The sequence below is a fragment of the Nonomuraea monospora genome, from assembly GCF_039531895.1.
Classification (GTDB): Bacteria; Actinomycetota; Actinomycetes; order Streptosporangiales; family Streptosporangiaceae; genus Nonomuraea; species Nonomuraea monospora.
The window spans coordinates 229,646-285,523 of record NZ_BAAAQX010000008.1; the positions used below are offsets into that span (position 1 = coordinate 229,646).

Here is a 55,878-nt window from a genome sequence, read left to right on the forward strand (position 1 = left end):
CGGCGACGGCGGCGTGGTGCTGGCGCTGCTGCACGGCGCCGCCATGCTCGGCCTGCCGCACCTGGAGGACCTGGCGGCCGAGGCGGCACAGCGGGCGGCCCGCCTGGCGGTCCCCGGCCACCGCTTCGGCGACTGCCCCGGCCTGCCGCGCGACGCGGTCACGCCGGGCTTCGTGGCCGGCACGTCGGGGACGGCGTTCGTGCTGGCCCGCCTGTACGGGGCGACGGGCGAGCGGTGCTTCCTGGAGGCGGCCCGCAGGGGAGCGGGGTTCGTGCGCGCGGTGAGCGTGGTGACCGGCGGGCACGTCGCGGTGCCGCACCACCTGCCGCAGGGCAGGGGGCTGTTCTACCTGGGGTTCTGCTCGGGCGCGGCCGGGGTGGCGCGGATGTTCTGCGAGCTGTACCGGGTGGCGGGTGATCCGGCGGACCTGGACTGGGCCGAGCGGCTGGCGGCCGGCATCGTGGCCAGCGGTGTGCCGGCCCGGCGGGTGCCGGGGCTGTGGGACACGGCCTGCCAGTGCTGCGGCGTGGCGGGGCTGGTGGAGCTGTTCGCCGGGTTGTGGGCGGCGACGGGGCGGCCGGCGTACCTGGACTTCGCGGTGCGGCTGGGCGAGCACCTGGCGGCGCGCTCGCGCGCGGCGGGTGACGGCGGGCTGCGCTGGTATCAGGCGTATCGCCGGTCGCGGCCTGGCGAGGTGAGCGCGGACACCGGCTACATGGCGGGCGCGGCGGGCATCGGCGCGGCGTTGCTGCATCTGGAGGCGGCGCTGCGGCGCGCCCCTGAGCGGCGGCGGATGATCCTGCTGCCGGACAACCCGTTCCCGGCGTACCCGCTCCCCACCCGCCCGGCCTGACCTGGGCGGACAACAAAGACGCACAAGAGGTTTGCGCGGGGGCGGCCTGCGGGTCTAAGCTCGAATATTGCCATTCTCCAATATGAGCTGTCACAGACCTCCTGTTAGGAGTATACCACCGAATGACTAATCGTCAAGATGGTCTCGCGCAAGCTCTTGACACCGAACAGCGCACCGTGTCCCGGCTCTACGAGCGGCTCGACCAGGTGAGGGAGAAGGCGCAGCGCACGCTGCGCGAGGTGTACGCGAGCAGCGCCGCCGACGCCACCCGGCAGGCGCGGGTCGAGCGCGAGGTGCTGGCCTCGGAGCAGGCACGGCGGCTGGCGCAGCTCAACGCGGTCGAGCGGGGCCTGTGCTTCGGCCGCGTCGACGACGCATCGGGGCGCAGCACGTACATCGGCAGGATCGGCCTGCGCGACGAGGCGCACGAGTCGGTCCTGATCGACTGGCGGGCGCCGGCGGCGCGGCCGTTCTACGTGGCCACCGCCACCAACCCGGGCGGGCTGGTACGGCGGCGGCACCTGCACCTGAAGGACCGCGCGGTCGTCGGCATCGACGACGAGGTGTTCGACCTGGAGGGCATGAGCGAGGGCGACCGGCGCACGCTGGTGGGCGAGGCGGCGCTGCTGGCGGCGTTGCGGCGGGGCCGCACGGGCCGGATGGGCGACGTGGTGGCCACCATCCAGACCGAGCAGGACCGGGTGATCCGCGCCTCGCTGCAGGGGGCGCTGGTGGTGCAGGGCGGCCCCGGCACCGGCAAGACGGTGGCGGCGCTGCACCGCGCGGCGTACCTGCTCTACACCCACCGCGACACGCTGGAGCGGCGCGGCGTGCTGGTGGTCGGCCCGAACCCGATGTTCCTGCGCTACATCGGCCAGGTGCTGCCGGCGCTGGGGGAGACGCAGGTGGTGATGACCACGGTGGGCGAGATGTTCCCCGGCGTGCGCGCGTCGGCGGCCGACGCGCCGCGCACGGCGGTGGTCAAGGGCGACCCGCGGATGGCCGGGCTGGTGGCGGCCGGGCTGGAGCTGCGCCGGCGGGCGCCGGACGGGGACCTGGTCGTGGAGCTGGACGGGCTGCGGCTGCGGGTGCCGCACGAGACGTGCGCGCGGCTGCGCGAGCGGGCGCGCGCGGTGCGGCTGCCGCACAACATGGCGCGCAAGCTGTACGTCACCGAGCTGCTCAAGGAGCTGGCCAGGGCCGAGGCGCGGGCGCTGGAGGAGTCGCTGCACATCGAGGAGCTGGTGATCGAGGGCGAGCCGGAGCTGAGCGAGCCGCTCGACCTGGAGGGCGACCTGGACGAGCTGGACATCGAGCTGGCCTCGCGGCGGCTGTGGGGCGAGCCGGCGGTGCGGCGCGCGGTGGACGGGCTGTGGCCGGAGCTGACCCCGCAGTCGCTGATCGGGGGCCTGCTCTCGGACCCTGAGGCGCTGCGCGAGGCGGCCCCGCCCGGCCTGGACTGGCGGGCCCTGGTGCGCGAGCCCGGCGCCGCGTGGACGGTCGGGGACGTGCCGCTGCTGGACGAGGCGGCCGAGCTGCTGGGTGAGGACGACTCGGCGCGGCGGGTGGCCGCCAGGCAGGCCGATGAGGAGGTGGCCGAGCAGCGGCTCTACGCCCGCGAGGTGCTGATCACGACGGGCGTGGCCGAGGCGGGCGTCTTCGAGCGGGCCGACGTGCTGGCCGAGCGGCACGCCGACGACGGGCTGGGCCTGACCACGGCCGACCGGGCGGCGGCCGACCGGAGCTGGGCGTACGGGCACGTGATCGTGGACGAGGCGCAGGAGCTGTCGCCGATGGCCTGGCGGATGATCATGCGGCGGGTGCCGGCCAAGTCGCTGACCGTGGTGGGCGACGTGGCGCAGACGGGGTCGGCGGCGGGCGCGCGCTCGTGGGGCGAGGTGCTGGACCCGTTCCTGGCGGGCCGCTGGCGGGAGGAGCGGCTGCTGGTCAACTACCGCACGCCGGTGGAGATCATGCGGGTGGCGGCCGACGTGCTGCGCGCGTACGCGCCGGGGCAGGAGCCGCCGGAGTCGGTGCGCGAGGGCGAGGCGGAGCCGCGCGCGGTGCGGCTGCCCGTCTCCGCGCTGCCCGCGCTGGTGGCGGGGGAGCTGACGGAGATCGGGGCGGGGGAGGAGCAGGGCCGGGTGGCGGTGCTGACGCCGGACGCCCGGCACGCGGAGGTGGCGCGGCTGTTCCCGAGGGGGGACCTGGACGCGCCGGTGGTGGTGCTGACGGTGGGGCAGGCCAAGGGGCTGGAGTTCGACGCGGTCGTGGTGGTGGACCCGGCGGGCATCATCGGGCAGTCGCCGATGGGCGGCCAGGACCTGTACGTGGCGATGACGCGGGCCACGCGCCGCCTGACGGTGGCCTACGAGGGCGACCTGCCGCCGGTCCTGTCCCGCCTGGCCAATAAATCTACAATGTAAAGGCGCCGGGTCGGTGCCGTTCGCGGATTTCGTACGGGAAAAACCTGATCCGCGAACAGGAACCGGCCTCGGGGCTCAGCCGTTGTCGGAGGTGAGCCCGCCGGGGGCGGACTTGTCCGGGGCGAGCTTCTCGGCGACGTCGCGGATCTTCCTGGAGACGTCGTCGAGGGTGCGCAGGGTCTCGGTGTCGAGGTGCTCCATGATGCGCCGGTACTGCTGGATGCCGGCGTTGTTGATCTCCTCGATGAGGCTCGCGCCCGCGGGGGTGAGCTCGACGCGGCGGACGCGGCGGTCGTGGGGGTCCTCGTGCCGGCTGACGAGCCCCTGGGCGACGAGGCGGTCGACGATCCCGGTCACGGTGCCGAGGCCGACGCCGAGGTTGTGGGACAGGTCCTGGCCTGAGGCGGAGCCGTTCATGGACAGGACCATGACGACCTTGAGCTGTCTCATGGTGAGGTTGGAGCTGAACAGGGGGGATTGATGCTGGGCGAACAGCCGGGCCATGCCCCGCTGTGTCTCGGTGATCCGGCGGATCAGCATTTCGCGTTCGTTGCTCACGCTCACCTCTCGCTTCCTGAGAAGGTTATCAGGAACGCTCAAGTGATCTAAATATTCGTGCGAGGCAAAGTGTTAGTCTGGGGCGAACTCTTGGAGGGAACCCTATGACCGCATTCGCTCGGTTGAGCCTGGTCAACCGGAGCCTTGTGATTTTGGTGGCGGTCGTGCTCAGCGCGTTCGGCGCGTTCACGATCCCGCAGTTGAAACAGCAGTTGCTGCCGTCGTTGTCGTTCCCGGGCGCGTTCGTGGTCGCGACGTATCCGGGTGCGTCGCCTGAGATCGTAGAGGACCAGGTGACCGCCCCGATCGAGGACTCCTTCCAGGGGCTCACCGGGATGGAGCAGATGACCTCGACGTCGAAGGAGGGCATGGCGCAGATCCAGGTCGCCTTCGAGTACGGCACCGACATCGAGTCCTCGCTGAACAAGATGCAGCAGGCCATCAGCAGGGTGTCGTTGCCGGACGGCGTGGATCCGCAGGTGGTGGCCGGCAACACCGACGACATCCCGGTGCTGGTGCTGGCGGTGGGCGACGGCGGCGACGAGCGGGCGATGGCCGACAAGCTGCGCCGCATCGTGGTGCCGGAGTTGCAGGGCATCGAGGGCGTACGGGAGGCGGCGGTCACGGGCACCCGTGACGAGGTCGTCACCATCGAGCCCGACACCGAGAAGATGGCGGAGAAGGGCGTCTCGGCGGCGCAGATCCCCGAGGTGCTGAAGGCGAACGGGACGCCGATCCCGGCCGGCACGCTCACCGCGGACGACAAGTCGCTGTCGGTGCAGGTCGGCTCGCGGGTCGACTCGGTGGAGAAGCTGAAGAGCCTCTACCTGACGCCCGCCCAGCCGTCGGCCGCCCAGCAGCAGGCCGCCGCCCAGGCCGCGGCCCAGCAGGCTGCCGCCGCTCGCGCCCAGGCCCAGGCTCAGGGGCAGGGCCAGGCACAGGGCCAGCCGCAGCAGGCCGTCGTTCAGCCGAAGCCGCTCAAGCCCGTCAAGCTGGGCGACGTGGCGAAGATCACGCGCGGGCTGGAAGAGGCCACGACGATCACCCGCACCGACGGCAGGACCAGCCTCGGCGTGTCGGTGACGATGGTGCCCGACGGCAACGCGGTGTCGATCTCGCACGCCGTCATCGACAAGCTGCCCGAGCTGACCAAGTCGCTGGGCGACGGCTCGGACACGGCCGTGTCGGTGGTGTTCGACCAGGCGCCGTACGTGGAGCAGTCGATCGAGAGCCTGACCACCGAGGGCCTGCTGGGCCTCATCTTCGCGGTGCTCGTCATCCTGGTGTTCCTGCTGTCGGTGCGCTCGACGCTGGTGACGGCGGTGTCGATCCCCCTGTCGGTCGTGATCGCGCTGATCGTGCTGTGGGCGGGCGACTACTCGCTCAACATGCTGACGCTGGGCGCGCTGACGATCGCCGTGGGCCGGGTCGTGGACGACTCGATCGTCGTCCTGGAGAACATCAAACGGCATCTCGCCTACGGCGAGGCGAAGCTGCAGGCCATCCTCACGGCCGTGCGCGAGGTGTCCGGCGCGGTGACGGCCTCGACGCTGACGACGGTGGCCGTGTTCGCCCCGATCGCGATGGTCGGCGGCATGGTGGGCGAGCTGTTCAGCCCGTTCGCGATCACGGTGACGGTGGCGCTGCTCGCGTCGCTGGTGGTGTCGCTGACCGTGGTGCCGGTGCTGGCGTTCTGGTTCCTCAAGTCGCCGGAGCTGACGCCTGAGGAGGCGCGCAAGCAGCGGGACGAGGCCGAGGCCAAGGAGCTGCGCTCGCCGCTGCAGCGGGCCTACCTGCCGGTGCTGCGCTTCGCCACCCGGTTCAAGCTGGTGACGATCCTGATCGGCGTGGCCGTGTTCATCGGCACGATGGGCCTGGCCGGCGGGCTGCAGACCAACTTCCTGGACTCCTCAGGGCAGAACACGCTGTCGATCTCGCAGCGCATGCCGGTCGGCACGGACCTGGCCACCACCGACAAGGCGGCCAAGCAGGTCGAGGACGTGCTGGCCGACCTCGACGGCGTCGACACCTACCAGGTGAACGTCGGCGGCGGCAACGCCATGATGGGCGGCACCGGCGGCGGCGCGGACCGCGCGTCGTACTCGGTCACCCTGGACGAGGACGCCGACACGGCCAAGGTCGAGCAGGCGCTGCGCGACAAGATCGCGGGCCTGTCCGGGGTCGGCGAGGTCACCGTGGGCGGCGCGAGCGGCGGCGGGTTCGCCTCCGACAGCGTCGAGGTGATCGTGCAGGCGCCCGACACCGAGTCGCTGCGCACCGCGACGGACGCGGTCAAGACGGCGATGGGCGAGGTGGCGGGGCTGCGCGACCTGTCGTCCAACCTGGAGACCAGCGCGCCGCGCGTCGAGGTCGTCGTGGACCGCGAGGAGGCCGCCGAACGCGGCCTGTCGGAGGCGCAGGTCGGGCAGGCCGTCGCGCAGGCCTTCCGCGGCGCGCCGCTCGGCCAGATCACCCTGGACGGCCGCGCCAGCAACCTGGTGCTGCGCGGCGCGGACGCGCCGGACGACATCAAGGCGATCGAGGACCTCAAGCTGGTCACGGCCGGCGGCGCCGTCAAGCTGTCGACGGTCGCCGAGGTGCGCGAGGTCGCCGGGCCGACCCAGGTGAGCAGGATCGACGGCGAGCGTTCTGCCACCGTCTCGGCCAAGGCCGAGGACTCCGGCAACCTCGGCGCGGTCACGCAGGACCTGACCACCAAGCTGGACGGGCTCGCGCTGTCGGCGGGCGCCTCCTACGAGATCGGCGGCGTCTCGGCCGACCAGGCCGACGCGTTCTCCGACCTGGGCCTGGCCATGCTCGCCGCGATCGCGATCGTGTTCCTGATCATGGTGGCGACGTTCCGCAGCTTCGTCCAGCCGGTCATCCTGCTCGTGTCGATCCCGTTCGCCGCCACCGGCGCCATCGGCCTGCTGGTGGCCACGGACACGGCGCTGGGCGTGCCCGCGCTGATCGGCATGCTGATGCTGATCGGCATCGTGGTGACCAACGCGATCGTGCTGATCGACCTGATCAACCAGTACCGGGATCAGGGCATGGGCGTGGTCGAGGCGGTGATCGAGGGTGGCCGGCGCAGGCTGCGGCCCATCCTGATGACGGCCGTGGCGACCATCTGCGCCCTGACGCCGATGGCGCTGGGCGTGACCGGGTCGGGCGGGTTCATCTCGCAGCCGCTGGCCATCGTGGTGATCGGCGGGCTGATCTCCTCGACTCTGCTGACCCTCGTTCTGGTTCCGACGTTGTACGTCGTGGTCACCCGCAAGAGCGACCGGGGGGCGCGGCACGCCGGCGGCGGCCAGAGCGGGGAGCGTCGTGCGGATGAGGCCGGGAAGGAGGACCTGGCGGGTCAGCCCGCTTGACGGTGATGGAGTGGTGAAGTGCCCGGCGGGATCGGTCGATCTCGCCGGGCATTTCCTTATCGGTTATCGTGGCAGTGGCGCAATTCCAGGTGCGGCGGTGACAGCCCGCCGGTTCCTCCCCCGGGACGAACGATCCGGTGCGACTCCGGAGCCACGCGGTGACACCCCGCCCCTTCTCGGACCCCGATGACGGTCCCTGACGCCACCGGCCGCGACGGACGCGGCCGAGGCCGGCATGAAGGGGATGGACGTGTTCACCGGAAGAATCCACGAGATCGGCGAGATCGAGACCGTCGGCGCGAACAGCATCGGCATCCGGGCGGCCAAGAGCGCGGGGCGGGTGGTGCCCGGCGGCTCGGTGAACGTGGCGGGGGTCTGCGTGACCGCCGAGCGGGTCGAGGACGATCTCATCAGCGCTTCGATCAGTGACGAGACGCGGCGCAGGACGACGTTCGACGAGATGGCGGCCCCCGGGCGGCGGGTGAACGTGGAGACGCCCCTGGCCGTCGGCGATCCGCTCGACGGGCATCTGGTGCAGGGGCACGTGGACGGGGTCGGCAAGGTCGTGCGGGTGGACGACGAGCCCGGGGTGGGGCGGCGGTTGTGGATCAGGCCGCCGGAGCGGTTCATCGGCAGGATCGCCGCCAAGGGGTCCGTCGCGGTCGACGGGGTGAGCCTGACCGTCGCCGAGATCGTCAAGGACCGGTTCTCGGTGGCGCTGATTCCGTCCACGCTGGCCGGGACGACGCTGGCCGCGCTCGCCGTGGGGGAGCGGGTCAACATCGAGTCCGACGTGGTGGGACGGCTGGCGGCGGCCGGCGCGGCGTCCGCCGGCGCGAACGTCGCCCGCGCGGTCGCGGCGCTCGGCTGGGCCGGGCACCTGTCGGGCCGCGCCGGGGTGGAGAAGGTGGTGCGGCAGCTCGCCGCCGGCGGCGCCGTCATGGTGTGGGATCCCGAGCGGGAGGTCGAAGGGGACGTGATCTTCGCCGGTGCGAACCTGGGCCCGGCCGCGTTCACCTTCCTGCTCACCGAGGTGTACGGCTACCCGTGCGTGCCGTGCGCCCCGGACGTCCTGGAACGGCTGGAGATCGGGGCGCTGGCCGGGAAGGGGGACCGGCAGGGCACGGCCTTCCACACACCCGTGGACCTCGCCTCGAACACGGGCACCGGGGTGAGCGCCGCCGAACGGGCCGCCACCGTCCGGCAGCTCGCCAACCCCGGCGCGCGCCCCGCCGACTTCGCCTCGCCCGGCCACGTCATCCCGATCGCCGCCCGGCCCGGCCTGCTGCGCGAGAGGGCCGGGCACACCGAGTCGACCGTCGCCCTGTGCGTGGCCGCCGGGCTGGCGCCGGTGGGCGTGTGCTGCGAGGTGATGAAGCGGGACGGCGCCATGGCCGGCGCGGCCGACCTGGAGGCGTCGGCGCTGCGGTGGGGGCTGCCGCTGGTCGACATCGACGATCTGCGTACGTGGTTGTAGAGCGCCGGTGGCCGCCGTCCTGGTGACGTGGAGGACGGTCGGACTGCGAGCGGCGCCGGGGTCTCGGTGTGGCGGTCGGCGATGAAGATGAGGAGGAGGCCGGCCGCCACCCACGCGGCCAGGGTTCAGGCCGGGGTGGCGCGGCGGGCTGCCGGCGGGGCGTGTTCGGGGCGGACGCCGACGCCGATGAGGCGGGCGGGCACGGCGGACAGCGGCGGGAAGAGTTTCAGCAGGGTGACGAGGAGTCTGGGCGGGGTCGGGGCCTTGCCGGTGATGATCGGGCCGGTCAGGGCGCGGTGCAGGATGCGTTGCATGGTCTGGGTGACGGCGGTGGGCAGCAGGCGACGGCGGCGGACGGCGGCCAGGTCCTTGCTGGTGAGGCGGTGCCGGCGCAGGGGCTCGGCGAGCAGGGTGGCGGTGGCGACGGCGTCCTGGACGGCGAGGTTGATGCCGACGCCGCCGGCGGGGGACATGGCGTGGGCGGCGTCGCCGATGCACAGCAGGCCGGGCCGATGCCAGCGGCGCAGCCGGTTGAGGCGGACGTCGAGCATGCGGACGTCGTCCCAGGAGGCGAGGACCCCGGTGGCGTCGGACGCGGTGGTGTTGCGTGCGGTGGCGTCGGACGCGGCAGCGTCGGGGGTGGTGGCTTCAAGGGTGGTGGCCTCAAGGGCGGTGGCGGCTTCGGGGATGGCGGCGAGGAGGTCGCGGCGGAAGGCGTCCAGGCCGCGGGCGCGCAGGGAGGCGTCGGCGCCCTTGGGGATGAGGTGCGCGACCTGCACATACCCCTCACGCGGGATCACCCCGAACGTCTTGCCGTTGGCGATCCGCGGCAGCAGTGCCTCACCGGCGCCGGACACCCCGGAAACGCCGGGCAGCCGGAACCACCACACGTCGAACCCGACCGGCCACTCCCGCACCCGCAGCCCGGCGGCCTGCCTGGCCAGGGACCGGCGCCCGTCACAGGCGACCGTCAGATCGGCGCGCAGTTCCCCGGACCCGCCGCGATCCCGGTAACGGACGCCGGTGACGCGGTCGCCGTCCCGCAGCAGGCCGGTCACCTCGGTGCTCATCCGCAGCGTGAACGCGGGCTCGTCGCGCCCGGCCTCGGCGAGCAGGTTGAGCAGGTCCCACTGCGGCACCATCGCGATGTACGGGTGGCGCAGCCTCAGGCGGCGGAAGTCGGCGACGGTCACCTCGCCGCCGCCGGGCAGGGGGAAGGCCATGCGGTCCAGCCGGGTGTGCGGCAGGGCGGCGAAGCGTTTGCCGAGGCCGAGCTCGTCCAGCAGGTCCAGGGTGGTGGGGTGGACGGTGTCGCCGCGGAAGTCGCGCAGGAAGTCGGCGTGCTTCTCCAGGACGGTCACCTGCACGCCCTGGCGGGCCAGCAGCAGGCCGAGCACCATCCCGGCCGGGCCGCCGCCGATGATCGCGCACGTGGTGGTGTCGTTGCTCATGGCGGGTTCCTTCCGTGCTGGGGTCAGGGGACGGCGACGGCGCGCAGGAACGATTCGGCGAACATCGCGCAGGCCTCCTCCACGCCGGGCAGGTCGAGGCCGGGTACCTGGCCGGCGGCCGGGCGGGACAGGAAGTGGATCAGGGCCGGGGCGATCATCTGCTGGATGAGCAGGGGCAGCGGCAGGGCGCGGATGCGTCCGGCGGCCATCTCGCCCGCCAGCCACCGGCCCAGCCCGGCGAGCATGCGCGGGGCGAAGTGGTGCAGCAGGCCTTGCAGGGCGGGGTCGTGCGGGCGGGCCAGCGCCTCGGCGAGCATGGCGGGCATCACCCGAGGCCGGCGGGCGAGCGCCTCGGCCAGCAGCAGGTAGAGGTGGCCGACGGTCTCGCGCAGGTCGGCGGGCGGGCCTGCGACCGCCTTCTCCACGTCCAGGATAGGGCTGTAGGTCTCGAAGATGGCGCGCAGCAGCTCGTCCCGGCCGCCGAACGCGCCGTACAGGCTGTGCACCGAGCACTGCGCGGAGGAGGCGACCAGCTCCAGCGTGAACGCGGCCAGGCCGTGCTCGCCGATCAGGTGCGCGCCGGCCTCGATCGCGCGTTCCCGCACCGGCCGCTGGCCGCCGGGATCGACCCCGGTGGCGCGCACGGCCTCGTCCAGCGCCTCGCGGGAGCCGCCGATCCGCCGCAGCAGGGTGCTGCGGGAGACGCCTGCTTCCTGGGCGATGGCCTGGACGGGCACGTCGGCCACGTCCTTGCCCAGCCGGTCGGCGGCGCGCAGGGCGGCCTGAACGAGGTCTCGGGGGATCGGCACGTCACGGGCTCCTTTGCTCATCACGCGTTGAAACAGACATCAACATAGCATGTGAGTTTGTTTCATCATATGGTGAGTTCTATTGCCGGGGGAAGGCGTCGGGTGGCCGGAGCGGGGTGAATACACTTGTCGAACGTGACTTCCAAGCCGCGTATCCCCAATGTCCTGGCCGGCCGCTACGCCTCGGCGGAGCTGGCGCGCCTGTGGTCGCCCGAGTACAAGATCATCGCCGAGCGGCGGTTGTGGCTGGCGGTGCTGCGGGCACAGGCCGAGCTGGGGATCGCGGTGCCCGAAGGGGCGATCGCCGACTACGAGAAGGTGGTCGAGCAGGTCGATCTGGACTCCATCGCGGCGCGTGAGCGTGTCACCAGGCACGACGTGAAGGCCCGCATCGAGGAGTTCAACGCGCTGGCCGGGCACGAGCAGGTGCACAAGGGCATGACCTCGCGTGACCTGACCGAGAACGTCGAGCAGCTCCAGGTGCGCGACAGCCTGCTGCTGGTACGCGACCGCGTGGTGGCGCTGCTGGCCCGGCTGGCGACGCTGGCCGAGGAGCACGAGGCCACGGTGATGGCGGGCCGCTCGCACAACGTGGCGGCGCAGGCCACGACGCTGGGCAAGCGGTTCGCGACGGCGGCCGACGAGCTGCTGGTGGGTTACCGCAGGCTGGAGGAGCTGATCGGACGGTACCCGCTGCGGGGCGTCAAGGGGCCTGTGGGCACCGCGCAGGACATGCTCGACCTGCTGGGCGGCGACCGCGGCAAGCTGGCCGAGCTGGAGGGGCGGGTGGCGGCGCACCTGGGGTTCGAGCACCGCTTCACCAGCGTGGGCCAGGTGTATCCGCGTTCGCTGGACTTCGAGGTGGTCACGGCGCTGGTGCAGCTCGCGGCGGCGCCGTCGTCGCTGGCCAAGACGATCCGGCTGATGGCCGGGCACGAGCTGGTGACGGAGGGGTTCAAGGAGGGGCAGGTCGGCTCCTCGGCGATGCCGCACAAGATGAACACCCGTTCCTGCGAGCGGGTGAACGGCCTGGCCGTGGTGCTGCGCGGTTACGCCTCGATGGTGGGCGAGCTGGCGGGCGACCAGTGGAACGAGGGCGACGTGTCCTGCTCGGTGGTGCGGCGGGTGGCGCTGCCGGACGCGTTCTTCGCCTTCGACGGGCTGGTGGAGACGATGCTGACGGTGCTGGAGGAGTTCGGCGCGTTCCCGGCGGTGATCGCCGCCGAGCTGGGCCGTTACCTGCCGTTCCTGGCGACGACCAAGATGCTGATGGCGGCGGTGCGGGCCGGGGTGGGGCGCGAGCAGGCGCACGAGCTGATCAAGGAGCACGCGGTGGCGGCGGCGCTGGCGATGCGTTCGCGTGGCGCGGCGAACGAGCTGCTGGATCTGCTGGCCGCCGATGAGCGGTTCCCGCTGGACCGGCCGCGGCTGGAGGCGTTGCTGGCGGATCGGGTGTCGTTCACCGGGGCGGCGGCCGACCAGGTGGAGTCGGTTTCGCAGCGGGTGGGCGAGGTCGTGGCGGCGTACCCGGAGGCGGCCGCGTACCGTCCTGGCGCGATCTTGTGATCAGGCGGCTGCGATCCCTGGAGGAGGTGCGGGCCGCGTGCGGGGACGACGATCTGGTGATGTGGGCCGCGCAGGACCTGTCGGGGGGCAGCCGGGCGTGGGCGCTGGGCGGGGCGGTCGTGGCCGGCAGCCCCGCCGTGTCGCGGCATGACCGGTTAGCCGTGTGGGGTGAGGCGTCGAGTGCGGTGGCGCTGGTGCGGCACGCGCTGGGCGAGCTGGGGGCGTCGTACCGGCCGCTGGGTGAGGTGGAGCTGGTGCGGCGGGTGGCGGGCAAGGTGGACGGCGTCCAGGAGGCGGCGGAGTTCTCGTGGATGAGCCTGTCCACCCTGCCGGACGAGGACGAGGACGGGGACGAGGCCGTGGGGTGGCTGGACGGCGAGGCGGTGGCCGGTGAGGTCGCCGGGCTGCTGGCGGCGGACGCGCCGCACTCCTACGCGGTGCCCGGCACGGCCGGGGTGAACCGGTGGGCCGGCGTGCGGGTGGACGGGCTGCTGGCGGCGGTGGCGGCCGAGGCGTGGTCGGCGCCGACGGTGGGGCTGGTGGCGGGGGTCGCCACGCGGGCGTCGCTGCGCGGGCGGGGGCTGGCCGGGCTGGTGTGCCGGTGGGTGTCGCGGGAGCTGGTGGCCGGGCGCGGGCGGGCGGCGCTGATGGTGGACGACGGCAACGGGGCCGCGATCCGGGTGTATGAGCGGATCGGGTATCGGCGCAGGCGGGTGCTGGCGGCGTACGTCACCTGAAGCGCGCACGTCACCTGACGCCTGCCCTCTGGAGGGCCGCCGGTAATTGGGATGAGGTTCCGGCGGCGCTCGTGCAGAGTTGACGGGGTGATGTCCAACTTTGTACCTGGTATCGAGCTGTCGCGCGCCTTCTACGGTGAGGTGGTGGCGCCGCTGGTGTCGGGTGTTTCGCATAGTGCCGCGTTGATCGGGCCGGGGTCGGAGGTGCTGGAGTTCGACACGGCGCGTTCGACGGATCATGACTGGGGGCCGCGGGTGCTGCTGTTCGTGGCGGCGGAGCGGGTGGCCGAGGTGGAGGCGAAGGTGGCGGCGGGTCTGCCGGAGCGGTTCGGCGGGTTCCCGACGGTGTTCCCCTATCACGAGCGGGTGCGTCCCGGGGTGACGGTGGCGGAGCTGGGGGAGTGGCTGGTCGGGCGGCTCGGTTTCGACCCGCGCGAGGGGGTGTCGTTGCTGGACTGGCTGTCGGCGCCGTGGCAGCGGCTGGCGGAGGTGACCGGCGGGGAGGTGTTCTTCGACGGTCTGGGGGAGCGGGGGCTGGAGGCGGCCAGGGCGGCGTTGCGCTGGTATCCGCAGGACGTGTGGCGCTACGTGCTGGCGTGTCAGTGGCAGCGGATCTGCCAGGAGGAGCCGTTCGTCGGCCGGTGCGGGGAGGTGGGCGACGAGCTGGGCTCGGCCGTGCTGGGGGCGCGGCTGGCGCGGGAGGTGATGCGGCTGGCGCTGCTGCTGCGCCGGCGCTATCCGCCGTACGGGAAGTGGCTGGGCAGCGCGCTGGCGCGGCTGCCGGGGTCGGCGGAGCTGGGGGAGTCGCTGGGCGCGGCGGTGGCGGCGCGGTCGTGGCGGGAACGGCAGGAAGGCCTGTCGGCGGCGTACGGGCGGGTGGCGGCGCTGCAGAACCGGGTGGCGCTGGCGGAGCGGCTGGACGAGGGGGTGCGGGGGTTCTTCGACCGGCCGTTCCAGGTGATCGGGGCGGGGCGGTTCGTGGAGGCGCTGATGGCGTCGGTGTCGGATCCGGTGGTGCAGGGGCTGCCGGTGGCGGGGTGTGTGGATCAGTTGTCGGACTCGACGGACCTGCTGGTGGCGCCGGGGCGGGCGCGGGCGGTGACGGCTGCGGCATTGGGTCTCACCGCTTAATGATCTACATTGTAAAGGCCCTGGGTGTGTTCAACGCCCAGGGCCTTTACCCATCAAACCTCTCAGGCGAGGAGGGAGGCTGCGAGGTCTTCGACGCGGACGCGCCAGGCGTCGGCGGTGGCGGGATCGCCGGTACAGGTGACGACGAGGCGCGGGCCCTGCCCGGTGCCCTCGCCCAGTTCCCAGCGGACGTGGCCGTTGGCGGTGTCGTACTCCAGGAGCTTGGCGCTCTCGGCGCGGGTGACCGGCCCTGCCGGCAGGCCGGGGACGGTGAACGGGGCGGGCGGCGTGTTGCCGGGGGTGGCGGCGGGGCCGTCGAGGCGTTGCCAGACGTCTTCGGCGGGCCGGGTGAGCTGGCGTTCGACGCGGACGGTGTCGCCGTCGACGGTGGTGGAGTGCAGGCCGAGGATGGCGATGTAGTCCTCGACGAGGCGGGCGTGGTGGGCAGCGCCGGGGTTTTCTGGCAGGTGGGTGGGGCGGTCGTCGAGGTGGGCGTGCAGGGCTTGGAGGCAGGTGTGCCAGCCGGAGGCGAAGCTGGCGGCGCCGTGGTGGTCGGTGAAGGTGTGGGTGAAGGTGAGCAGGGTGCCGTCGCCGTCGGGGGTCAGGTGCCAGTGCAGGAGTTCGTCGCCCCAGGTGTGGGCGAAGGTGTGGGGTGGGTGGTGTTCGGTGATGCGGCCGTCGGGGCCGAAGCCGTAGGTGATGCGGTCGCCGTCGATGGTGACGTCGGCGGGGAACCAGGCGGAGAGGTGTTCGGGGCGGGTGATGGCGCGCCAGACCTTGTCGGGTGGGTGGGGGAGGCGGCGCTGGAGGGTGAGGGTGGTGCGGCCGTCGGGGTGGAGGGTGAGGGTCTCGTTCATGGGGTGGGGTCGTCTTCCATGGTGTCGAGGTGGTGTTCGAGGTTGTCGAGTGCGGTGTTCCAGAGCCGGCGGTAGGGGGTGAGCCAGGCGTCGATCTCGGCGAGGGGGGCGGGGCGGAGTTCGTACCAGCGGCGCTGGGCGTCTTTGCGGACGGTGACGAGGCCTGCTTGGCGTAGGACGCGCAGGTGTTTGCTGGTGCCTGGCTGGGTGAGGCCGAGGTGGTGGGTGAGTTCGCTGACTTGGTGGGGGCGTTGGAGGAGGAGGTCGAGGATGTGGCGTCGTGCTGGTTCGGCGAGGACGTCGAAGGGCATGGCGTGAATATACCTGGCTGGTTATATGCTTGCAAGGTTATGTTGAAGTGAGGCCGGTCTGAACGTTCACGTGAGGTCGAAGGGGGCGGGGAAGTGGCCTTCCCAGATCTGGCGGGATGCCTGTTCGGGGTAGGGCAGGGTCTTGGAGTCGGTGTTCAGGACGCGGGTGAGGTGTTCGCCGGGCCGGTGGGCGGGCCAGCCGGCGTCGCCGGTGGTGATGAAGCGGATCCAGGCCTGCTGGAGTTCGCGGGAGAGTGCGACGGCTTCGGGGGTGGGGTGTTCGCCGATGAGCTGGGTGGCGACGGGGCTGTGCAGGGTGCCGAAGGCCAGGGGCACGTCGAGGCTGTGGCAGGCGCCGAGGATGCCGCCGAGGGCGGGGGCGATCCAGCATTGTTCGAACAGGTAGGAGGTGCCGCCGGCGGCGGCGTTCGCCTCGGCGAGCTTCTGTGAGGGCATGCGGAAGAGGGCGTCGGAGTACACGGTCTCCACCAGTTCTTCCGGGCTTGCCTGGGGGAAGGCGGCGCGGTAGGCGCGCGCGCCGTCGGGCTGCGGGGCGAGCAGTTCCAGGGCTGCGTGGGCGTCCTGCTCGGTGAAGGTGCCGTGTCGTCCGCTCACGACGCTGAAGTAGCGGAATTCGTCGCGGGCGTGGCCGACGAGCAGTTGGGTGCCGTTGGCGCGTGCGCCGGTCAGTGCGGGCCAGGGTGTTTCCGGGAGGACGTCGCCGTCGACGACGGGGCACAGCGCGGTGCCGGCTTCGGTGAGGCGTCCCCAGTGCTCGCGGTGCGCGTGGAGGCCGGCGTTGAAGGAGGTGAGCTCGGCGGCCAGGTGCCAGGGGTCGATGTCGCGCAGGGCCTCGGCGGTGGGGGCTGCCGCGCCGGCCCGGTTCGCGAACGCGGCGGTGACCTGCCGGGCCAGCGCGGGGGTGCTGTGCAGGCCCGGCACCGAGTGGGCGATGGCTCGCCGGAACAGGCCGCGGGCCGGTTTCATCGTCAGGAGGGCGGCGACGGATCCTGCTCCGGCGGACACCCCGGCGACGGTGACCTGGCGGGGGTCTCCTCCGAAGGCGGCGATGTTGCGCTGTACCCATTCCAGTGCCGCGATCTGGTCGAGGAATCCGCGGTTGGGTGGTGCGTCGTCGAGGAAGGCGAATCCTTCGGCGCCTACGCGGCAGTTGATGGTCACCACGACGAGTCCGGCTTCGGCGAGTGCTGCGGGGTCGAACATCGGGTCGCTGGAGGCTGCTGAGAGGTAGCCGCCCACGGGGATCCACACGAGTACCGGGAGTCCGGCGGCGCCGGGGTCCGGGGTGCCGATGTTGAGTGTCAGCCAGTCGGTGCCCTGCGGGGGTACGTCGATGGGCAGGGAGAGTGGTACGACGGGGCCGAATTCGGTCGCCTGTCTCGTCCCGTCCCAGCGGTGGGGTGGGGCGGGGGCGGCGAAGCGGAGCGCTCCGACCGGGGGCTGGGCGTAGGGGATGCCGCGGAACACGGCGTGTCCTTGCCGCTGGAGCCCCTGCACTACGCCTTCCGTGGTCCGTACCGTTGGCTGTTCGGACATGATTCTGGCCTCCCCAGGTTTGTAGGTCAGGTGTATTATGTCAACTGTATTGGATAAGTGGAGGGGGTGGCGATGCCGAAACAGGTGGATCACCGCGGACGCCGTGAGGCGATCGCCCGCGCGCTGTGGCGGGTGGTGGAGCAGCGCGGCGTCACCCAGCTGACGATGCGCGTGGTGGCGCAGGAGGCGGGCATGTCACTCGGGCAGTTGCAGCACTACTTCGCCTCCCGGACCGCCATGCTCTCCTTCGCCATGGACTTCGCGTCCGAGCAGACCTCGGTGCGCGTACAGCAAGGGCTGGAAAAGCTCGGTGACCGCCCGCACCCCCGTGAGGTGCTGCGGCTGACGCTCGCGGAGATGCTCCCCCTGCATGCCGACGCCCGCGCGACCAGCCGGATGAGCGCCGCCTACGTCCTGGAGGCGCTGCACGACGAGGCCGTGCACGAGCAGGCGCGCCGCGGCCTCGCCGCGGGGCGGGCGCTCGTCGAGCGGCTGGTCCGCCAGGCGATCGCCGACGGGCACATCGACGCCGGCCGCGACCCGGCGACCGAGACCAACCTGCTCCTGGCCCTGACCGGCTTCACCTCCCTGATCGAGCTCGGCGTGGTCGGGCCCCAGGACGCGCTCGCCGCGATCGACGCGCATCTGGACCGGCTGTTCAGCAGTACGTGACCGTCCCGCCGGTCAGGTGGTGTGGCGGCGGGCGTTGGCGTGGATGGCGTGCCGGAAGTAGCCGGCCAGGCCGGGGACGCGCTCGTCGAAGGTGGCGGCGAAGCGGGGGTCTTCTGCGTAAATGTCGCCGAGGCAGCGGTGCAGGTCGTGGGGGCAGTCGTAGAACCAGCGCTCGATGTGGCCGCGGTGCCGTTCGGCGATGTCCATGGCGGCGGGGCCGTCGGCGGGCAGGCCGGCTTTGCAGGCGGCGATGAGGTCGTCGGTGACGGTGTCGGCTTCGGCCCGTAGCCGCAGCCAGTCGGCTTTGGTGTAGGAGGCGACGCGGGCGCGGCTCTGGGCGTAGGCGGCGGTGTGGCCCCAGCGGCGTTCGACCTCGGCGTCGTGGTCTTCGGGGCGGAAGTCGCCGAAGATCTCGAAGCGTTCTTCAGGGGTGAGGCTGATGCCGCTGGAGCGGGCGTTGATGGCGCGTTCGACGGCGGTGATGACCTCGTGCAGGCGGCCGGCCTTGCGGGTGAGCAGCTCGTGCTGGCGGCGCAGGTGGGTGAGCTCGTCGGTGTGGGGTTCGTCGAGGATGACGGCGATCTCGTCGAGGGGGAAGCCGAGCTCGCGGTAGAGCAGGATCTGCTGCAGGCGGGCGAGGTCGTCGTCGGTGTAGCGGCGGTAGCCGCCGCTGGTGCGCTCTCCGGGGGTGAGCAGGCCGATCTCGTCGTAGTGGTGCAGGGTGCGCACGGTGATGCCGGCGAGTCTGGCGACTTGTCCCACGGAGAAGCTCATGGTGTCCAGCTTGCGGGGTGAGGTGGGGTGAGGGTCAAGCTGGACTCTCCCGCCGTGGGAGGGGCCATGCTGGTGGGCGTGGATGAGGAGTTGCTGCCGATCGGGCAGTTCGCGCGGCTGGGGCGGTTGAGTGTGAAGCAGTTGCGGCACTACGACGAGCTGGGCCTGTTGCGGCCGGCGTTCGTGGACGGGGAGACGGGTTACCGGTATTACCGGGCGTCGCAGGCGCGGGTGGCGTTGTCGATCGCGTTGCTGCGGTCGCTGGACGTGCCGCTGGCGGTGGTGGGTGAGGTGCTGGCGGGGGCGCCGGAGGAGGCGGGGCGGTCGCTGGCGGGGGTGCGGGACGCGCTGGAGGCGGAGCTGGCGCGGCGGCGGCGGACGCTGGCGGCGCTGGAGCGGGTGATGGCGGAGGGGTTGCCGTCGGCGCGGGTGCGGCTGGTGTCGGAGCCGGCGTTGCGGGTGGCGGTGGTGCGGGAGCGGGCGGCGGGGGCGGAGGACATCGGGCGGGCGACGTCGGCGGCGGTGGCGCGGCTGCTGTCGGGCGGTACCACAGTCGTGGGTGGTGGGCCGGTGCGGCTGGTGGGGCTGTTCCCGGTGGATCTCGGAGAGATGGTGGAGGTGTCGGTGGCGCTGGTCCTGGAGGAGGGCCGGCGGGCCGGCGAGGGGGCAGAGGTGCGGGTGCTGCCGGGCGGGGTGTTCGCGTCGGCGACGCACGTGGGGCCGTACGACCAGATCTCGCTGACGGCGCACGCGGTGCTGGCGTGGTGTGCGGAGCGGCGGCATGTGGTGCGGGGGCCGCTGCGTGAGGTGTACGTGTCGGATCCGGCCGTGACGTCGCCGGAGGAGCTGGTGACGCACGTGCGGGTGTGCGTGGAGGAGGAGTCGTGGTGAAGCTGGTGTCCTGCGGGGCGCAGACCCGTCTGAGCGTGTCCGGGGTGGGCGAGCCGGGCGGGGTGGAGCACGTGTCGGCGATCGGGGCGTTGTACGCGGTCGCGTCCGAGCTGGGCGGCGCGACGGGGCCGTTGGAGGGGCTGTGGTGGGTGGAGGAGGAAGGTCCTGCGCTGATGGTGGCGCGGGAGCGGTGGCGGTGGCATCTGCTGTTGCCGGCGGCCGGCGTGGAGATCGCGGGGGCGCTGGAGCGGGCCCGGGAGGCGGCGCGCGGGTCGGGGGCGGCGGTCGATCGGGTGATGGTGGCGTCGTTCACGGAGGGGGAGTGCGTGGAGGTGGTTCATGAGGGGCCGTTCAGTGAGGAGTACCGGTCGCTGGCGGTGATGGAGGCGTTCATGGCCGAGCGGGGGCTGGTCGTCAACGGGCCGCATCATGAGGTGTATCTGACGGCTTTGGATGATCCGTCCCCGCGGACGGTGCTGCGGCAGCCGGTGCGGCCCGCGTAGGCGATCGTCGTGTGCGGGTCAAGGCGCGCCATGCGCAGGTCAAAACTTCCTGTGGCTTCGTGACCAGGGCGCCCCCGTGAGGCGGCCGGGACATAACCTGGGGGCGACGATCCGGAAGCGCGGTCATGGCGACCTCGAAGCGACTGGAGTTGCGCCTCATGTTAGGACGTGGAACGGCCGCGGCGGTGCTCGCTGATCGGCGGCGCGCGCGTGGTGGGCGCCGGCCCGCCGGGCGAGTGGACGGGCGCGGGGATCGCCGCCCTCCCCGAAGCCGTGATCGTGGCCGTCCCCGTGGGCCGGCCGATGCGCGGCGGCGCGTCCTGCCTGTACGAGGTCCGGGATGCGGGTTATTAGCGGGATCCGGCCGTCCGGCATCGCGCCGCGCGGTGGCGGTGAGGCCCTCAGGTCCGCAACGGCGGCGCGCACACAACGGCGCCACGGCCGTGTCAGCGGCCCGGAGCCAGGAGCGGTGCGGCCCGCAGGGCGGGGCTGTCTGGCTCGATCACGGGTTATTACCCGGCCCCCGGTGAACGGGGACTCAGGCGAGCGCGGCTTTCAGATGGGCGCCGGTGACCGATCCCGGCGCGCCGAGAAGATCTTCCGGCGGCCCTTCGAACAGGATCCGGCCGCCGTGTTTCCCGCCGCCCGGCCCGAGGTCGATCACCCAGTCGGCGTGTTTGACGACGTCGAGGTGGTGCTCGATGACGATGACGGTGTTGCCGCCGTCCACGAGCCGGTCCAGGAGCGTCAGGAGCGTGCCGACGTCGGACAGGTGCAGCCCGGTGGTGGGTTCGTCCAGGACGTGGACGGCGCCGGTGCGTGACAGTTCGCCGGCGAGTTTCATGCGTTGCAGTTCCCCGCCGGACAGGCTGCTGGTGGGCTGGCCGAGGGTGAGGTAGCCGAGGCCGACGTCGTTCAGGGTGCGGACGCGGGCGGCCACGGCGGGTTCGGTGAAGAACGCTGCGGCTTGTTCGGCGGTGAGGGCGAGCACGTCGACGATGCTCAGGCCGCGCAGCCGGTGGGTGAGCGCTTCGGGCCGGTAGCGGGTGCCGCCGCACATCTCGCACACGGCGGTGACGGGGTCCATGAACGCCAGATCGGTGTGGATGAGGCCGCGGCCTTCGCAGCGGGGGCAGGCGCCGTCGGAGTTGTGGCTGAACAGCGCGGCGGGGGCGCCGCAGGTGCGGGCGAACAGGCGGCGGATGGGGTCCAGGACGCCGAGGTAGGAGGCGGGGCTGGAGCGGGCCGAGGTGCCGGGGGCGTCCTGGCCGACGACGAGGACGCCGGGGTGCTGGGCGGGCAGGATCCGGGTGAACAGGGTGGACTTGCCGGATCCGGCGACGCCGGTGACGCAGGTGAGCACGCCGGTGGGGACGGCGACGCCGACGTCGCGCAGGTTGTGCAGGGTGGCGGGGGCGATGGTGAGCCGTCCGGCGGGGCGGCGCGGCCGGGTGTTGAGCGGGGTGCGGCGGCGCAGGGCCTGGCCGGTGCGGGTGGCGGAGGCGGTGAGCTGTTCGACGCTGCCGGTGAAGACGATCTCGCCGCCGTGCTCGCCCGCGCCGGGGCCGAGGTCGATGACGTGGTCGGCGACGGCGATGACGTCGGGGTCGTGCTCGACGACGAGCACGGTGTTGCCCTTGTCGCGCAGGGCCAGCAGGAGCCGGTTGAGGCGGCCGACGTCGCTGGGGTGCAGTCCGGCGCTGGGCTCGTCGAACACGTACGTCATGCCGGTCAGGGCGGAGCCGAGGTGGCGGACGGTCTTGAGGCGTTGCGCCTCGCCGCCGGAGACGGTGGAGGTCTCCCGGTTCAGGGTGAGGTAGCCGAGCCCGATGTCGTCGAGGCGGCGCAGCGCCTTGACGGCGGCGTCGGCGACGGGGTTGGCGAGTGCTGCCAGGACGGTGATGAGGTCGGTGATCTCCATGGCGGCGTGGTCGGCGATGGAGTGGGGGCCGATCCGGGTGGCCAGGGCGGCGGCGTTGAGGCGGGCGCCGCCGCACTGGGGGCAGACGCCTTCGGTGACGAGGTCCTGGACGGCGGCGCGGGTGCGTCCGGACAGGGCAGAGGTGTCGCGTTTGAGGTAGAGGCGGGTGAAGCGGTCGGCGACGCCTTCGTAGGCGACCTTGTTGAGGGTGCCGTTCTTGCCGTGGACGTTCACGGTGAAGCCTGCGCCGTGCAGGAGGAGGTGGCGTTCTTCGGGGGTGTAGTCGCCTACGGGTTTGGCGGGGTCGAAGGTGCCGGAGCGGGCGTAGATCTGCCACTGCCAGGTGCCGGCGCCGAACAGGGGGAAGCGGATGGCGCCGTCGTCGAGGCTGAGCCGGTCGTCGATGAGGGCGGCGGTGTCGAGGCGGACGGCGCGGCCGAGGCCGTCGCAGCCGGGGCACATGCCGGTGGGGTCGTTGAAGGAGTAGGCGAAGGAGTAGCCGGCGCTGGGGGTGCCGTAGCGGGAGAACAGGACGCGCAGGATCGGCATGATGTCGGTCATGGTGCCGACGGTGGAGCGGGCGTTGCCGCCGACGGGCCGCTGGTCGACGACGATGGCGGCGCCGAGGTTGTCGATGGTCTCGACGTCGGGCTTGTCGCAGGCGGGCAGCCGGTTGCGGATGAAGGCGGTGTAGGTCTCGTTGAGCTGGCGCTGGGATTCGGCGGCGACGGTGTCGAAGACGATGGAGGACTTGCCGGAGCCGGACACGCCGGTGAAGACGACGAGGCGGTTCTTGGGGATGCGCAGGCTGACGTTCTTGAGGTTGTTGACGCGCGCGCCGGTGATCACGATGCTGTCGTCCATGCCGCCACGCTACCGTATGGTGTACGGCACAGTGTACGGTTGACCGCCCGGCCGTCTTCTGCGCGGCCCGGTATACAGTGGGGGCATGGTGCGACCCCCGCTAACCCCCGAGGAGCGGCTCCGCGGCGAGCAGCTCGGCCAGGTGCTGCGCGAGGCGCGCGGCGAGCGCAGCATCGTCGAGGTGGCCGCGTGCGCCGGCATGTCCGCCGAGACCCTCCGCAAGATCGAGACCGGGCGGATCGCGACGCCGGCGTTCTTCACGATCGCGGCGCTGGCCGACGTGCTCGGCATCTCCCTCGACCGTCTCGCCGTCCGCTCCGCACCCGCGCCCACCCCGTAGCGGGCTTCACGTACGAGGCGGGGCTCACACCAGCGCCAGCTGGGCCGCCCGGGGCTCGCCCCGGGCCGCCTCCGGCGCGCCGCACTCCATCCCGTACACCCGGCACAACTGCGCGATCTGCCCCGTGATCCGCCCCTCGTACGCCTCCGGCGGCAGCCCCGCCCGGTCGTACAGCTCCTCGTAGCGCTCCACGAGGTGGGGATGCGCCTGCCCCAGCCATTCGGCGTACCATTCGCGCGTGCCCGGCGGCAGGCGCAGCACCATGGGCTCCACCCGCCGCACCCCGGCCGCCGCGATGCGCCGCACGGTGGCGGCGAGCTGGTCGGCGGCGTCGCTGAGCAGCGGCAGCACCGGCGCCATCAGCACCCGGCAGTCCACCCCCGCCTCCACCAGCGCCGAGACCAGCTCCAGCCGCGCCTGCGCCGAGGGGGCGCCCGGCTCGACCGCGCGCCGGATCCGCTCGTCGACGAACGCGATGGAGATCGCCACCCGCGCCCCCGCCCGCGCCAGCAGTTGCGCGTCGCGCAGCACGAGGGGGCCCTTGGTGTAGACGGTGAACGGGGTGCCCGCCGCGGTGAGGGCGGCGATGACGTGCGGCATCAGCCGGTAGGTGTCCTCCGCCTGCTGGTAGCAGTCGCCGGACAGGCCCACCGCCAGCTCGCTGCCGTCCCAGCGGGCCAGCTCGGCGCGCAGCCGCTCGGCGACGTTCGGGCGGACGACGACGCGGGTGTCGAAGTCACGCCCCATGTCCAGGCCGAGCCGCCGGTGCGCGGCACGGGCGCCGCAGCCGCGGCAGGCATGGGCGCAGCCACGGTAGGGGGAGACGGCCCACTGCTGGGCGATGCCCGCGGCCTGCGGCACCCGTTCGATCACGGTGCGGGCCTGCAGCTCGTAGAAGCCGTCGCGCAGCACCGCGCGCCGCTCGATCAGCGGGCGATCGTCGGCGGCGTCGACCAGCGGTAGCGCGTCCCAAGCCACACCCTCCAGTGGAACACGTATTCGACTCGGTTTTCAAGCGGTTCCGCGCAACCCGCCGGGCACCCCGCGGAAACAGCGGGGGAGAGGCACCCCTAAAATCAGGACACCCGTACCACTTTCTCGCACCCCCGGAGACCACCACCCATGGCCTGGATCCTGCTCGCCCTCGCCATCGCCAGCGAAGTGCTCGCCACCACCGCGCTCAAACTCAGCGACGGCTTCTCCCACCTCGGCTGGAGCATCGTCGTCGCCGCCGGCTACCTCACCTCCTTCGCGCTGCTCGCCCGCGTCCTGAAACTCCAGCTCGACATGGGCACCGCCTACGCCGTCTGGTCCGGCGCCGGCACCGCCGCCATCGCCCTCATCGGGGCGGCGTTCATGGGGGAGACCCTCACCGCGTACAAGATCGGCGGTATCCTGCTCATCATCGGCGGCGTCGTCCTCCTCAACCTCGCAGGTGGCCATTGAACCCACACCTGAGCAACCACAACAGCACCCCCAACCAGCAGCCCACCCAGCAGCCCAGTCAGGAACGCAGCCGCCGCCGGCGCACCACCCTGCTCAACGCCGCCGTCGGCCTGCTGACCGAGGGCGGCTTCAACGCCGTCACCCACCGCGCCGTCGCCCAGCGCGCCCACCTGCCGCTGGCCGCCACCACCTACTACTTCGCCTCCCGCGACCAGCTCCTCGCAGAAGCGTTCGCCCAGCTCGTGGAGACCGAGCTGGCCACCACCCGCGACTGGGTCACCCACCACGGCCTGACCGGCCTCACCGACCAGGTCGCCACCGCCGACCGCACCCGCCAGCTCGGCCTGTGGGAGCTGTACGTCCACGCCGGCCGCGACCCCGTCCTGCAGCACATCGCCCGCCGCTGGACCGACGGCTGCGTCCGCCTCGTCGCCGACACCCTCGGCCTGCCCGAGACCGACCCCCGCGTCCGGCTCCTCTACACCACCGTCTCGACCCTGTGGCTCGAGCACGTCGTCGAACAACGCCCCCTCGACGAGGCCCGCGCCCTGCTCACCCTCGCCCTGACCCACGCCACCCGAAGCACCCCGGGAAGGAACCCATGAGCGGCCTCATCCACCACCTCGCCCTGCGCGCCGACTGGGAGAGCGCGCAAAAAGCGGGGGAGTACCGCGTCTCCACCCTCGGCCGCACCCTCGAACAAGAGGGATTCATCCACTGCAGCCGCGACCAGGCCCAGCTCGACGGCGTCCACACCGCCTACTACAGCCACCTCGCCGAGCCGCTGCTCGTCCTCGACATCGACCCCGCGGGCCTCGACGTCCGCGTCGAGAACGGCTTCCCCCACCTGTACGGGCCGCTGCCCATCACCGCGGTCACCGCCACCCGCCCCTACACCCGCTGATGGACGCCCGGCAGGCCGCCCAGCGCTTCGCCGACACCTGGCAGGACGGCTGGACCCGCCACGACGCCGCCGCCATCACCGCCCTCTACCGCGACGACGCCGTCCACACCAGCATGCCCTTCCGCCCGCCGCACCGCGGCAGACAGGCCATCGCCGACTACATCACCTGGTCCTTCACCGGCGAGAGCAACCCCGACGTCACCTTCGGCCCGCCCTTGGTCGACGGCGACCAGGCCGCCATCGAGTTCCGCGTCCGCGCCTGCGACAACGGACGCCCCGTCACCCTGGCAGGCTGCGTCTTCGCCCAGTTCGACACCGACGGCCTCGCCGTACGGACCCGCGACTACTGGCACACCACCGACGGCCACCACCCGGCAGATGGCTAACGCACCACCCGCAGCGCCGCACGCCCCGCGCCCTGCGCGGGACCCGGCACCGGAGCAGGGGAGGGGAGCCCCTGCGGACGCGCCATCTGCTGCGTCTGCTGCTGCTGTTCCTGCCTCTGGACCTGCGCCTGCCTCTGGGCCTGCTGCTGCTCCATCTCGGCGCGCCGCTCGGCGCACCCGCCCGCGCAGTACCCGTTCGTCACGATCAGCCGCCCCCGCGACGCGGTGTACGACTCCTTACCGGACGCGGGCAGAACCCCCTGACACACCGGACATAACACCGACTCGTTCCCCACGTGCTGCTCCTCTCGCGGCGCGAATAGCAGGAGCTCCACCCTAAAACCAGTCGTCCCGCCAAGGACAGGGAATCAACGAAAAGTCAACTTACCCGTCAGCGGCCCCGACAGGCCCGCCACCAGAGCCGATGACACCGCGTAACCCCCGCTCAGCCGCCCTCCCGCACCCCACCGGCACCCCGCGCAACCCCCGCCCCAGCCGCCAAAAAATCTTCACCAGGGGGAGCCCCGATCACCTCTACTTGACATAATGTTCATTATCGAGCAACCGTGGAAGGGGCCGCATAAACCACCCGCACCCGGGAAGACGCCCCACCATGCCCCCACTGGAGATCGCCACACCCAGCGTCATCGCCCTCACCGCCGTCGTCACCGCCGCCGCCATCTGGCTCATCATCCTGGCCGCCCGCCTCACCAGAAACCCGCGCAACCGGCCCGGCGTCAGCGTCGACCTCGTCGACCAGGCCCGCGAACTCAAAGCACTCGGCCAGATCCAGGAAGCCGTCTTCCTCGTCCGCGGCGAAACCGGCATGAGCCAGCGCGCCGCCGCACGCTTCGTCAACCGGTTATAACACCCAGTGACAAGCACCGCATACACCTGCCTCCACACGGGAACACCAACCCCTGGCCCCACCCACCCACGGCGCAGGGAGGCAAACCCGTGCCCATGACCCTCACCCAGGCAGGCCACGCCCTGGCCACCCCCGCCACCTACACCGACGAAAACCACCTCCACACCGCCCTGACCCTCCTGCGCCACCACGAACCCGTCCACCACGTCGACAAACCCGGCTACACCCCCTTCTGGGCCCTGACCCGCCACCACGACATCCTCACCGTCGAACGCGACCACACCCTCTGGCTCAACGCCCCCCGCCCCGTCCTGCGCACCACCGCCCTCGACCACGCCCTGCACACCCGCCGCACCCAGGGCAACGCCCTCACCAGCCTCGTCCACCTCGACGAACCCGACCACCGCCGCCTGCGCGCCGTCGCAGCCGACCACTTCCGCCCCGCCGCCATGCGCACCCTGCACACCCGCATCCGCCACCTGGCCCGCCACCACGTCGACCTCATGGCCGAACACGGCACCACCTGCGACTTCGCCCGCGACATCGCCGCCGGCTACCCCCTGCACGTCATCCTCACCCTCCTCGGCCTGCCCGCATCCGACTTCCCCCGCATGCTGCATCTCACCCGGCAGCTTTTCGGCCACGACGACGAGGACACCGGACGCGGCACCGGCACCCCCGGCGACCACACCGGCGTCCTGGAAGACCTCTTCGCCTCCTTCCACCACCTCACCGCCTCCCGCCGCGCCCACCCCACCGGCGACCTCGCCTCCCGCATCGCCAACGCCCGCATCGGCGGGCAACTCCTCGACGAGGGCACCGCCGCCTCCTACTACGTCCTCATCGCCACCGCCGGACACGACACCACCAGCTCCACCATCGCCGGCGGCCTCGAAGCGCTCCTGCGCCACCCCGCCCAGCTCCAGCGGCTGCGCGACGACCCGGCCCTGCTGCCGTCCGCCGTCGAGGAGATGATCCGCTGGGTCAGCCCCGTCAAGTCGTTCATGCGCACCGCCGCCGCCGACACCAGCGTGCGCGGCGTCCCGATCGGCAAGGGCGAGTCGGTGCTGCTGTCCTACCCGTCGGCCAACCGCGACGAGGACGTGTTCGGCGAGCCGTTCACCTTCGACGCCGGGCGGGAGCCGAACCGGCATCTGGCGTTCGGGTTCGGGGTGCACTTCTGCCTGGGCGCGGCGCTGGCGCGGATGCAGGCGGCGGCGTTGTTCGAAGAGCTGCTGCCCCGGCTGGCGCGGGTGGAGCTGGACGGTGAGCCGGCGTGGACGGCGACGACGTTCGTGGGCGGGTTGAAGCGGCTGCCGATCCGCTACTCCCTCACGTGACCGGTCCTTGACGGGAAATATGCCTAACCGAACAGAAGGTGGATTCTGTCTGGTATAGGCAATAACGTCACTTTACCTACCTGGAGTCCGGTTCTGCGGGAGCGGTCACGTGGCGGGACGGCGGGTTTGGATCGCCGTGGCGGCGGGTTGCGCCAAGGGGCCGTCGCGCAGTCCTGCCCTGGCCGTGACCTGCGGACGGGCGCTGTGGGGCGATGCTGGGGGTGTCGGCGGAACGGTGTGCGTGGTGGCGCGGCTTCCGGCCAGCCGGGGCCGGGTCATCGCACGGGGGTCCGGGTTGCCTCCCTCGCCCGGACCCCCTCTCCCCCACCCCTGACAGGATCTTTTCGGGCAAAGCGGGTCAATTGGGGCTGGTCAGAGCGGTTTTTTGCGGTGAATGGTCACCAAGAGTGGAAGTTTCGTGTCAGCATCGAGGGATGTATGGGTGTTATGGGACTTCCGTAAATGGCTGTGACGCGTGGGTGTGCCCGTTGCCCAGCCGGTAGTCCCCCGCCCCGTTCTCTTCTGATGCCGTCCTCTCCCCCGCTCGAAAGAAGTGTCGCGTTGCGTATCCTGCTGCTCTGCTCCTCCTTCAACGGCCTGACCCAGCGCGCGTGGCTGGAGCTGCGCCGCGCCGGTCACGAGGTTTCGGTCGAGCTGGCCCTGTCGGCGGAGGTCATGGTGGAGGCGGCCGAGCTGGCCAAGCCGGACCTGATCATCTGCCCGTTCCTGAAGGAGCGGGTGCCGTCGGCGTTGTGGCGGGCGCACCGCACCGTGATCATCCACCCGGGGCCGCCCGGTGACCGGGGGCCGTCCTCGCTTGACTGGGCGATCGCCGACGGTGAGACGGAGTGGGGGGTGACGGCGCTGCAGGCGGTCGAGGAGATGGACGCGGGGCCGATCTGGGGGTTCCGGACGTTCGCGATGCCGGCGGAGGCGCCGCGCAAGTCGGCGCTGTACAACGGGCCGGTGGCGCAGGCGGCGGCGGAGCTGGTGGTGGAGGTGGCGGTGAAGGCGGGTGACGCGTCGTTCACGCCGGCGCCGCTGGACTACCGGGCGCCGGAGGTGCGGGGGCGGTTGCGGCGGGCGATGCGGCACTCCGACCGGGAGTTGTCGTGGTCGGAGCCGACGGAGGAGATTCTGCGGCGGGTGCGGGCGGCCGACGGGGCTCCGGGCGGGCGGGCGTCGTTGTGTGATCTGCCGGTGCGGGTGTTCGACGTGTACCGGGGTCCGGATCTGGCGGATGCGCCCGGGGTGGCGGGGCAGGTGCCGGGGCGGGTGGTGGCGCGGCGTGAGGGTGCGGTGCTGGTGGGCACCGGGGACGGGTCGGTGTGGGTGGGTCATCTGCGGCTGGAGCAGGAGGGGGCGGTGAAGCTGCCGGCGGCGATGGTGCTGGGTGATCTGGTGGCGGAGGTGCCGCAGCGGTCGGGGTACAGCGAGATCACCTATGACCGCAGTGAGGGGGTGGGGGTGGTGAGTTTCGACTTCTACAACGGGGCGATGTCGACGGAGCAGTGCCGGCGGCTGGCCTCGGCGTTGCGGTACGCGGTGGCGCAGGACACGCGGGTGCTGGTGGTGCGGGGTGGTGAGGTGTTCTCCAACGGCATTCATCTGAACGTGATCGAGGCGGCGCGGCACGCGGAGCTGGAGGCGTGGATGAACATCAACGCGATGAACGCGGTGTGCCGGGAGATCGTGGACTGCACGAGCCAGCTGGTGGTGACGTCGATCGGGGGGAACGCGGGTGCGGGCGGGGTGATGATGGGTCTGGGCGCCGATCGGGTGATCGTGCGGGATTCGGTGGTGCTGAATCCGCATTACCGGACGATGGGGTTGTTCGGCAGTGAGTACTGGACGTATGTGCTGCCGCGGCGGGTGGGTGCGGAGCACGCGCGGCGGCTGACGCAGGAGGCGTTGCCGGTGGGGGCGGCCGAGGCGGTGGAGTGCGGGCTGGCGGACAAGGCGTTGCCGGGGTCGCGGCTGGACTTCGAGCGGCGGGTGCTGGAGTACGCGGAGCGGCTGGCGGCGGATCCGGGTTACGATCGGTTGCTGGCGGGCAGGCGGCAGGTTCGTGAGGTCGATGAGCGGCGTAAGCCGCTGGATGCTTACCGGGCCGAGGAGCTTGCGGAGATGAGCCGTGACATGTTCGACGACCGCAGCGGGTTCCGGCTGGTGCGGCGGGAGTTCGTGCGGAAGGTGAAGGCGGCCTCGACGCCGGAGCGGCTGGCGCGGCATCGGGAGTTGTCCGGCGCGTCGGCGGGGTCCGGCGCTGCTGCATCTCATATGTGAGATATGGTTGCGTGTTGTGGCAGATGATTATCTTGTGCGGATCGGCCGGCTGATCCGGGACGCTCGGCAGCATCGTGGATGGACACAGCTGCAGCTGGCCGATGCGCTGGCGACGAGTCAGAGTGCGGTCAACCGCATCGAGCGCGGCAACCAGAACATCAGTCTTGAGATGATCGCGCGGATCGGTGAGGCGCTCGACAGTGAGATCGTCTCGCTCGGTTACGCGGGGCCGATGCATCTGCGGGTGGTGGGCGGTCGCCGGCTTTCGGGCAGCATCGACGTCAAGACGTCGAAGAACGCGTGTGTGGCGCTGCTGTGCGCGTCGCTGCTGAACTCGGGGCGCACCATCTTGCGGAAGGTGGCGCGGATCGAGGAGGTGTACCGGATCCTGGAGGTGCTGGCCTCCATCGGGGTGCGGGCGCGGTGGATCAACGAGGGCAGCGATCTGGAGATCGTGCCGCCGTCCCGGCTGGAGCTGGAGGCGATGGACACCGAGGCGGCGCGCAGGACCAGGAGCGTGATCATGTTCCTGGGTCCGCTGATGCACCGCACGGATCAGTTCCAGATCCCGTACGCGGGCGGCTGCGACCTGGGCACCCGTACGGTGCAGCCGCACATGTCGGCGCTGCGGCACTTCGGGCTGGACATCACGGCGACGGGCGGGTTCTACCACGCGCGGGTGGACCGGGAGGTGTCTCCGTCGCGGCCGATCGTGCTGACCGAGCGGGGCGACACCGTCACGGAGAACGCGTTGCTGGCGGCGGCGCGGCACGACGGGGTGACGGTGATCCGCAACGCCTCGTCCAACTACATGGTGCAGGACCTGTGCTTCTTCCTGGAGCAGCTCGGGGTGCGGGTGGAGGGCATCGGGACGACGACGCTGACCGTGCACGGGCTGGCGGAGATCGAGCGGGACGTCGACTACTCCCCTTCCGAAGATCCGGTGGAGGCGATGAGCCTGCTGGCGGCGGCGGTGGTGACGTCGTCGGAGCTGACGATCTGCAGGGTTCCGGTGGAGTTCCTGGAGATCGAGCTGGCGGTGCTGGAGGAGATGGGGCTGGATCACGACCGGGGGCGGGAGTATCCGGCGGCGAACGGGCGGACGCGGCTGGTGGATCTGACGGTGCGGCCGTCGAAGCTGGTCTCCCCCATCGACAAGATCCATCCGATGCCGTTCCCGGGGCTGAACATCGACAACGTGCCGTTCTTCGCGGCGATCGCGGCCGCGGCGCAGGGGTCGACGCTGATCCACGACTGGGTGTACGACAACCGGGCGATCTACCTGACGGAGCTGACGCGGCTGGGGGCTTCGGTGAAGCTGCTGGATCCGCATCGGGTGCTGGTGGAGGGGCCGACGCGGTGGCGCAGCGCGGAGATGATGTGCCCGCCGGCGTTGCGGCCTGCGGTGGTGGTGCTGCTGGCGATGATGGCGGCCGAGGGGACGTCGGTGCTGCGTAACGTTTACGTGATCAACCGGGGGTATGAGGATCTGGCCGAGCGGTTGAACGCGCTGGGGGCGCGCATCGAGACCTTCCGCGACATCTGACCCTCTGCCGGTTTCGGCCGGTCGGTGTTTTGACCAGCCGGGTTGCTGATCGGGTTATCGTCGGCCGGTTTTCGTCGGCCGGTTTTCGTCGGGCGGGTTTTTGTCGGTGCGGGCCGCTACCGTCGTTGCAGGGCCGTTGCGTGCGGTTGGCGTCGCATGCTGGGGCGTGCTGGGGTCGTTGCGTGCGGTGAGGGAAGGGGCGGCGGGTGCGGCCTGCGGAGCTGGACCGGGTGACGGTGGCGGAGGCGGCGGACCGGTATGTGGAGCTGGTGCGGGCCAAGACCCTGACGGGCGCGCTGTCGCCGGCGACCGCGGAGGTGTACGCGCGGGATGTGGCGACGCTGGTGGAGCTGGCCGGTGAGCAGGTGGTGCTCGACGACCTGACCGGTGCGGACGTGGACGCGATCCTGCTGGCGTTCGCCCGCAAACCGGACGGCCGCTCCTCCCCCACCGCCTCCTCCCCCAGCAGGGAAGCCGGGGAACGCGCGGGCCAGTCGCCGTCGTCGCAGGCGCGTTTCCGGCGTTCCATCTCGGCGTTGTTCAAGCACGCGGCGCTGGCGGGCTGGGTGCAGCTCAACCCGATGACGGCCTCCACGGTGACGGCGCGCGAACGGGGCGGGTTGCGTGCCGAACGGCGGGCGCTGACGCGTGAGCAGGCGCAGGGGCTGATCGGCGCGGCCCAGACGCTCCCGGAGGCTCCGGCGCGGGCGGGCAAGCGGCGCGATCAGCGTACGGAGGCGCGGGACGCGGTGATCGTGCTGCTGCTGGCGACGGTGGGGCCGCGGGTCTCGGAGCTGGTGCGGGCGAACGTCGAGGACTTCTTCACCAACGACGGCGTGCGTTACTGGCGGATCTTCGGCAAGGGCGGCCGTACGCGGGACGTGCCGTTGCCGGACGACGTGGCGCGGGTGTTGCAGGCCTACCTGGAGCGGGGCCGTCCGGAGATGGCGGGCGCGGCGGGTGAGAAGGCGCTGCTGCTGTCGTGGCGGGGGCGGCGGCTGGCGCGGGGGGACGTGCAGGCGGTGATCGACCGGGTGCAGCGGGCGGTGGACCCGGATCAGCGGCGGTCGGTGACGCCGCACGGGCTGCGGCACACGACGGCGACGCATCTGCTGGCGGACGCGGTGGACATGGACGCGGTGCGGCGGGTGCTGGGGCACAGCGATCTGTCGACGCTGGGGCGGTATCGGGATGAGCTGCCGGGTGAGCTGGAGGTGGCGATGCGTTCGCATCCGCTGCTGCGCGGCCGTCCCTGAAGAAAGCCACTGAAGAACGCCACTGAAGAACGCCCTGTCGGCCCCCCGCGCCCCCGCCACTTGGGGGCAGCCGTCCCAGAACCGTCGCCGGCCGCGCGGCCCGGCACCTCACCGCGCCGGGCGGGTCACCCGTCCTCGGGCAGCGGCTCGCCCGTCTCCAGCAGCGTCTTCAGGCTCGCCACCACGTTCGGCCAGCCGTGACTGACCATCTCCGCCAGCGCCGACCCGGGTTCGAACCCGTCGTGCACCACGGTGAGCTTCACGACCTGCCCGCTGTCCTCGATCGTGAAGGTGACCTTCGAGCGGGCCTCCCCCGCCAGCCTGGTGAGCGTCTCCTCGTCCCAGCCGAAGCGCTTGGCGAGCTCCGGGGTGATGGCGTGCCAGGTGTAGGAGAGCCGGGTGTAGGGCTCGGCCTCCAGGACGACCTGCTCGGGGTCGTCGATCAGCACGCCGTGGTTGTCCCAGGTCATCGGTGAGCCGGCGGTCCAGTCGGTGGTGAATGCGGTGGCCCAGTAGCGGCGGGTGAAGGCGGGCTCGGTGAGCGCCTGCCAGAGCTTCTGCGGGGTGGTGCGGATGTAGGTGGTGTAGACGAAGGTGGGCGCGTCCATGGGGGTCTCCTCCAGGGCGAGTTTCAGGTCGGCCAGGGCTTGGACTCTGGCCTGGTCGTAGCGGCTGATCCAGCGGTGGGCGATCTCGTGCACGGGTGCGGCGTTGAGGTAGTGCAGCTTCTCCCTGCCTCGCCGTACGGTGGTGACGAGCCCGGCCTCCTCCAGCACGGTGAGGTGCTTGCTGACGGACTGCCTGGTCATGTCGAGCCCTGCGCACAGCTCGCGGAGCGTCTGGCCGTTGCGGGTGTTGAGCGAGTCGAGCAGTGCGCGTCGGCTCGGGTCGGCCAGTGCCTTGAACACTTCGTCCATGCCCGTCCTCGTGCCCGGTTGCCTGCCTGTCGATATGCAGCCTTTTGGCTGCCTTTAATTTAGGCAACCGTCTGGTTGCCTGTCAAGGCGCCGAACTGAGGGCTGATCGGCGGCGTCAGGTGTCGAGGTGGTGGGCGACGGTGGAGGACGGGGTGTGCAGGATGCCGTCGAAGGCGTCCAGGACCGGGGTGTGCAGGAAGGTGCTCTGCAGCCGGATGCGGCCGGGAGCGGCGGCGGTGGGCGCCTGGCGCAGGCCCGCGAGGCTGAGGCCGAGGCCCGCCTCGACGAAGGCGGCCTCGACGCTGCCGGGCTCGGGCGGCGCCAGCGGCGTGTCGGCGGTGGTGAAGCCGAAGCGTGCCTGCTCGTCGCGGATCATCTCGGCGGTGTGCCCGCCGCCGCTGGTCAGGCCGAGGGCGAAGTAGGACGGGCCGAGGACGGAGCGCAGGTACCGGCCCATCGGCAGGCCGGTGAGGTGGCCGCCGAAGGAGATGGGCGCCGTCTGGATGTGGGCGTTGTGGGCGGCCAGGACGATCCGGGCGCCCGGCTGTGAGCGTTCCAGGTGCCACAGGACCGATCGGGCCATGAACAGGTCGCGGGCCGAGGTGTCGGCGGTCAGCCCGTCGCCCGCGTAGAGGCCGGCCATGGCGCGGAAGCCGTAGTCGGCCTGGCAGGCGCCCTCCAGGCGGTGCAGGGCGACGTCGTAGGCGTGCCAGCCGCCGCGGGAGACGTACAGGGGTTCGACGGCGCGCATGCGGATGAGCAGGCGGGCCAGGGTGGCGGTGAGGACGTCCTGGTCGGCGGCGGGCAGGCGGGCCCAGGCGGGGGCGGCCGAGGAGGCGGAGGCGCCGGCGAAGCGGGCGGCGAGGCCCATCGCCGTCTCGACGGCCGGGAGGGTTTCGGGGTCGATCTCCCTGAGGTAGCCGGCGAGCGGGGTCAGGGCGGGCAGGAGGGAGCCGCCGGCCGCCGGGACGTCGATGCCGGCGAACCGCACCGGCTGCGCGGCCGTGGCGTTGTGGCGGCGCATCCAGTGCAGCGGCTCCTCCAGGCCGAGGGGGACGGCGGTGGCCAGATGGGTGCGCAGGTCGTCGCCGGTGCCGTCGCCCTGGGCCCAGACGTCCAGGGGGAAGCCCTCGCTGAAGCCGTACTCGAAGGCCAGGACGGTGAAGCCGCAGCGTTCGGCCAGGAAGCGCAGGATGCGTCCGCGCAGGCTGATGAACTCCTGGATGAAGTGGGAGTGCTCGCCGATCGCGACGACGCGGGCGTCGCCGATGAGGTCGCGCAGCGGTTCGAGGTCGTCGAGGGGGGCGTCGGGGTCGAGGTGGGTGAGGGGGATGGCGTGGTCGCGCAGCCAGGTGGTGAACGGTGGCGTGTCACGGCTGGTGGTGGGGGTCATGAGAGGTCTCTTTTCGGTTATCGGTACGGCACGTGCCGTACCGATAGGAGATGATGGCTTCGCCGGGGAACGATGTCAAGCACGGCACGTGCCGTACCGATAAGGTGGCGTGCATGAGCGACACACCCCGTCGGCGCGGCGCCGACCGGACCGAGGCCATCATGCGGACCACGCTGGAGCTGGGCCAGGAGATCGGCTACGCCAGACTGAGCATCGAGGCGGTCGCCGCCCGCGCCGGAGCCGGGAAGCACACCATCTACCGGCGGTGGCCGTCCAAGGGCGCGCTGCTGCTGGACTCGCTGCTGTCGCTGAACGAGGCCAGCCTGGACTACCCCGACACCGGGGACGTCGCCGCCGACCTGCGCGTGCAGATCCACGCCGCCGTCGATCTGCTGGCCGGGCCGCCCTTCGGGCCGCTGTTCCAGGCGCTGATCGGTGAGGCCCAGTACGAGCCGCAGGTCGCCGCCGCGCTCAACGAGCGGTTCATCGTGCCGCAGGCGGACAAGACCGTCGCCCGGTTGAGGGCGGCCCGGGATCAGGGGCAGTTGTCGCCGCAGTTCGATCTGGAGCTGGCGATGGCGATCCTTTCCGGGCCGCTGTACTTCCAGTTGCTGATCACGCAGCGGCCTCTCACCCACGAGTACGTGGACAGAGTTCTCGACGCGCTGTTCGCCGGGATGACGCCCAGGCCGTAGCAGGGGCGCGGGGGGTGAGCGGGGAAGGCCGACGCCAGGTGATCGTGGGGTCGCCGGAGGCCTATGGGGCGTTGTGCAGGCTCGGGGTCAGGAAGCGGCGGCCGGTGAGCAGGGCCAGGGCGGGAAGGCCGGACAGGGCGGCCATGAGGGCGGCCGCCGCGACCAGGCGGCCGTCCAGCAGCAGCGGGGTGGCCAGCGCCGTACCGGCCGGCGGGGTGGCCTGCATGAGGGTGCGCAGCAGCGCGAACCCGCGCCCGCGCAGCCGAGGCGGGATCAGCCGCATCCGCAGCGACTGCGCCCACACCGTCATGGGCGCGCTGAACAGCCCCACGAGCAGGAACCCGACATACGGGGCGACCGCCACCACCGCGAACGACGCCGCCGCCAGGAGCTGCACCACGGCGATGGCGACCAGCCTGCGCGCGGCCGTCCTGGCACCGGACAGGACGGAACCCGCCAGCACAGAGCCCGCCAGGACGGAACCCGCCAGTTCACCGGCCGCCAGGGCCGCCAGCAGCAGCCCCAGCGCCTGCGCTCCCCCGTCCAGGTGCGTCTTGGCCAGCCACGGGCCGGTCACCGTCAGCATCCCGGCCGCGACGTTGAAGGCCATGAACGCCACGGTCGTCGCCACCAGCACCCGATCACGCAGCAGCGAGAACAGCGCCCCCGCCGGCACGCCGCCGGCATCGGTCGCGGGAGCCGGTGGAAGGGGACGCCGCACGGCCAGCGCCGCCACCGCGAACAGCACGTACGTGACCGCGTCGAACACCAGCACGCTCATCGAGCCGAACCAGCCGATGAGCAGCCCCCCGAGCGCCGGCCCCGCCATCCCCGCGACACTGAAGCTGATCGACTCCAGCGCGTTGGCCGCGTCCTGGTCGCGGGGCGGCACGAGGTCGGGGATGGCGGCGGGGAAACCGGCCAGCGGCACCATCTTCAGCAGCCCGTGGATCGCGGCCACGACGAACGGCAGCGCGTGCGGGACGCCCCCGAACGCGGCGGTCAGCGGGAGCGCGGCCATCGCGGCGCCGCGCACCAGGCTGTCGGCCGCCAGCACGTACCGTTTGTCGAACCGGTCCAGCAGCGGCCCCGTCAGCAGCCCGCCGGCGAAGACGGGCAAGGTGTAGCACATGGCCAGCAGTCCGAGGCTCTGGGTGCCGCCGGGCTGGTCCAGGACGAGCCAGGTCAGGGCGACGAACGTCATGCCGTCGCCGATGAGTGACAGCGACGACCCCAGCCACAGCAGGCGGAAGTCGGCGCTGGTCCGTAGAACACGCATGCGGGAAAGGCTGGCCGACGCAGGGCCGCCGTGTCTGGCGGGCATCGGCCGCCCACCCTCTGGCGACCGCGGCTCGGGCGGGCACGGTGCAGCCGTCGCGCGGTCGGGTGCCTGGGCGGTCGGGTGCCTGGGCGGTCTCCAGGACGAACTCACCGCACACCGGCACCGGGCGGAGGCGGGGCGGCTGGTCGTCAGCGCCGCCGCGCAAACCAGGGGCGGCGGCAGAGGCGGCGGCCGGGCATTGTCCTGGGAGGGCGCCGGCGGACGGGAAAAGCATGCAGGGGAGGGTCGGTGTCCGATGCCCGCCAGAGCCGCGCCACCCCGGCGTGCCACCCTGGGACGGTGACAGTGCCGGAGGAGGTCGCCCAGGCGGCGATGGAGAGCCGAGACCCCCGCTTCGACGGCTGGTTCTACGTCGCCGTGACCACCACCGGCATCTACTGCCGCCCGAGCTGCCCGGCCGTCATGCCCAAACCCGCGAACATGCGCCTGTACCCGAGCGCGGCGGCGGCCCAGGTGAACGGGTTCCGGGCATGCAGGCGGTGCCGGCCGGAGGTGTCGCCGGGCTCCCCGGAGTGGAACACGCGCGCCGACATCGTGGGCCGCGCCATGCGGCTGATCGCCGACGGCGTCGTGGACCGTGAAGGGGTGACGGGCCTGGCCGCCCGCCTGGGCTACAGCGTGCGGCAGGTGCACCGCCAGCTCGTGGCCGAGGTCGGCGCGGGGCCGCAGGCGCTGGCCAGGGCGCAGCGGGTGCAGACGGCGCGGCTGCTGCTGGAGAACACCTCGCTGCCGGTCGCCGACGTCGCGTTCGCGGCGGGCTTCGCCAGCATCCGCCAGTTCAACGAGACGGTGCGGCAGTTGTGCGGCGTCACGCCGACCCGGCTGCGCGGCGAACCGGCGGGCGGACCAGGGGGCGGACCGGGGGCGGTCGTGCTGCGCCTGGCCTACCGGCCGCCGCTGGACGTGGCGGGGCCGCTGTCCTACCTGGGGGCGCGCGCCGTGGAGGGGATCGAGGACTACGACGGCGTCACCTACCGCCGTTCCCTGTCCCTGCCGCACGGGACCGGGGTGGCGGCGCTGCGCGACGGAGGCGGGCACGTGGCGTGCGAGCTGCACCTGGACGACCTGCGCGACCTGCCGGCGGCGGTGCAGCGCTGCCGCCGCATGCTGGACCTGGACGCCGACCGCGAAGCCATCGCCCAGGCGTTGCCGCCGTGGGCGGCCACGTCCGTCCCCGGCCACCCGGACCCGGGCGAGCTGGTGGTGCGGGCGGTGCTCGGGCGTCGGCGCAGGGACGCCCGCCGGCGGCTGGCCGCGCTGGTGCGCGAGCGCGGCAAGCCGCTGACGGCGCCGGTGGGGCGGGTCACGCACGTGTTCCCGCCGTCCTGCCCCGGGCTGGATCGTGAGGCCGGACGGCAGGAGGCTCGGGAGCGGCTGCTGGCGATGCCCGGGGTGGGGGCGTGGACGGCCGGGTACGTGCTCATGCGCGCTTACGGCGATCCGGACGTGTTCGTCGCCGACCTGCGAGCCCGGCGGGCCCTGCACCGGGTCTGCCGGGGCGGGGGCGATCCGGAGCGGTGGCGGCCGTGGCGCTCGTACGCGACCTTCGGGCTGTGGGCGCAGGAACGGAACGCGACCTACGAGCCGTCAGGCACAGGGACGGGACAAGACTGACGGGCCGTCAGGCACAGGGGCGGAACGAGACTGACGGGCCGTCAGCAGGGCCGCGACCTCCGAGTCCTGAGGGCAGGAGCGGGGCCGCGACCCAAGGCGCGCGCCCCCCTCAGCCTTCCTGCGGGGAGGGGATGACCCGATCGACGAGGTCCTCGACGAAGGCCCTGGACGGCGGCCGCCCCTGGAACACCCCCCGCACCAGCACCCCGCCCACCAGCATGGCCAGCGACGGCTGCACGTCCCCGGCCGGCAGATGGGCGCGCAGCACCGCCTCCAGCGCCCGGGTGCCCGCCTCGTAGAGCTGCTGCCGCAGCTCGTCCACCACCGGATCGCTCCCGGACCGCTCGAACACGCCGCCCAGGACCCGGTCGAGATGCCCGTCGGCGAGATCTCCCGCGAAGTCCGTCAGCCCGGCGATCAGGTCGGCCCGCAGGTCACCGGTGGGCGCCGGGTGGTCCACTTCGTCGCAGATCCGCCCGACCGAGGCCCGTACCAGGTCCAGGCGGGTCGGCCAGTGCGCGTAGACGGTCACCTTGGAGTAGCCGGAGCGGCGCGCGACCTCCGCGTGGGTGACGGCGTTCCACCCTTCCTCCAGGAAGAGCCGCGTCGCGGCCTCGACGACGTCGCGGCGCGTGCGCAGGACTCTGGGGTCGACGTCCTCCTGCTCCATGCCGATCGATCCTATCCGCCTGCCACACCCCACGGAAACTTCTGAACGCCTTGTACAGTACTTTCCACTCCATTAGGTTGAGTGCATTCGAGAAGGAGGGCTTCATGACCACCACAACCCCGCGAAACCGTTCGAAAGGGCTCAACGCCGGCCTCTGGACCGCCCAGGGCCTGCTGACGCTCGCCTTCGCCGGCGGCGGCATCTGGAAACTGGCCACCCCCAGAGCGCAGCTCGCCGAGATCTTCCCCTGGGTCGGGGACACGCCCCCGGCCCTGCTCTACGTGACCTCCGTGTTCGACATCCTGGGCGGGATCGGCGTGCTGCTGCCCGCGCTGACCCGCGTCAAGCCGTGGCTGACCCCGCTGGCGGCGCTCGGCTGCGCCGCGCTGCAGGTGTCGGCGATCGTCTTCCACCTCTCGCGCGGGGAGAGCGGCGTCGCGTTCAACGTCGTGCTCCTCGCGCTCGCGCTCTTCGTCGCCTGGGGCCGCCACCGCAAGGCGCCGATCACTGCTTGAGGCGCGGCACGCCGACTGCAAGCGGAGTGCAAGCGCCGCACCCGATGATCTCGCCGAGAAGATCGCCGTGCCCGGCGACGCGTAGATCAGGAACGACATGACAGGCGAACCTCGCTCCCGTGCGGACGGCACCCCGGACGTCCTCGTCCTCGACCCGGACCTGCCAGAGGCGCACCGCCGGGCGATGGCCGCCCATCCCGCCCTCCTGCCCCCGCCGCCCCGGCCCGCGTGGGGCGGCCGGACCGGCGGTGACGTGCTGGCGGCGCTGACGGTCTCGGCCCTGGCCGGTTTCCTGCCGCTCGTCCTGGCGCTGGCGCGCCGTGGCCGCCGCCCGGTGCTCGTCTGCGCGGCGGCGCTGCTGCAGGCGGCGACGGCGGGCGTGTGGATCGGGTACGGGTTCGCGGCGTTCTTCCTGTCCTGCCTGGCCGTGCAGGCGATCGCGGCCGTGACGCTGCTGGCCCTGGCGGGCGAGTCGCCGGTGGCCGCCTACGGCCGCCGCCACACCGGCCGGTACGTGCACGCCCGCATGCTGGAGCCGGTGGACGCCGCGCTGCTGGAGCGCACCGCGCAGGCGACCGGCGTCGTGCTCGGCTCGCCGCTCGACGCCGACGGGCTGCTCGACAGCGTCGCCAACCGCGTCACCCTGCCCCGCCAGGCGTGGGAGATCGCCGGGACGCTGACCGAGCTGACCCGGCTGCGCCGCGAGCAGGACGCGGCCCGCTCCGGGCGCGTCACCGAACGCATCTCCGCCGTGCTGGCCTCCCAGCAGGAGGCGCTGACGGTCGCCACCCGGGCGCTGGCCCGCCGGATCGCGGCGCTGGAGGAGTACGCGCGGCGCACCGAGGAGGCGCAGGCCGTCTACGCCGAGTGGCGGACCTTGCAGGACCTGGCCGAGGACGGCGACGCCTACCGCGAGCTGCTGTCCAGGACGGTGCGCGACCCCCTGGCGGCCGACGAGGTCGGCCTGCTGTCCGAACGTGCGATCCACCTGCGGGAGGCGCTGCGCGACAGCGTGGAGCAAGCCCGTCAGGCCGGTTCCGGCCTGCTGTCCGAGGAGGGCTGAGCCATGCCCGCGACCTCTGAGCGGATGCGCGGCCTGCTGGCGCCGTTGCCCGGCTGGGTCCGCCTGCTGGGCGCCGCCGCGCTCGTCGCCGAACTCGTCGCCAGCCTCAACCTGGCCACCGGCACCGGGAGCACGGCCGCCGCGCCCGTACCGACACCCACGCCTCCCACCCCGGTGACGCCCGAACCCGCCCCCACGCCCACCACTCCGACACCAACACCGACACCGACGCCGACGCCTTCGAGCGGGCTCGTCGTCACCAGGATCGAGGAGGGGACGGTCGTCACGCTGCCCCGCTGGCCGGGCAAGGGCTCGCAAACGATCGGCAGGATGACCGACCCCAGGACGGGCCTGTCGTTCGCCGAGCTGGGCGCGCCCTGGCGGCGCAGCCGTCCCCTCGGCGACGGCCCGGTCAAGGACGGCCGCTACAACCTGCGCCAGACGTTCGCGACCGAGACCTACGGGCCGGACGCCGACCGGCAGTGGTGGGCGGACCTGGACTCCCAGCACCTGTGGTCCGACCTCGACGCCGGCGACAGCCTCTACGACGCCGCCCGCGCGATGCTGGACCACAAGCAGGAGGGCTCGTTCCCGGCCGGCACGACGGGCCGCGACCTGGCCTCCCAGCCCGTCCGCCAGGGCTGGCTGCTGGCCAGGATGATGCGGATGCCGCCGAGCCCGGACGGGCGCGAGGCCGGGCAGGAGCTGTCCGTCGCGATCGCCGTGGACACCGGCCGCAAGCGGCCGGCCGTCCTGTGGATCACCATCCCCGACACCCACCGGCGGCTGTGGCCCGACGTGCACACCGTGGTGAGGTCACTCAAGGTGACCTGAGACGAGGGCGGGGCGGCGGCGGGGTCTCCCTACAGGCGGCGCTGCAGGAGCATGCCCGGCCACTCCCCCACGGTGAACGGCGCGACGCGGGTGAACCCGCAGCTCTCGTAGTAGCCGACGAGCCGCCCGTCGTGCCCGGCGTAGCAGTCGACCCGCAGCAGCCCGGCCCCGCGTTCGCGCGCTTCGGCGGCGGCCCAGCCGAGCAGGGTGCGGCCGACGCCGTGACCGGCGTGGCGGCGGTCGATGACCAGGGCCTGCACGTACAGCTCGGGCTCGGTGGCGGGGGTGACGTAGTCGTGGGCGGGGCCGACGGAGATGCAGCCGGCCGGGCGGCCGTCGTGCTCGGCGATGCGCATGCCGCCGCCGTCCAGCCAGGAGGTGACCTGCCGGGTGCGTTTGGCGTCGCCGGTGAAGGGGCGGGTGCCCCACTGGCCGGTGCGGCCCTGCGCGGTGAGCCAGGCGACGGCCGAGTCGAACATGGACAGGACCACGGGCACGTCGGCGGCCGTCGCCGTGCGGATCTCGGTGGGCGGGTGCGTCACGACTTGCTGCTCTTGCTCAGGGCGCTGCCCTTCTTCCACTGCGAGAACGGCATCTGCCAGAAGCCCCAGCCGTTGTTCCACTCCAGCTCGCGGTCGGTGCCGGTGATGTCGACGACGTCGCCGCGCTGCATGTTGTCGTAGAACCAGCGGGCCTGGTCGGGGCGGGCGTTGACGCAGCCGTGGCTGACGTTGCGCACGCCCTGGGCCCAGACGTTGTCCTTGGCGTGGACGTACTCGCCGGAGTTGGAGATCCGCACGGCGTGGTTGATCATCACGTCGTAGTAGCCGGGGTCGCCCTTCTTGCGGCCGGGGCTGATCATGCGGACGGGGTTGCCGCGTTCCATGGTGAGGTGGACGCCGGAGGTGGTGGTGTATTCGCGGGTGGTGGCCATGCCGGCGCTGATGCGCATGGTCTGCACGCGTTTGCCGTCTTTGTAGACGTACATCATCTTCTTGCGTGTGTCGACCTTGCTGATCTGCTTGGCGCCGATCTCGAGGTCGGCGGTGTAGTCCTTGACCCCGTACAGGCCCTTGCCGCCCTTGATGCCGGTGATGTTGGCGTTGAAGGTGATCTTCTGGTGGGCGGGCCAGTACTTGGCGGTGCGGTAGATGACGACGGTGTCGTTGATCCACCGCCAGGCGCCGTCGACGGGTTTTTCCGCGTCGATCTGAAGGGCGCGTTCGATGGTCGCCTTGCTGGTGACGGGCTGGTTGAAGGTGACGATGATGGGGGCGCCGACGCCGAGGGTCTCGCCCTTGGCGTTGGGGGTGACGTCGGCGACCTGCAGCGCGCGTTCGGGCTTGGCGGTGGTGAAGGTGCTGGTGGCGGTGGTGACGCCGGCGGTGGCCGAGACGTTGTAGCTGGTGGACGGCTTGAGCGCGGTCTTGGAGGTCCAGCGGGTCTTGTCGGCGTTGTACTTGCCCTCGAGCTGCTCGCCGTCGGCTTCGACGGTGACGTTGTCGAGCGGGGCGCCGGCGGCGGCCACGACGACCTTCTTCTCGGGGCTGACCTTCGCGGCGCCCTCAGCGGGGGTGATCTCGACGGTGGGGGCCTCGGGTGTGGCGCTGGTGGTCGCCTCGGAGGCGTCCGGTGGTTGCGCGGCCGGGCCGCCGGAGCATGAAGCCGTCAGGACAGCCGCCGCGAGCAGCGCGAGTGCGGTGACGGGTCTCCTGCGAGCCGGCGCAACGTTCACCTTCGTCCTCTCCCCACGGCGCCACCATGGCACCCCAAAAACCTTAATGCTCCTGCATGTAAGACGCGGAATCCTTTGGGAGAGTTCGATCACATTTCAATTACTTATCCGGGGCTGGTGTGACGCCTGGTCAGCGGCGGGTCAGGCGGTGCGTCAGGCCGGTGTGGCGGCGGCCCGCCCCCTTCGTCCGTACGGCCTGGGCCAGCGCGCGGCGTGAGCCGACGATGACGACGAGCTTCTTGGCCCGGGTGATCGCGGTGTAGAGCAGGTTGCGCTGCAGCATCATCCACGCGCTGGTGGCCAGCGGGATGACCACGGCGGGGTATTCGCTGCCCTGGGAGCGGTGGATGGACACCGCGTAGGCGTGGGCGAGCTCGTCGAGCTCGTCGAAGGCGTAGTCGACCGCTTCGTCCTCGTCGGTCAGGACGGTCAGCTTGTGCTCGTCGGGACGGATGTCGGTGACGATGCCGACGGTGCCGTTGAACACCCCGGCCGCGCCCTTGTCGTAGTTGTTGCGCAGCTGGGTGACCTTGTCGCCGACGCGGAAGACCCGGCCGCCGTAGCGGCGCTCCGGCATGCCCTCGCGGGCCGGGGTCAGGGCCTCCTGCAGCGCGATGTTCAGGGCGCCCGCGCCGGCCGCGCCGCGGTGCATGGGCGCCAGGACCTGCACGTCGCGGCGCGGGTCGAGGCGGAAACGGCGCGGGATGCGGCGGGCCACGACGTCCACGGTCAGTTCGGCGATCTCCTCCGGCTCCTCGCAGGGGAACAGGAAGAAGTCCTTCATGCCCTCCAGGACGGGGTGGCGGCCGGTGTTGACGCGGTGGGCGTTGACGACGACGCCCGACTCCTGCGCCTGGCGGAAGATCTGCGTCAGCCGCACGCGCGGCACGTCGTCGGCGGCCAGCAGGTCCTTGAGCACCTCGCCGGCGCCGACGGACGGCAACTGGTCGACGTCGCCCACGAACAGCAGGTGCGCGCCGGGCGCGACGGCCTTGACGAGCTTGTTGGCCAGCAGCAGGTCCAGCATGGACGCCTCGTCCACGACGACCAGGTCGGCGTCCAGGGGGTTGTCGCGGTCGAACGTCGCCTCGCCGCCCGGGCGAAGCTGCAGCAGCCGGTGCACGGTGGTGGCCTCGTGGCCGGTCAGCTCGGCCAGCCGCTTGGCGGCCCGGCCGGTGGGGGCGGCCAGGATGACCCTGGCCCGTTTGGCGCGGGCCAGCAGCACGATGGAGCGTACGGTGAAGCTCTTGCCGCAGCCGGGCCCGCCGGTCAGCACGGCGACCTTCTGCGTCAGCGCCAGGCGGACGGCCTGGCGCTGCTCGGTGGCCAGCTCGGCGCCGGTCTGGCCGTGCAGCCAGGTCTCGGCGCGTTCCCAGTCGACGTCGGCGAAGGCCTTGAGCCGGTCGTGGCCGTTGTGCAGCAGGCCGAGCAGGCCGGCCGCCAGGGCGGCCTCGGCGCGGTGGAAGGGCGGCAGGTAGACGGCGGGGACGTCGTTGTCGCCGGCCGGGACGCTCTCGCGCACCACGCCCTCGTCGGCGACCAGCTCCTCCAGGCAGCCGGTGATGAGCGGGGACGGCACGTCGAGGATCTTGACGGCGTCGGCGACGAGGTTGGGGGCGGGCAGGTAGCAGTGGCCGTCGTCGGCGGCCTGCGACAGGGTGTAGCGCAGGCCGGCCTTGACGCGCTCGGGGCTGTCGTGCGGGATGCCGACGGCCTGGGCGATGGTGTCGGCGGTCTTGAAGCCGATGCCCCACACGTCGTCGGCCAGCCTGTACGGCTGGCTTTTCACGACCGCGACGGAGGTGTCGCCGTACTGCTTGAAGATGCGCACCGCGATGGAGGTGGACACGCCGACCCCCTGCAGGAAGATCATCACCTCTTTGATGATCTTCTGTTCCTCCCAGGCGGCGGCGATCATCTTCGTCCGCTTGGGGCCCAGCCCCGGCACCTCCACGAGGCGTTCCGGCTGCTGTTCGATGACCTCCAGGGTGCCGGTGCCGAAGTGGTCGACGATGCGCTCGGCCATCTTCGGGCCGATGCCCTTGATCAGGCCGGAGCCGAGGTAGCGGCGGATGCCCTGCACGGTGGCGGGCAGCACGGTGCTGTAGGACCACACCTCGAACTGGCGGCCGTAACGCGGGTGGGAGGTCCAGCGGCCGCGCAGCCGCAGCGACTCGCCGACCTGCGCGCCGAGCAGGGGGCCGACGACGGTCAGCAGGTCGGCGCCGGAGCGTTCGGTGGCGACGCGGGCGATGGTGTAGCCGGTCTCCTCGTTGGCGTAGGTGATGCGTTCGAGGACGGCGTTCAGATACGTAGCGACATCGTTGGCGCCCGTGTCCGGGCCTCGCTCGGGCTCCACCACATCGACGAGATTAGGGCAGATCTTGGCCGCCGCGACACCCAGGGCGGCTCGCGGCGCCGGGCCACGACGCTGGGCGGGAACCGCCGCCACTCATGCCCCTTCGGTCTATGTAGATATCTTTCATTCACAATCGCGTCTTGCTTGAATACCTTCACCCGTGCCACACCCTCGACCCCCCGGAGGGAACAGCCCTGTGAAGACCGTCACCCGCTTATCGGCCGCCGCCCTGGCCGCCTGCCTGGCCCTGCTCGCCCCCGCCGTCCCCGCGAGCGCCGCGACCACCACGGTCGACAACGCCACCGCGGGCCAGTTCACCGCCGGCGCCGACTGGGGCACCTCGGCCTGGTCCGCCCAGCGCTACGGCGCCGACTACCGGTTCGCCGCGCCCAACACCGCCACCAGCGACGCCGCCTGGTTCAAGGCGTCGATCGCGGCGGCCGGAGCCCACCTGGTCGAGGTCTGGTACCCGGCCGACGCCGGCTACAACAGCGCCACCCCGTTCCTGGTGGCCACCGCCGACGGCACCCGCAGCGTGGTCGTCGACCAGCGCTCCGGCGGCGGGCGCTGGGTCAGCCTCGGCACGTTCACCCTGTCGGCCGGCGACTACAACGTGGTCGGCGTCAGCCGCTGGACCAGCCAGCCCGGCTACGTCGTCGCCGACGCCGTCCGCATCACCTCCTCGACCGGGACGCCCGCGTTCTCGCTGCCCCTGGCCCGCGGCGCGCTGCCGCGCAGCGAGTACGACGACCCGCACCACGACTACCCCGCCATCGACCTGCCCGTCGGCACCGGCACCCCCGTCTACGCGGTGCGCGCCGGCACCGTGACGGTCATCGACGACAGCCTGTGCGGGCGCGGCATCAACCTGACCGGGACCGACGGCGCGATCTACACCTACTGCCACTTCTCGTCGTGGTCGGTCGCGGGCGGCGCGTCGGTCGGCGCCGGGCAGCAGATCGGGCTGAGCGGCAACACCGGCAACTCCACCGGCCCGCACCTGCACTTCGGCATCCGCACCGGCAGCACCCGCCGCTGCCCGCAGAACTTCCTGCTGGCCCTGTACGACGGCGCCGCCCCGCCGGCGGCGAGCAGCCTGCCGACCACGGGATGCTTCTACGCCACCCGCTCGGCGGAGCCGGTCATCCCGCTCGGCTGACGGCGTGGCGGGCCGTTACCCCGGCTTTAAACAACCCGATACATCGCGCGCCGGCGGGGTAGTCGAAGGCTTTCCGCGAACTCAACGGAGGAAAGCGATATGGGTCTGAGCTACCGCAAGTCCATCAAGTTCGGGCCGTTCCGGCTGAACCTGTCGCGCCGCGGCGTCGGCCACAGCTGGGGCAACCGGCTGTTCCGGGTCACCCGCGGCGCCGACGGGCGCCGTACGGTGTCGGTCAACCTGCCCGGCGGCTTCACCTGGCGCAAGACCCGCGCCGGCCGCTGAGAACCGCCGCTTGAGTGAGGGGGCGCGGGCCGCGGGGCCCGCGCCCCCTCTTGCTCGTCGTACGGGCAGCACGCCGCCGCAGGCCGTGCGGGACCTCACCACGACCTCGTGGCCCTGCTCCCGCGTGCCCGCACCCGTCGCAGCAGAAGGCGGATGAAGCCGGTCACCTCCCGGTAACCGGTGCATGACTGGAAAACCCGCCCAGGCGGCACCACACTGCGCCTGTACACGACCGACGGAGGGAGTGCAGCATGACCGACGACGACGTGCGCGTCACGCTCGAAGCCGTCCCCCGCACCGGGCTGAGCGAGCAGCGGCTGCGCCAGGCCGTGGCCGAGCACCCGGAGGCGCTGGCCGCGCTGGAGGTCGCCGACCCCGAACGGCTCACCGTCGCCTTCGCCCCCGGCCTGGGCCACGACCCCGGCGACAACGCTCCGTTCCAGGCCACCGTGTTCGACCCCACCGGCAACCGCGCCGTCGAGCTGCGCGGCACCCTCGACCGTCCCGAACGCGCCGAGCTGCGGCCCAGCTCCTTCCGCCCGCCGCCCAGCCGCGAGGAGCTGGTCGCCGCCGCCGCGATCCTGCGCGCCGACCCGCGCTTCCCGCGAGGCGACGACGTCGTCGTCTACAAGCCCATGCCGGCCCTGGCCGACGCCGAGAACCCCGACGGCACCACCGTGCGCCGCCCCGCCCTCGGCCTCTACACGCCGGGCGAGCCCACCGGGCTGCGGCACCGCATCGTGGCCGTGGATCTGGCCGCCCGCTCGGTCGACTGGACGCCCGGCGGCGTCAACGTGCGCATGCACCACGACTGCGAGGACAGCGTCCCGGTCGGCGTCGACGCGCTGGCCGACCGCGGCGGCCCCGACCAGGTGCGGGTCCGCGTCCACCGCGGCTCCACCGAGCTGTGGAACCTGCTGGTGGTGCGCCCGCGCGCCTCCGCGCCCCGCAGCCCCGGCCTGGGCGGCGGCGTCGAGCTGCGCCAGGTCCGCTACCGTGGCCGGCTCGTGCTGCGGCAGGCGCACGTGCCGATCCTCAACGTCGAGTACGACGAGGGCACCACCTTCCGCGACGACGTCAGCGCCGAGACCCGCTTCAGCGCCACCGGCGCCGACCCCGTCGGCTGGGGCTGGCGGCTGTGCACCCGCGAGCCCCGCACCATTCTGGAGCGGCCGTCCACCGACGCCGGCAACTTCCAGGGCGTCGCCTTCCACCACGACGGCGAGCGGCTGCGCATCGTCAGCGAGCTGGAGGCCGGCTGGTACCGCTACGCCAGCGACTGGCGGCTGGCCGACGACGGCGAGATCCTGCCGCGCTTCGGGTTCGCCGCCACCCGCAACCCGATGACCTGCCTGGTGCACCGCCACCACTGCTACTGGCGGCTCGACTTCGACGTCGAGGGCGCGAGCAACGACGTCGTCGAGCAGATCGACGACACCGGCTCCCTCATCCCCGAGCCGGTCGCCATCATCCGCGAGACCTCCCGCAGGCGCCGCCCGCCGGCCCGCCACTGGCAGGTGCGCGACAAGGCCTCCGGACGCGGCCTGCAGATCCACCCCGGCCCGTTCGACGGCACCGCCGACGCCTACGGCGTGTCCGACCTGTGGTTCCTGCGCCACCACCCGCGCGAGCTGGACGACGGCGACCCCGGCCCGCGCAACCGCGCCGCGCTCAACCGCTTCCTCAACGGCGAGAACATCAACGGCACCAACGTCGTCGTCTGGTACGCCGGGCACTACTTCCACGACCAGTCGCACCCCCAGCCCCACCAGGGCGAGCTGATCGGTCCACGGCTGATCCCGATCTGAGCGATATTCTTGTCCCCCATGACGCAGGTGGGACATGAGGCGGCGCGCGCACTGCTGCGCAGGCTCGCCGTCGAGCAGGCCGAGTGCAGGATCCCGTCGGTGACGGCGGCGATCGTCCGCGACGGGCGGCCGGCGTGGTTCGCCGGGCGCGGCAGCGTGGACGGCGCCGCCCCGACGGCCGCCACGCAGTACCGCATCGGCTCCATCACCAAGAGCATGATCGCGGTGGTGGTGATGCGGCTGCGCGACGAGGGCCTGCTCGGCCTGGACGACCCGCTCGAACGCCACCTCCCTGGCACCCGCGTCGGCCACCTGACCATCGCCCAGCTCCTGTCCCACACCGCAGGGCTGACCGCCGAGCCGCCCACCGCCTGGTGGGAACGCACCCCCGGCATCCCCGCCGGCGACCTGCTGGAACGCCTCGGGCCCGGCGAGGTCAAGCACCGGCCGGGGCGGCGCTTCCACTACTCCAACGTCGGCTTCGCCGTGCTCGGCGAGCTGGTGGCCCGGCTGCGCGGCACCACCTGGCTCAAGGCGCTGCGCGCCGAGGTGCTCGACCCGCTCGGCATGCTCTCCACCACGCCCCGCCCGCGCGCCCCGCACGCCACCGGCTACGCCGTCCACCCCTGGGCCGACGTCGTGCAGGCCGAGCCCGAGCACGACGCCGACGCCATGGGCCCGGCCGGGCAGCTCTGGTCCACCCCCCACGACCTGGCCCGCTGGGCGGCCTTCCTCGGCGGCGACACCCGCGGCGTGCTCTGCCCCGCCACCCTGGCCGAGATGCGCGAGCCCATCGGCGTCGAGGACGGCGACACCTGGACCGGCGCGTTCGGCCTCGGCCTGCAACTGGCCCGCACCGGCGGGCGCCGCCTGGCCGGCCACAGCGGCTCCATGCCCGGCTTCCTGGCCACCGTGTGGGCCGAGGCGGCCGAAGGGGTGGGCGTGCTGTTCATGGCCAACACCACCAGCGGCATGAGCGGCACCCTGCTGACCGACCTGCTCGACATCCTCGACCGGTACGAGCCGCGCCTGCCCGACGAGTGGCGGCCCGTGCCCGCCGACCCCGGCCTGCTCGCGCTGACCGGGCTGTGGCACTGGGGGCCCAAGGCGTACACGCTGCGGCTGCTGCCCGAGCGGGGGCTGTCGCTGGAGCCGGTCGGCGGGGCCGGGCGGGCCTCACGCTTCGTGCCGCAGGACGACGGGACGTGGCTGGGGCTGGACGGCTACTACGCCGGGGAGACGCTGCGGGTGGCGGCCGATCATCTCGACCTCAACACGTTCATCTTCACCCGCACGCCGTACGACCCGGACGCGCCGGTGCCGGGCGGGACGGACGGCTGGCACGCCTGACGGGCCGGCACGATGGGCGGCAGCACGGTGGCACCGCAGTCCGTGGGGCCCTGATTCCGGACAGCCCTGCATGGCTCAAGACGCGGCGACCGGCGGCGGCTGCTCCGCGGCCGTCGTAAGTGCCGGGCCTACCGTTGCGCGGCCATCGGGGCGAGGCCGAGGCCGGCGATCGCCGCCGCCCCACGCCCGGCGTCCTCACCACCGGCGAGCACCATGCTCCGCGCGGCCTGATAACGGCAACCGGCGGCCTCGAACGCGTCCACGGTGGCCAGCAGCGCCTCCCGGTCACCGCCGAGCAGCGCTCCGGCACGCTCCACCATGGCGGCGCACACCGGGTTGCCCGCCACGACGGCCCGCGCCCCCGCCACCCGCTTGCCGGCGTCGGGGCTCCCGGCGAGCACGGCGGCCTCGGCGCGCAGCGCGACGTACCAGTGGTGCCAGATCCAGGTGATCCACTTCCACGCCTGCTCCGGCTCGAGACCCATCCGCCGCACGGCCTGCGCCGCCTGCCCGCGGTGCAGCAGCAGCATCGCGTCGAAGACCGCGCCGTAGCCGTGGAAGTACGCCGGCGGGGTGCCGAGCTGCCCCAGGACGTGCTGCCATTCCCGCTGGGCGTCATGGTCGTCGCGCAGGCCGTGGATCATCGCCAGCCCCGCCACCGCCGGGCCGAGGTGCGAGCGGGCGGGGCTGCCCGCCACCCGCCACGCGCCGAGCAGCCGGACGCTGCCGGCCAGCACCTCATCGGCGTCGCCCGCCAGCGCGCCGACCATCAGCGGGGCGCGGTGGCCGACCTCCGCCAGCGACGGGTGCTCGGTGAGCCGGCGGGCCCAGCGGCGGGCGTCCGGCAGGTTCCCGGCGCCCAGTTCCGCCTCGGTGATCATGCCGAGGGCGTCGATCAGCTCCTGGGTGATGGCGGGCGTGACCGGCAGGGGCGACAGGAGCGTGATCCGCCGCCGGGCCGTGTCCGCGGCGGCGAACGTCTCCCCGGCCCAGCTCTGGGCGGAGGCGAGCGCGTCGAGCGCGGCCGACTCGGCCAGCGGGTCGCCGGTCGGGCGCGCCAACTCGACCGCCCGCCCGGCATAGGCCAGGGTCTCGGGGACGGCGTTGCCTGGCGGCCCCTGCACGGCGCCGAACGCGTCCGCCAGCACCGCCGCCTCGGCCAGGGCAACCGCGGCCCGCGCGGCCCGGCCATCACCGGCCCGCACGACCGGATCGCCACCAGCCCGCACGGCCGCGCCCTCGCCGGCCCGCATGATCGGACCGTCACCAGTCCGCGCCGCCGGAGGGCCACCAGTCCGCGTGGCCGGACTATGACCACCGGCCCGTGCGGCCTGATCATCACTGGCGAGCGCCGCCGGAGTAGTACCAGCTCGTGCGGCCGGATCGCCGTCGGCCCGTGCGGCCGGGTCGTCACCGGCCGCCTCCCGTGCCTCGGTGATCAGTGCGAGGGCCTCCTCGGCCGACGGCAGGCGTACGAACGTGGAGGAGAACCGGAACGCGATGGTGGCGGCGCTCGCCAGGTCGGCGGCGGCGCCGGCGAGGTCGCCGGACCGGCGGGCGGCGTCCGCGGCGGCGCGGCGCAGGCGGTACATGTCATCACCGGCCGTCCGGCACCCCGCCACGGCCGAAGCCTGCCGGAGCAGCGACGCGGCGGCGACCGGGTCGGCCGCGAGCTCGGCGGCCTGCTCGTAGTGCCGCTGCGACTCGCCGACCAGGTGGCGGGTGAAGGTCAGCTCCGCCAGGTGCCGGGCCAGCTCGCAGGCGTCCGTACGCAGCTCCGGCCGCCCGGCCGCCCACCCCAGGGCCGCACGCAGATCATCCGCCACCAGGTCGAACCGCGCACGCCAGTCCGGCGCAATGTCGAATCGAGCATGCCCATCCGGCACGCGCTCGGACCAAGCGGGCCGATCCGGCACAGGCTCGGACCAAGCACGCCAGCCCGGTCGCGGCGCGGCCAGGGCGGTGGCCTTGGTCAGGCACCAGCGCAGGTGCCGGGATCGGGCGTCGGCCAGTTCGCCGGCCTCGTCGAGCCGTTCTGTCCCGTACTGGCGGATGGTCTCCAGCGCCCGGTACTCCGTGCCGCCGGGAGCGGCCGTCACCACCAGCAGGCTCTGCTCGGCCAGCCGGGCCAGCACATCGGCGACCAGCCCCTCGTCCTGCCCCGTCACCTCCGCAGCCGCCGCGGCGGTGAACGGCGCCACGAACACCGACACCCACCGCAGCAGCTCCCGATCGGCCGGCTCCAGCAGGGCATGACTCCAATCCAGCGCCGCCCGCACCGAACGATGCCGCTCATCGGCACGCGAGCCCCCGGTGAGCATCCGCAACGGGTGCGACAGGGCGGCGGTGATGCCGTCCAGCCCGAGCGCGGGGTAGCGGGCGGCGGCCAGCTCGATCGCCAGCGCCATCCCGTCCAGCCGCTCACAGATCGCGGCGACCTGCCCGCGCGGATGCCGATCCAGCGGCCGGCCCACCGCCGCCGCCCGCTCCATGAACAACGCAACCGCGTCCGACCCGCCGCCGGCGTCCAGCGACAGCGGCGGAACCGCATACACCCGCTCGAACGGCACCATCAGCCGGGCCCGGCTGGTCGCCAGCACCGTCACGCGAGGGCAGGCCGCCAGCAGCCGCTCCAGCAGCACCGCCACCCCGTCCACCACGTGCTCGCAGTTGTCCAGCACCAGCAGCACCTGACGGTCGGCCAGCGCGGCCAGCACCGACGCGGTCAGGTCCCGGCCCGGCTGCTCACCCAGCCCCAGCGCCCCCGCGACGGCGGAGGCGACCATGCCCGGGTCGGTGACCGGCACCAGATCGACGAACCACACCCCGTCGCCGAACTCGCCCGCCACCTGCGCGGCCACCGCCAGGGCCAGCCGCGTCTTGCCCACCCCGCCAGGCCCGATCGCCGTCACCTGCCGATGCGCCGTGATCGTCCCGGCCAGCTCGGCCCGTTCGCTCACCCGTCCGACGAACGACGTCAGCGGGGCAGGCAGCACCGGCCGGGACGCGCCCGCGCCGGACGGGACGGCGGGAGCGAGCCGGGCCAGCGCCCGCCGATCCGGCACCTCCAGCTTGCGCAGCAGCGAGGAGACGTGACTCTCCACCGTCCGCACCGAGATGAACAACCGGGCCGCGATCTCGGCGTTGCTGAGATGCGCGCCGACCAGTTCCAGAACCCCGGCCTCCCGCGGCGAGATCTCCTCTGCTGTCCCCATCGCCCCAGTTTGCCGTATCCGTTCCGTAGGGAGTCCGTGGCCGCGATCCGTGGTCACCACGGATGTGGCCGAAGCGGTCCGGAAGCGAAGCTGTGACCACAGCGAACTACGACAAGGAGCGGCCATGACCGGCTCTTCCATCCACGGCGTCAAGACCGTGCTGCACCCCGTGTCCGACCCGGAGAAGGCCAAGGCGGTGTACGCGGCGCTGCTCGGGGTCGCGCCGCGGAACGACTCGCCCTACTACGTCGGTTTCGAGGCCGGCGGCCAGCACATCGGGCTGGTGCCGGGCGGCGGGCCGCAGGGCATGACCTCGCCGGTCGCGTACTGGCACGTCCCGGACCTCGAGGCGAGGCTGGCCGAGCTGACCGCCGCCGGCGCCACCGTCAAGGAGCCTCTGCACGACGTCGGCGGCGGCCGTCTGGTGGCCACCGTCACCGACCCCGACGGCAACGTCCTCGGGCTGATCCAAGACCGGTGAACGCACGGACCGCCCACTCAACGAGTCAAGGAGAGAACATGAACATCGGTGTCGAGGTCAGTGCGCGCAGGCGCGGGACGAGGATCACGCTCAACGGCGTGTTCTGGACGTCGCAGGCGCTGCTCGGCTTCTTCTTCGCGGGCAGCGGCTTCGGCAAGGTGCTGCTGTACGACGACGCGCTGTACGCGGCGGCGCCCCGGGCCGTGGCCTGGTACGCGGCGACACCCCAGCCGCTGATCGTCTTCATCGGGGTGTGCGAGGTGCTGGGCGGCATCGGCCTGATCCTGCCGGCGATGGCGAAGGTCAGGCCGTGGCTGACGCCGCTGGCCGGCGCCGGCCTGACGCTGACGATGGTCCTCGCGGCCGGGTTCCACGTCGTGCGGGGCGAGTTCGAGCTGGTGCCGGCGAACGTCCTGCTGGGCGGTATTGCGGCGTTCGTCACGGCCGGGCGGTGGAGGCTGCGGCCCATCGCGCCCGCGCACCTCACCACCTCGCGTGTGCTCTGGTCGTCGGTGGTGCTCGCGGTGATCGTCCTGCTGGGGTGTGTGCCGACGTGGTACACGATGACCAGCGCGCCCTTCTGAGGTGCTCAGCCGGTCAGGACGGCGGCGACGTCGGACGGCGCGCCCGCCGGAAGGGCCGCGTGCAGCAGCTCCACCCGGTGCACCAGCCGGGGCGCGGACACCGGCACCACGCACACCTGCCCGCCGCCGGCGGGCACGGCCGAGGCGGGCAGCAGGGTCAGGCCGTGACCGGCCGCCGCCAGGGCGAGCACCGTGTGCACGTCGTCCCCCTCGTACTCCAGCCCGGCCGGGAACCCGTCGCCCACCAGGTCACGCAGCCGGGCCAGCGGGCACAGCGGGCTCTGCAGCCAGCGGGCGTCGATCAGGTCGGCCAGCCGCAGCGACGCCCGCCCCGCCAGCGGATGCCCGCCCGGCAGCACCACCACCAGATCCTCCTCCGACACCCCCGTCGTCGTCATCGGCCCGGACTCCGGCAGCCGCAGCGGATCGCTCGGCGCCGCGAGGCCGTCGGCCAGCCCCAGGTCGGCCCGCCCCTCGGCGACCACGGCGGCCAGGTCCTCGGCCCGGCAGGTGCGCAGCCGTACCTCGAGACGGGGCTGACGGGCGCGCGCCTCGGCCAGCCGGGCGGACACCACCGCATTGACGGCCAGCGGCGTCGCGGCCAGGCGCAGCAGGTGGCGGGGCTGCGCGGCGGTGCGCAGCACGTCGGCGCGGGCGGCCCGCAGGCGCAGCAGCAGCGGCTCGGCGTGCTCCAGCAGCCGCCGCCCGGCAGGGGTGGGCTCGACCGGGCGGCGGCTCAGCAGCGGCAGCCC

The 55,878-nt window shown here is 72.5% G+C and carries 51 protein-coding genes (2 of these 51 only partly in view); 32 read left to right on the forward strand and 19 right to left on the reverse strand.

Features of this window, described 5'->3' with window-relative positions; translation table 11 throughout:
• Positions 1-853, forward strand: the 3' portion of a protein-coding gene (locus tag ABD331_RS18175; RefSeq protein ID WP_344476136.1) for a lanthionine synthetase LanC family protein. 485 nt of this gene lie to the left of the window's left edge; only the last 853 of its 1,338 coding nucleotides appear in the window; the start codon falls outside the window, past its left edge; its stop codon occupies positions 851-853.
• Between the two features lie 122 nt (positions 854-975).
• Positions 976-3,279, forward strand: coding sequence for a HelD family protein (locus ABD331_RS18180; RefSeq protein ID WP_344476138.1), 2,304 nt, complete (start codon positions 976-978; stop codon positions 3,277-3,279).
• Positions 3,280-3,354: 75 nt separating this feature from the next.
• On the opposite strand, the gene ABD331_RS18185 is transcribed toward ABD331_RS18180, so the two are convergent.
• The gene (locus ABD331_RS18185) at positions 3,355-3,843 is read right to left on the reverse strand and encodes a MarR family winged helix-turn-helix transcriptional regulator (RefSeq protein ID WP_344476140.1); all 489 of its coding nucleotides are present in this window, start codon (positions 3,841-3,843) and stop codon (positions 3,355-3,357) included.
• Positions 3,844-3,941: 98 nt separating this feature from the next.
• Between ABD331_RS18185 and ABD331_RS18190 the strand changes: the two genes are divergently transcribed.
• Both ABD331_RS18190 and ABD331_RS18195 read left to right on the forward strand, forming a co-directional pair.
• Positions 3,942-7,214 carry an efflux RND transporter permease subunit gene (locus tag ABD331_RS18190; RefSeq protein WP_344476142.1) on the forward strand — a complete coding sequence of 1,091 codons (3,273 nt, stop codon included), beginning with the start codon at positions 3,942-3,944 and terminating at the stop codon, positions 7,212-7,214.
• Between the two features lie 250 nt (positions 7,215-7,464).
• Complete coding sequence (locus ABD331_RS18195; protein ID WP_344476143.1) at positions 7,465-8,691, forward strand: riboflavin synthase; 1,227 nt, start codon at positions 7,465-7,467, stop codon at positions 8,689-8,691.
• Positions 8,692-8,816: 125 nt separating this feature from the next.
• Here the strand turns inward: ABD331_RS18195 and ABD331_RS18200 are convergent, their stop codons facing one another.
• Together ABD331_RS18200 and ABD331_RS18205 are read right to left on the reverse strand one after the other, a co-directional pair.
• Positions 8,817-10,142, reverse strand: coding sequence for an FAD-dependent oxidoreductase (locus ABD331_RS18200; protein WP_344476145.1), 1,326 nt, complete (start codon positions 10,140-10,142; stop codon positions 8,817-8,819).
• 23 nt (positions 10,143-10,165) lie between these two features.
• Positions 10,166-10,951 (reverse strand): TetR/AcrR family transcriptional regulator, encoded by a 786-nt coding sequence (locus ABD331_RS18205; protein WP_425566007.1) that lies wholly within the window; start codon positions 10,949-10,951, stop codon positions 10,166-10,168.
• A 135-nt stretch (positions 10,952-11,086) separates the two neighbouring features.
• Here ABD331_RS18205 and purB point away from each other — a divergent pair, with 135 nt between their 5' ends.
• The 3 genes from purB (at position 11,087) to ABD331_RS18220 (ending at position 14,385) form a co-directional block, all read left to right on the forward strand.
• Entirely contained in the window at positions 11,087-12,517 is a 1,431-nt protein-coding gene (gene purB, locus ABD331_RS18210; protein ID WP_344476149.1) for an adenylosuccinate lyase, read from the forward strand.
• A complete protein-coding gene (locus ABD331_RS18215) occupies positions 12,514-13,254 on the forward strand; it encodes a GNAT family N-acetyltransferase (RefSeq protein ID WP_344476151.1) in 741 nt (246 codons plus the stop codon). Before purB ends, ABD331_RS18215 begins: the two co-directional genes overlap by 4 nt.
• Before the next feature lie 90 nt (positions 13,255-13,344).
• Entirely contained in the window at positions 13,345-14,385 is a 1,041-nt protein-coding gene (locus ABD331_RS18220; protein WP_344476153.1) for a DUF4037 domain-containing protein, read from the forward strand.
• A 62-nt stretch (positions 14,386-14,447) separates the two neighbouring features.
• Here ABD331_RS18220 and ABD331_RS18225 read toward each other — a convergent pair whose 3' ends face one another.
• The 3 genes from ABD331_RS18225 to ABD331_RS18235 all read right to left on the reverse strand — a co-directional run bounded on the left by ABD331_RS18225 (position 14,448) and on the right by ABD331_RS18235 (position 17,110).
• Positions 14,448-15,242, reverse strand: coding sequence for an SRPBCC domain-containing protein (locus tag ABD331_RS18225; RefSeq protein WP_344476155.1), 795 nt, complete (start codon positions 15,240-15,242; stop codon positions 14,448-14,450).
• The gene (locus ABD331_RS18230; RefSeq protein WP_344476158.1) at positions 15,239-15,553 is read right to left on the reverse strand and encodes an ArsR/SmtB family transcription factor; all 315 of its coding nucleotides are present in this window, start codon (positions 15,551-15,553) and stop codon (positions 15,239-15,241) included. Before ABD331_RS18230 ends, ABD331_RS18225 begins: the two co-directional genes overlap by 4 nt.
• Before the next feature lie 66 nt (positions 15,554-15,619).
• Positions 15,620-17,110, reverse strand: a complete 1,491-nt coding sequence (locus ABD331_RS18235; RefSeq protein ID WP_344476160.1) for a carboxylesterase/lipase family protein — start codon at positions 17,108-17,110, stop codon at positions 15,620-15,622.
• Between the two features lie 72 nt (positions 17,111-17,182).
• Here ABD331_RS18235 and ABD331_RS18240 point away from each other — a divergent pair, with 72 nt between their 5' ends.
• Positions 17,183-17,782 carry a TetR/AcrR family transcriptional regulator gene (locus ABD331_RS18240; RefSeq protein ID WP_344476162.1) on the forward strand — a complete coding sequence of 200 codons (600 nt, stop codon included), beginning with the start codon at positions 17,183-17,185 and terminating at the stop codon, positions 17,780-17,782.
• Positions 17,783-17,794: 12 nt separating this feature from the next.
• Here ABD331_RS18240 and ABD331_RS18245 read toward each other — a convergent pair whose 3' ends face one another.
• Positions 17,795-18,556 carry a MerR family transcriptional regulator gene (locus tag ABD331_RS18245; RefSeq protein ID WP_344476165.1) on the reverse strand — a complete coding sequence of 254 codons (762 nt, stop codon included), beginning with the start codon at positions 18,554-18,556 and terminating at the stop codon, positions 17,795-17,797.
• 27 nt (positions 18,557-18,583) lie between these two features.
• On the opposite strand from ABD331_RS18245, the gene ABD331_RS18250 reads away from it, so the two are divergent.
• From ABD331_RS18250 to ABD331_RS18260, 3 genes are all read left to right on the forward strand, one after another.
• Positions 18,584-19,447 carry a MerR family transcriptional regulator gene (locus ABD331_RS18250; RefSeq protein ID WP_344476166.1) on the forward strand — a complete coding sequence of 288 codons (864 nt, stop codon included), beginning with the start codon at positions 18,584-18,586 and terminating at the stop codon, positions 19,445-19,447.
• Positions 19,441-19,950, forward strand: a complete 510-nt coding sequence (locus ABD331_RS18255; RefSeq protein ID WP_344476168.1) for a hypothetical protein — start codon at positions 19,441-19,443, stop codon at positions 19,948-19,950. The genes ABD331_RS18250 and ABD331_RS18255 overlap by 7 nt, the downstream gene beginning before the upstream one ends.
• A 168-nt stretch (positions 19,951-20,118) precedes the next feature.
• Positions 20,119-20,304: a hypothetical protein gene (locus ABD331_RS18260; protein ID WP_344476171.1), complete on the forward strand. Its 186-nt coding sequence runs from the start codon at positions 20,119-20,121 to the stop codon at positions 20,302-20,304.
• Positions 20,305-20,488: 184 nt separating this feature from the next.
• On the opposite strand, the gene ABD331_RS18265 is transcribed toward ABD331_RS18260, so the two are convergent.
• On the reverse strand, positions 20,489-22,735 hold the full coding sequence (locus tag ABD331_RS18265; RefSeq protein WP_344476173.1) for an ATP-binding cassette domain-containing protein: 2,247 nt from the start codon (positions 22,733-22,735) through the stop codon (positions 20,489-20,491).
• Between the two features lie 85 nt (positions 22,736-22,820).
• On the opposite strand from ABD331_RS18265, the gene ABD331_RS18270 reads away from it, so the two are divergent.
• Positions 22,821-23,075, forward strand: a complete 255-nt coding sequence (locus ABD331_RS18270; RefSeq protein ID WP_344476175.1) for a helix-turn-helix domain-containing protein — start codon at positions 22,821-22,823, stop codon at positions 23,073-23,075.
• A gap of 24 nt (positions 23,076-23,099) precedes the next feature.
• On the opposite strand, the gene ABD331_RS18275 is transcribed toward ABD331_RS18270, so the two are convergent.
• Positions 23,100-24,053, reverse strand: a complete 954-nt coding sequence (locus tag ABD331_RS18275; RefSeq protein WP_344476178.1) for a radical SAM protein — start codon at positions 24,051-24,053, stop codon at positions 23,100-23,102.
• 144 nt (positions 24,054-24,197) lie between these two features.
• Here ABD331_RS18275 and ABD331_RS18280 point away from each other — a divergent pair, with 144 nt between their 5' ends.
• Genes ABD331_RS18280 through ABD331_RS18295 form a run of 4 tightly spaced genes read left to right on the forward strand, consistent with a single transcriptional unit; the run spans position 24,198 to position 25,811 of the window.
• Positions 24,198-24,521: a DMT family transporter gene (locus ABD331_RS18280; protein ID WP_344476180.1), complete on the forward strand. Its 324-nt coding sequence runs from the start codon at positions 24,198-24,200 to the stop codon at positions 24,519-24,521.
• A complete protein-coding gene (locus tag ABD331_RS18285) occupies positions 24,518-25,126 on the forward strand; it encodes a TetR/AcrR family transcriptional regulator (RefSeq protein ID WP_344476182.1) in 609 nt (202 codons plus the stop codon). The genes ABD331_RS18280 and ABD331_RS18285 overlap by 4 nt, the downstream gene beginning before the upstream one ends.
• Positions 25,123-25,425 carry a DUF952 domain-containing protein gene (locus tag ABD331_RS18290; protein WP_344476184.1) on the forward strand — a complete coding sequence of 101 codons (303 nt, stop codon included), beginning with the start codon at positions 25,123-25,125 and terminating at the stop codon, positions 25,423-25,425. Before ABD331_RS18285 ends, ABD331_RS18290 begins: the two co-directional genes overlap by 4 nt.
• Positions 25,425-25,811, forward strand: a complete 387-nt coding sequence (locus ABD331_RS18295; protein WP_344476186.1) for a nuclear transport factor 2 family protein — start codon at positions 25,425-25,427, stop codon at positions 25,809-25,811. Before ABD331_RS18290 ends, ABD331_RS18295 begins: the two co-directional genes overlap by 1 nt.
• Here the strand turns inward: ABD331_RS18295 and ABD331_RS18300 are convergent.
• On the reverse strand, positions 25,808-26,107 hold the full coding sequence (locus ABD331_RS18300; protein WP_344476188.1) for a hypothetical protein: 300 nt from the start codon (positions 26,105-26,107) through the stop codon (positions 25,808-25,810). The genes ABD331_RS18295 and ABD331_RS18300 overlap by 4 nt on opposite strands.
• A gap of 317 nt (positions 26,108-26,424) precedes the next feature.
• Between ABD331_RS18300 and ABD331_RS18305 the strand changes: the two genes are divergently transcribed.
• The 5 genes from ABD331_RS18305 to ABD331_RS18325 all read left to right on the forward strand — a co-directional run bounded on the left by ABD331_RS18305 (position 26,425) and on the right by ABD331_RS18325 (position 33,107).
• Complete coding sequence (locus ABD331_RS18305; RefSeq protein WP_148443419.1) at positions 26,425-26,679, forward strand: hypothetical protein; 255 nt, start codon at positions 26,425-26,427, stop codon at positions 26,677-26,679.
• 95 nt (positions 26,680-26,774) lie between these two features.
• Positions 26,775-28,019, forward strand: coding sequence for a cytochrome P450 (locus ABD331_RS18310; RefSeq protein ID WP_344476497.1), 1,245 nt, complete (start codon positions 26,775-26,777; stop codon positions 28,017-28,019).
• Positions 28,020-28,580: 561 nt separating this feature from the next.
• Complete coding sequence (locus tag ABD331_RS18315) at positions 28,581-30,305, forward strand: enoyl-CoA hydratase-related protein (RefSeq protein WP_344476191.1); 1,725 nt, start codon at positions 28,581-28,583, stop codon at positions 30,303-30,305.
• A 34-nt stretch (positions 30,306-30,339) separates the two neighbouring features.
• On the forward strand, positions 30,340-31,851 hold the full coding sequence (locus ABD331_RS18320) for a helix-turn-helix domain-containing protein (RefSeq protein ID WP_344476499.1): 1,512 nt from the start codon (positions 30,340-30,342) through the stop codon (positions 31,849-31,851).
• Between the two features lie 206 nt (positions 31,852-32,057).
• The gene (locus tag ABD331_RS18325; RefSeq protein ID WP_344476193.1) at positions 32,058-33,107 is read left to right on the forward strand and encodes a tyrosine-type recombinase/integrase; all 1,050 of its coding nucleotides are present in this window, start codon (positions 32,058-32,060) and stop codon (positions 33,105-33,107) included.
• Between the two features lie 125 nt (positions 33,108-33,232).
• Here the strand turns inward: ABD331_RS18325 and ABD331_RS18330 are convergent, their stop codons facing one another.
• Both ABD331_RS18330 and ABD331_RS18335 read right to left on the reverse strand, forming a co-directional pair.
• Entirely contained in the window at positions 33,233-34,024 is a 792-nt protein-coding gene (locus ABD331_RS18330) for an ArsR/SmtB family transcription factor (protein WP_344476195.1), read from the reverse strand.
• A 115-nt stretch (positions 34,025-34,139) separates the two neighbouring features.
• Positions 34,140-35,417, reverse strand: a complete 1,278-nt coding sequence (locus ABD331_RS18335) for an erythromycin esterase family protein (RefSeq protein WP_344476197.1) — start codon at positions 35,415-35,417, stop codon at positions 34,140-34,142.
• Positions 35,418-35,530: 113 nt separating this feature from the next.
• On the opposite strand from ABD331_RS18335, the gene ABD331_RS18340 reads away from it, so the two are divergent.
• Positions 35,531-36,112, forward strand: a complete 582-nt coding sequence (locus ABD331_RS18340; protein WP_344476199.1) for a TetR/AcrR family transcriptional regulator — start codon at positions 35,531-35,533, stop codon at positions 36,110-36,112.
• A 61-nt stretch (positions 36,113-36,173) separates the two neighbouring features.
• Here ABD331_RS18340 and ABD331_RS18345 read toward each other — a convergent pair whose 3' ends face one another.
• On the reverse strand, positions 36,174-37,391 hold the full coding sequence (locus tag ABD331_RS18345) for an MFS transporter (protein ID WP_344476201.1): 1,218 nt from the start codon (positions 37,389-37,391) through the stop codon (positions 36,174-36,176).
• 342 nt (positions 37,392-37,733) lie between these two features.
• Between ABD331_RS18345 and ABD331_RS18350 the strand changes: the two genes are divergently transcribed.
• Complete coding sequence (locus tag ABD331_RS18350) at positions 37,734-39,068, forward strand: DNA-3-methyladenine glycosylase 2 family protein (RefSeq protein WP_344476202.1); 1,335 nt, start codon at positions 37,734-37,736, stop codon at positions 39,066-39,068.
• 109 nt (positions 39,069-39,177) lie between these two features.
• Here ABD331_RS18350 and ABD331_RS18355 read toward each other — a convergent pair whose 3' ends face one another.
• Positions 39,178-39,738, reverse strand: coding sequence for a TetR/AcrR family transcriptional regulator (locus tag ABD331_RS18355; protein ID WP_344476204.1), 561 nt, complete (start codon positions 39,736-39,738; stop codon positions 39,178-39,180).
• Positions 39,739-39,842: 104 nt separating this feature from the next.
• On the opposite strand from ABD331_RS18355, the gene ABD331_RS18360 reads away from it, so the two are divergent.
• The 3 genes from ABD331_RS18360 (at position 39,843) to ABD331_RS18370 (ending at position 42,150) form a co-directional block, all read left to right on the forward strand.
• On the forward strand, positions 39,843-40,253 hold the full coding sequence (locus tag ABD331_RS18360; RefSeq protein ID WP_344476206.1) for a DoxX family protein: 411 nt from the start codon (positions 39,843-39,845) through the stop codon (positions 40,251-40,253).
• Between the two features lie 97 nt (positions 40,254-40,350).
• Complete coding sequence (locus ABD331_RS18365) at positions 40,351-41,316, forward strand: hypothetical protein (protein ID WP_344476208.1); 966 nt, start codon at positions 40,351-40,353, stop codon at positions 41,314-41,316.
• Between the two features lie 3 nt (positions 41,317-41,319).
• Positions 41,320-42,150: a hypothetical protein gene (locus tag ABD331_RS18370; protein ID WP_344476210.1), complete on the forward strand. Its 831-nt coding sequence runs from the start codon at positions 41,320-41,322 to the stop codon at positions 42,148-42,150.
• A gap of 29 nt (positions 42,151-42,179) precedes the next feature.
• On the opposite strand, the gene ABD331_RS18375 is transcribed toward ABD331_RS18370, so the two are convergent.
• The 3 genes from ABD331_RS18375 to recD2 all read right to left on the reverse strand — a co-directional run bounded on the left by ABD331_RS18375 (position 42,180) and on the right by recD2 (position 46,244).
• Complete coding sequence (locus tag ABD331_RS18375; protein ID WP_344476212.1) at positions 42,180-42,692, reverse strand: GNAT family N-acetyltransferase; 513 nt, start codon at positions 42,690-42,692, stop codon at positions 42,180-42,182.
• Entirely contained in the window at positions 42,689-43,885 is a 1,197-nt protein-coding gene (locus ABD331_RS18380) for a L,D-transpeptidase (protein WP_344476214.1), read from the reverse strand. Before ABD331_RS18380 ends, ABD331_RS18375 begins: the two co-directional genes overlap by 4 nt.
• A gap of 130 nt (positions 43,886-44,015) precedes the next feature.
• Entirely contained in the window at positions 44,016-46,244 is a 2,229-nt protein-coding gene (gene recD2 / locus ABD331_RS18385; RefSeq protein ID WP_344476501.1) for an SF1B family DNA helicase RecD2, read from the reverse strand.
• 196 nt (positions 46,245-46,440) lie between these two features.
• Between recD2 and ABD331_RS18390 the strand changes: the two genes are divergently transcribed.
• From ABD331_RS18390 to ABD331_RS18405, 4 genes are all read left to right on the forward strand, one after another.
• Positions 46,441-47,403 (forward strand): golvesin C-terminal-like domain-containing protein, encoded by a 963-nt coding sequence (locus ABD331_RS18390; RefSeq protein ID WP_344476216.1) that lies wholly within the window; start codon positions 46,441-46,443, stop codon positions 47,401-47,403.
• A gap of 99 nt (positions 47,404-47,502) precedes the next feature.
• Positions 47,503-47,688 (forward strand): DUF4236 domain-containing protein, encoded by a 186-nt coding sequence (locus ABD331_RS18395; RefSeq protein ID WP_344476218.1) that lies wholly within the window; start codon positions 47,503-47,505, stop codon positions 47,686-47,688.
• Between the two features lie 251 nt (positions 47,689-47,939).
• On the forward strand, positions 47,940-49,496 hold the full coding sequence (locus ABD331_RS18400) for a hypothetical protein (RefSeq protein WP_344476220.1): 1,557 nt from the start codon (positions 47,940-47,942) through the stop codon (positions 49,494-49,496).
• Between the two features lie 18 nt (positions 49,497-49,514).
• Positions 49,515-50,846, forward strand: a complete 1,332-nt coding sequence (locus ABD331_RS18405) for a serine hydrolase domain-containing protein (protein ID WP_344476222.1) — start codon at positions 49,515-49,517, stop codon at positions 50,844-50,846.
• Between the two features lie 128 nt (positions 50,847-50,974).
• Here the strand turns inward: ABD331_RS18405 and ABD331_RS18410 are convergent, their stop codons facing one another.
• Positions 50,975-54,061 (reverse strand): ATP-binding protein, encoded by a 3,087-nt coding sequence (locus ABD331_RS18410; RefSeq protein ID WP_344476224.1) that lies wholly within the window; start codon positions 54,059-54,061, stop codon positions 50,975-50,977.
• Positions 54,062-54,185: 124 nt separating this feature from the next.
• On the opposite strand from ABD331_RS18410, the gene ABD331_RS18415 reads away from it, so the two are divergent.
• Both ABD331_RS18415 and ABD331_RS18420 read left to right on the forward strand, forming a co-directional pair.
• The gene (locus ABD331_RS18415; protein ID WP_344476227.1) at positions 54,186-54,542 is read left to right on the forward strand and encodes a VOC family protein; all 357 of its coding nucleotides are present in this window, start codon (positions 54,186-54,188) and stop codon (positions 54,540-54,542) included.
• Positions 54,543-54,580: 38 nt separating this feature from the next.
• Positions 54,581-55,126: a DoxX family protein gene (locus ABD331_RS18420; RefSeq protein ID WP_344476229.1), complete on the forward strand. Its 546-nt coding sequence runs from the start codon at positions 54,581-54,583 to the stop codon at positions 55,124-55,126.
• Between the two features lie 5 nt (positions 55,127-55,131).
• On the opposite strand, the gene ABD331_RS18425 is transcribed toward ABD331_RS18420, so the two are convergent.
• On the reverse strand, positions 55,132-55,878 hold the 3' portion of the coding sequence (locus ABD331_RS18425) for a LysR family transcriptional regulator (RefSeq protein WP_344476231.1). 135 nt of this gene lie beyond the right edge of the window; 747 of the gene's 882 nt are visible here — the last part of the coding sequence; its start codon lies off the right edge, out of view; the stop codon is at positions 55,132-55,134.

Bases quoted from the DNA above. Each gene is read 5' to 3' on its own strand.
- ABD331_RS18180 (WP_344476138.1), top strand. From the start codon at position 976: ATGACTAATCGTCAAGATGGTCTCGCGCAAGCTCTTGACACCGAACAG.
- ABD331_RS18190 (WP_344476142.1), top strand. From the start codon at position 3,942: ATGACCGCATTCGCTCGGTTGAGCCTGGTCAACCGGAGCCTTGTGATT.
- ABD331_RS18200 (WP_344476145.1), bottom strand. From the start codon at position 10,142: ATGAGCAACGACACCACCACGTGCGCGATCATCGGCGGCGGCCCGGCC.
- ABD331_RS18220 (WP_344476153.1), top strand. From the start codon at position 13,345: ATGTCCAACTTTGTACCTGGTATCGAGCTGTCGCGCGCCTTCTACGGT.
- ABD331_RS18225 (WP_344476155.1), bottom strand. From the start codon at position 15,242: ATGAACGAGACCCTCACCCTCCACCCCGACGGCCGCACCACCCTCACC.
- ABD331_RS18230 (WP_344476158.1), bottom strand. From the start codon at position 15,553: ATGCCCTTCGACGTCCTCGCCGAACCAGCACGACGCCACATCCTCGAC.
- ABD331_RS18235 (WP_344476160.1), bottom strand. From the start codon at position 17,110: ATGTCCGAACAGCCAACGGTACGGACCACGGAAGGCGTAGTGCAGGGG.
- ABD331_RS18240 (WP_344476162.1), top strand. From the start codon at position 17,183: ATGCCGAAACAGGTGGATCACCGCGGACGCCGTGAGGCGATCGCCCGC.
- ABD331_RS18245 (WP_344476165.1), bottom strand. From the start codon at position 18,556: ATGAGCTTCTCCGTGGGACAAGTCGCCAGACTCGCCGGCATCACCGTG.
- ABD331_RS18265 (WP_344476173.1), bottom strand. From the start codon at position 22,735: ATGGACGACAGCATCGTGATCACCGGCGCGCGCGTCAACAACCTCAAG.
- ABD331_RS18270 (WP_344476175.1), top strand. From the start codon at position 22,821: ATGGTGCGACCCCCGCTAACCCCCGAGGAGCGGCTCCGCGGCGAGCAG.
- ABD331_RS18280 (WP_344476180.1), top strand. From the start codon at position 24,198: ATGGCCTGGATCCTGCTCGCCCTCGCCATCGCCAGCGAAGTGCTCGCC.
- ABD331_RS18290 (WP_344476184.1), top strand. From the start codon at position 25,123: ATGAGCGGCCTCATCCACCACCTCGCCCTGCGCGCCGACTGGGAGAGC.
- ABD331_RS18295 (WP_344476186.1), top strand. From the start codon at position 25,425: ATGGACGCCCGGCAGGCCGCCCAGCGCTTCGCCGACACCTGGCAGGAC.
- ABD331_RS18305 (WP_148443419.1), top strand. From the start codon at position 26,425: ATGCCCCCACTGGAGATCGCCACACCCAGCGTCATCGCCCTCACCGCC.
- ABD331_RS18310 (WP_344476497.1), top strand. From the start codon at position 26,775: ATGACCCTCACCCAGGCAGGCCACGCCCTGGCCACCCCCGCCACCTAC.
- ABD331_RS18330 (WP_344476195.1), bottom strand. From the start codon at position 34,024: ATGGACGAAGTGTTCAAGGCACTGGCCGACCCGAGCCGACGCGCACTG.
- ABD331_RS18335 (WP_344476197.1), bottom strand. From the start codon at position 35,417: ATGACCCCCACCACCAGCCGTGACACGCCACCGTTCACCACCTGGCTG.
- ABD331_RS18340 (WP_344476199.1), top strand. From the start codon at position 35,531: ATGAGCGACACACCCCGTCGGCGCGGCGCCGACCGGACCGAGGCCATC.
- ABD331_RS18345 (WP_344476201.1), bottom strand. From the start codon at position 37,391: ATGCGTGTTCTACGGACCAGCGCCGACTTCCGCCTGCTGTGGCTGGGG.
- ABD331_RS18355 (WP_344476204.1), bottom strand. From the start codon at position 39,738: ATGGAGCAGGAGGACGTCGACCCCAGAGTCCTGCGCACGCGCCGCGAC.
- ABD331_RS18360 (WP_344476206.1), top strand. From the start codon at position 39,843: ATGACCACCACAACCCCGCGAAACCGTTCGAAAGGGCTCAACGCCGGC.
- ABD331_RS18365 (WP_344476208.1), top strand. From the start codon at position 40,351: ATGACAGGCGAACCTCGCTCCCGTGCGGACGGCACCCCGGACGTCCTC.
- ABD331_RS18370 (WP_344476210.1), top strand. From the start codon at position 41,320: ATGCCCGCGACCTCTGAGCGGATGCGCGGCCTGCTGGCGCCGTTGCCC.
- ABD331_RS18395 (WP_344476218.1), top strand. From the start codon at position 47,503: ATGGGTCTGAGCTACCGCAAGTCCATCAAGTTCGGGCCGTTCCGGCTG.
- ABD331_RS18400 (WP_344476220.1), top strand. From the start codon at position 47,940: ATGACCGACGACGACGTGCGCGTCACGCTCGAAGCCGTCCCCCGCACC.
- ABD331_RS18405 (WP_344476222.1), top strand. From the start codon at position 49,515: ATGACGCAGGTGGGACATGAGGCGGCGCGCGCACTGCTGCGCAGGCTC.
- ABD331_RS18410 (WP_344476224.1), bottom strand. From the start codon at position 54,061: ATGGGGACAGCAGAGGAGATCTCGCCGCGGGAGGCCGGGGTTCTGGAA.
- ABD331_RS18415 (WP_344476227.1), top strand. From the start codon at position 54,186: ATGACCGGCTCTTCCATCCACGGCGTCAAGACCGTGCTGCACCCCGTG.
- ABD331_RS18420 (WP_344476229.1), top strand. From the start codon at position 54,581: ATGAACATCGGTGTCGAGGTCAGTGCGCGCAGGCGCGGGACGAGGATC.